Origin of the sequence: Pseudomonas sp. 18058 (genome assembly GCF_902706155.1) — a bacterium.
In the GTDB taxonomy this organism is placed as follows: Bacteria; Pseudomonadota; Gammaproteobacteria; order Pseudomonadales; family Pseudomonadaceae; genus Aquipseudomonas; species Aquipseudomonas rustica.
Genome location: NZ_CACSJY010000037.1, coordinates 1 through 57671, shown reverse-complemented (window position 1 = coordinate 57671; position 57671 = coordinate 1). Strand labels below are relative to the sequence as shown.

General features: G+C 59.1%; 42 protein-coding genes, 1 pseudogene and 2 riboswitches. Of the genes and pseudogenes, 22 read left to right on the top strand and 21 right to left on the bottom strand.

The window, feature by feature from the left end; all coding sequences use genetic code 11:
• Window positions 1-144 precede the first annotated feature (144 nt).
• Window positions 145-1068 carry a carbon-nitrogen hydrolase family protein gene (locus tag GVL50_RS19450; protein ID WP_159814783.1) on the bottom strand — a complete coding sequence of 308 codons (924 nt, stop codon included), beginning with the start codon at window positions 1066-1068 and terminating at the stop codon, window positions 145-147.
• An 84-nt stretch (window positions 1069-1152) separates the two neighbouring features.
• Between GVL50_RS19450 and GVL50_RS19445 the strand changes: the two genes are divergently transcribed.
• A complete protein-coding gene (locus GVL50_RS19445; RefSeq protein WP_053120825.1) occupies window positions 1153-2067 on the top strand; it encodes a LysR family transcriptional regulator in 915 nt (304 codons plus the stop codon).
• A 4-nt stretch (window positions 2068-2071) separates the two neighbouring features.
• On the opposite strand, the gene GVL50_RS19440 is transcribed toward GVL50_RS19445, so the two are convergent.
• Window positions 2072-2326, bottom strand: a complete 255-nt coding sequence (locus tag GVL50_RS19440; RefSeq protein WP_053120827.1) for a hypothetical protein — start codon at window positions 2324-2326, stop codon at window positions 2072-2074.
• 153 nt (window positions 2327-2479) lie between these two features.
• Between GVL50_RS19440 and GVL50_RS19435 the strand changes: the two genes are divergently transcribed.
• The gene (locus GVL50_RS19435; protein ID WP_008088645.1) at window positions 2480-2797 is read left to right on the top strand and encodes a YqjD family protein; all 318 of its coding nucleotides are present in this window, start codon (window positions 2480-2482) and stop codon (window positions 2795-2797) included.
• Between the two features lie 181 nt (window positions 2798-2978).
• On the opposite strand, the gene GVL50_RS19430 is transcribed toward GVL50_RS19435, so the two are convergent.
• The 4 genes from GVL50_RS19430 to cobW form a co-directional block, all read right to left on the bottom strand.
• Window positions 2979-3662, bottom strand: a complete 684-nt coding sequence (locus GVL50_RS19430; RefSeq protein WP_371926019.1) for a VWA domain-containing protein — start codon at window positions 3660-3662, stop codon at window positions 2979-2981.
• Window positions 3644-4645, bottom strand: a complete 1002-nt coding sequence (locus GVL50_RS19425; protein WP_159814781.1) for an ATP-binding protein — start codon at window positions 4643-4645, stop codon at window positions 3644-3646. The genes GVL50_RS19430 and GVL50_RS19425 overlap by 19 nt, the downstream gene beginning before the upstream one ends.
• A gap of 537 nt (window positions 4646-5182) precedes the next feature.
• The gene (gene cobN / locus GVL50_RS19420; protein ID WP_159814780.1) at window positions 5183-9031 is read right to left on the bottom strand and encodes a cobaltochelatase subunit CobN; all 3849 of its coding nucleotides are present in this window, start codon (window positions 9029-9031) and stop codon (window positions 5183-5185) included.
• A gap of 3 nt (window positions 9032-9034) precedes the next feature.
• Entirely contained in the window at window positions 9035-10108 is a 1074-nt protein-coding gene (gene cobW, locus GVL50_RS19415) for a cobalamin biosynthesis protein CobW (RefSeq protein WP_159814779.1), read from the bottom strand.
• Between the two features lie 99 nt (window positions 10109-10207).
• Window positions 10208-10420, bottom strand: a riboswitch (cobalamin riboswitch).
• A 986-nt stretch (window positions 10421-11406) separates the two neighbouring features.
• A riboswitch (cobalamin riboswitch) is annotated at window positions 11407-11627 on the top strand.
• A gap of 123 nt (window positions 11628-11750) precedes the next feature.
• Here cobW and GVL50_RS19410 point away from each other — a divergent pair.
• The 4 genes from GVL50_RS19410 (at window position 11751) to cobM (ending at window position 13899) form a co-directional block, all read left to right on the top strand.
• Window positions 11751-11948, top strand: coding sequence for a CbtB domain-containing protein (locus GVL50_RS19410; protein WP_053120833.1), 198 nt, complete (start codon window positions 11751-11753; stop codon window positions 11946-11948).
• A gap of 11 nt (window positions 11949-11959) precedes the next feature.
• Window positions 11960-12661: a CbtA family protein gene (locus GVL50_RS19405; RefSeq protein WP_159814778.1), complete on the top strand. Its 702-nt coding sequence runs from the start codon at window positions 11960-11962 to the stop codon at window positions 12659-12661.
• Window positions 12658-13071, top strand: a complete 414-nt coding sequence (locus GVL50_RS19400) for a cobalamin biosynthesis protein (RefSeq protein ID WP_159814777.1) — start codon at window positions 12658-12660, stop codon at window positions 13069-13071. The genes GVL50_RS19405 and GVL50_RS19400 overlap by 4 nt, the downstream gene beginning before the upstream one ends.
• Window positions 13072-13152: 81 nt before the next feature.
• Complete coding sequence (gene cobM / locus GVL50_RS19395) at window positions 13153-13899, top strand: precorrin-4 C(11)-methyltransferase (protein WP_159814776.1); 747 nt, start codon at window positions 13153-13155, stop codon at window positions 13897-13899.
• A 209-nt stretch (window positions 13900-14108) separates the two neighbouring features.
• Here the strand turns inward: cobM and nfuA are convergent, their stop codons facing one another.
• The 3 genes from nfuA to GVL50_RS19380 form a co-directional block, all read right to left on the bottom strand.
• Window positions 14109-14693: a Fe-S biogenesis protein NfuA gene (gene nfuA / locus GVL50_RS19390; RefSeq protein ID WP_007912592.1), complete on the bottom strand. Its 585-nt coding sequence runs from the start codon at window positions 14691-14693 to the stop codon at window positions 14109-14111.
• Window positions 14694-14750: 57 nt separating this feature from the next.
• Window positions 14751-15773: an acyltransferase gene (locus tag GVL50_RS19385; protein WP_159814775.1), complete on the bottom strand. Its 1023-nt coding sequence runs from the start codon at window positions 15771-15773 to the stop codon at window positions 14751-14753.
• Between the two features lie 184 nt (window positions 15774-15957).
• A complete protein-coding gene (locus GVL50_RS19380) occupies window positions 15958-18264 on the bottom strand; it encodes a fatty acid cis/trans isomerase (RefSeq protein ID WP_159814774.1) in 2307 nt (768 codons plus the stop codon).
• 157 nt (window positions 18265-18421) lie between these two features.
• Between GVL50_RS19380 and metH the strand changes: the two genes are divergently transcribed.
• On the top strand, window positions 18422-22132 hold the full coding sequence (metH, locus tag GVL50_RS19375; protein WP_159814773.1) for a methionine synthase: 3711 nt from the start codon (window positions 18422-18424) through the stop codon (window positions 22130-22132).
• Between the two features lie 817 nt (window positions 22133-22949).
• Here the strand turns inward: metH and GVL50_RS19370 are convergent.
• A complete protein-coding gene (locus tag GVL50_RS19370) occupies window positions 22950-29540 on the bottom strand; it encodes an NEL-type E3 ubiquitin ligase domain-containing protein (RefSeq protein WP_159814772.1) in 6591 nt (2196 codons plus the stop codon).
• Between the two features lie 224 nt (window positions 29541-29764).
• Between GVL50_RS19370 and GVL50_RS19365 the strand changes: the two genes are divergently transcribed.
• Window positions 29765-29983, top strand: a complete 219-nt coding sequence (locus GVL50_RS19365; protein ID WP_008080467.1) for a DUF2970 domain-containing protein — start codon at window positions 29765-29767, stop codon at window positions 29981-29983.
• 6 nt (window positions 29984-29989) lie between these two features.
• On the opposite strand, the gene GVL50_RS19360 is transcribed toward GVL50_RS19365, so the two are convergent.
• Window positions 29990-31063: an ABC transporter substrate-binding protein gene (locus GVL50_RS19360; RefSeq protein ID WP_159814771.1), complete on the bottom strand. Its 1074-nt coding sequence runs from the start codon at window positions 31061-31063 to the stop codon at window positions 29990-29992.
• A gap of 524 nt (window positions 31064-31587) precedes the next feature.
• Between GVL50_RS19360 and GVL50_RS19355 the strand changes: the two genes are divergently transcribed.
• Together GVL50_RS19355 and GVL50_RS19350 are read left to right on the top strand one after the other, a co-directional pair.
• Window positions 31588-33246: a nitrite/sulfite reductase gene (locus GVL50_RS19355; RefSeq protein WP_158830036.1), complete on the top strand. Its 1659-nt coding sequence runs from the start codon at window positions 31588-31590 to the stop codon at window positions 33244-33246.
• Entirely contained in the window at window positions 33230-33724 is a 495-nt protein-coding gene (locus GVL50_RS19350; RefSeq protein ID WP_008080464.1) for a DUF934 domain-containing protein, read from the top strand. Before GVL50_RS19355 ends, GVL50_RS19350 begins: the two co-directional genes overlap by 17 nt.
• A 79-nt stretch (window positions 33725-33803) precedes the next feature.
• Here GVL50_RS19350 and GVL50_RS29090 read toward each other — a convergent pair whose 3' ends face one another.
• From GVL50_RS29090 to sohB, 4 genes are all read right to left on the bottom strand, one after another.
• The gene (locus GVL50_RS29090) at window positions 33804-34706 is read right to left on the bottom strand and encodes an NEL domain-containing protein (RefSeq protein ID WP_256671888.1); all 903 of its coding nucleotides are present in this window, start codon (window positions 34704-34706) and stop codon (window positions 33804-33806) included.
• Between the two features lie 2705 nt (window positions 34707-37411).
• On the bottom strand, window positions 37412-38635 hold the full coding sequence (locus GVL50_RS29085) for a dermonecrotic toxin domain-containing protein (RefSeq protein WP_256671887.1): 1224 nt from the start codon (window positions 38633-38635) through the stop codon (window positions 37412-37414).
• Window positions 38632-42489 (bottom strand): dermonecrotic toxin domain-containing protein, encoded by a 3858-nt coding sequence (locus GVL50_RS19340; protein ID WP_159814769.1) that lies wholly within the window; start codon window positions 42487-42489, stop codon window positions 38632-38634. Before GVL50_RS19340 ends, GVL50_RS29085 begins: the two co-directional genes overlap by 4 nt.
• A 207-nt stretch (window positions 42490-42696) precedes the next feature.
• The gene (sohB, locus tag GVL50_RS19335) at window positions 42697-43728 is read right to left on the bottom strand and encodes a protease SohB (RefSeq protein ID WP_053120855.1); all 1032 of its coding nucleotides are present in this window, start codon (window positions 43726-43728) and stop codon (window positions 42697-42699) included.
• Window positions 43729-43932: 204 nt separating this feature from the next.
• Between sohB and GVL50_RS19330 the strand changes: the two genes are divergently transcribed.
• Entirely contained in the window at window positions 43933-44643 is a 711-nt protein-coding gene (locus GVL50_RS19330) for a histidine phosphatase family protein (protein WP_159814768.1), read from the top strand.
• A 65-nt stretch (window positions 44644-44708) separates the two neighbouring features.
• Window positions 44709-45026, top strand: a complete 318-nt coding sequence (locus tag GVL50_RS19325; protein WP_053120860.1) for an SCP2 sterol-binding domain-containing protein — start codon at window positions 44709-44711, stop codon at window positions 45024-45026.
• A 72-nt stretch (window positions 45027-45098) separates the two neighbouring features.
• Here GVL50_RS19325 and GVL50_RS19320 read toward each other — a convergent pair whose 3' ends face one another.
• Together GVL50_RS19320 and GVL50_RS19315 are read right to left on the bottom strand one after the other, a co-directional pair.
• Window positions 45099-45602 (bottom strand): RES family NAD+ phosphorylase, encoded by a 504-nt coding sequence (locus GVL50_RS19320; RefSeq protein ID WP_053120862.1) that lies wholly within the window; start codon window positions 45600-45602, stop codon window positions 45099-45101.
• Complete coding sequence (locus GVL50_RS19315; RefSeq protein ID WP_053120865.1) at window positions 45599-46075, bottom strand: antitoxin Xre/MbcA/ParS toxin-binding domain-containing protein; 477 nt, start codon at window positions 46073-46075, stop codon at window positions 45599-45601. The genes GVL50_RS19320 and GVL50_RS19315 overlap by 4 nt, the downstream gene beginning before the upstream one ends.
• A gap of 392 nt (window positions 46076-46467) precedes the next feature.
• Between GVL50_RS19315 and GVL50_RS19310 the strand changes: the two genes are divergently transcribed.
• The 3 genes from GVL50_RS19310 (at window position 46468) to GVL50_RS19300 (ending at window position 49662) form a co-directional block, all read left to right on the top strand.
• Window positions 46468-47331, top strand: a complete 864-nt coding sequence (locus GVL50_RS19310; protein WP_053120866.1) for a LysR family transcriptional regulator — start codon at window positions 46468-46470, stop codon at window positions 47329-47331.
• A 112-nt stretch (window positions 47332-47443) separates the two neighbouring features.
• Window positions 47444-48589 carry an SRPBCC family protein gene (locus GVL50_RS19305; protein WP_159814767.1) on the top strand — a complete coding sequence of 382 codons (1146 nt, stop codon included), beginning with the start codon at window positions 47444-47446 and terminating at the stop codon, window positions 48587-48589.
• A gap of 56 nt (window positions 48590-48645) precedes the next feature.
• The gene (locus GVL50_RS19300; RefSeq protein ID WP_371926018.1) at window positions 48646-49662 is read left to right on the top strand and encodes an SMP-30/gluconolactonase/LRE family protein; all 1017 of its coding nucleotides are present in this window, start codon (window positions 48646-48648) and stop codon (window positions 49660-49662) included.
• A 108-nt stretch (window positions 49663-49770) separates the two neighbouring features.
• Here GVL50_RS19300 and GVL50_RS28780 read toward each other — a convergent pair whose 3' ends face one another.
• Window positions 49771-49935, bottom strand: a complete 165-nt coding sequence (locus GVL50_RS28780; RefSeq protein ID WP_172680115.1) for a hypothetical protein — start codon at window positions 49933-49935, stop codon at window positions 49771-49773.
• 109 nt (window positions 49936-50044) lie between these two features.
• Window positions 50045-50287: a YdcH family protein gene (locus GVL50_RS19295; RefSeq protein WP_053120870.1), complete on the bottom strand. Its 243-nt coding sequence runs from the start codon at window positions 50285-50287 to the stop codon at window positions 50045-50047.
• Window positions 50288-50493: 206 nt separating this feature from the next.
• Between GVL50_RS19295 and GVL50_RS19290 the strand changes: the two genes are divergently transcribed.
• Window positions 50494-51015 carry a DUF4142 domain-containing protein gene (locus tag GVL50_RS19290; RefSeq protein ID WP_053120872.1) on the top strand — a complete coding sequence of 174 codons (522 nt, stop codon included), beginning with the start codon at window positions 50494-50496 and terminating at the stop codon, window positions 51013-51015.
• Between the two features lie 302 nt (window positions 51016-51317).
• Here the strand turns inward: GVL50_RS19290 and GVL50_RS19285 are convergent, their stop codons facing one another.
• On the bottom strand, window positions 51318-51587 hold the full coding sequence (locus tag GVL50_RS19285; protein ID WP_159814765.1) for a hypothetical protein: 270 nt from the start codon (window positions 51585-51587) through the stop codon (window positions 51318-51320).
• A 252-nt stretch (window positions 51588-51839) separates the two neighbouring features.
• Here GVL50_RS19285 and GVL50_RS19280 point away from each other — a divergent pair, with 252 nt between their 5' ends.
• From GVL50_RS19280 to GVL50_RS19255, 6 genes are read left to right on the top strand one after another with little or no spacing between them, the layout of a single operon-like run.
• Window positions 51840-52691 (top strand): STAS domain-containing protein, encoded by an 852-nt coding sequence (locus GVL50_RS19280; RefSeq protein ID WP_053120876.1) that lies wholly within the window; start codon window positions 51840-51842, stop codon window positions 52689-52691.
• A 2-nt stretch (window positions 52692-52693) separates the two neighbouring features.
• The gene (locus GVL50_RS19275) at window positions 52694-53056 is read left to right on the top strand and encodes an STAS domain-containing protein (protein ID WP_034155679.1); all 363 of its coding nucleotides are present in this window, start codon (window positions 52694-52696) and stop codon (window positions 53054-53056) included.
• The gene (locus tag GVL50_RS19270) at window positions 53053-53457 is read left to right on the top strand and encodes an anti-sigma regulatory factor (protein ID WP_008084828.1); all 405 of its coding nucleotides are present in this window, start codon (window positions 53053-53055) and stop codon (window positions 53455-53457) included. Before GVL50_RS19275 ends, GVL50_RS19270 begins: the two co-directional genes overlap by 4 nt.
• A complete protein-coding gene (locus tag GVL50_RS19265; RefSeq protein WP_159814787.1) occupies window positions 53454-54464 on the top strand; it encodes an ATP-binding protein in 1011 nt (336 codons plus the stop codon). The genes GVL50_RS19270 and GVL50_RS19265 overlap by 4 nt, the downstream gene beginning before the upstream one ends.
• Window positions 54457-55332 carry a sensor histidine kinase KdpD gene (locus GVL50_RS19260; RefSeq protein ID WP_053120878.1) on the top strand — a complete coding sequence of 292 codons (876 nt, stop codon included), beginning with the start codon at window positions 54457-54459 and terminating at the stop codon, window positions 55330-55332. Before GVL50_RS19265 ends, GVL50_RS19260 begins: the two co-directional genes overlap by 8 nt.
• A complete protein-coding gene (locus GVL50_RS19255; RefSeq protein WP_159814764.1) occupies window positions 55322-57265 on the top strand; it encodes a response regulator in 1944 nt (647 codons plus the stop codon). The genes GVL50_RS19260 and GVL50_RS19255 overlap by 11 nt, the downstream gene beginning before the upstream one ends.
• A 288-nt stretch (window positions 57266-57553) precedes the next feature.
• On the opposite strand, the pseudogene GVL50_RS29075 reads toward GVL50_RS19255, so the two are convergent.
• Window positions 57554-57671, bottom strand: a pseudogene (locus GVL50_RS29075) (IS110 family transposase); the annotation flags it as partial.

Below are 57671 nucleotides of genomic sequence, written 5' to 3'. Positions count from 1 at the left end.
GTGTCTGATGGATGTATGAGCACCGCCGAACATTGTAGGAGCTGAGCTTGCTCGCGAAGGCGGTGGGTCAGTGACGGTGATGCTGGCTGACACACCGCTTTCGCGGGCAAGCTCGGCTCCTACAAAGTCCGCGGTGGTTTGGGGTTATTGGGTGAACCGCACGCCTGGTTTTGCGCGTTCGTCGACGCTGAGTTCGAAGATGTCCGGGCGGGCGTAGTGGCCGACGACGTCGTAGTCGTAACGCGCGCGGATCAAATCATCCGTGTCGATTTCTGCGCTGATCAGGCCGGCTTCATTGCGCAGCGGCCCGGCCAGGACGTCGCCCATCGGCCCGATGATCACGCTGCCGCCGGCAATCAATGGGCGCTCGGCGGGCCAGTTGGCAACGTCCACACCCAACTCGCGCGGCGACGCTTGCACCTGGCACGCGCTCACCACAAAACAGCGCCCTTCATGAGCAATGTGGCGCATGCTGACCTGCCACATTTCACGCTCATCAACCGTCGGCGCGCACCACACTTCTACGCCCTTGGCATACATCGCGGTGCGCAGCAGCGGCATCATGTTTTCCCAGCAGACCAACGCGCCGAGCTTGCCCACCTGCGTGTCGAGCACTGGCAGCGTCGAGCCATCGCCCTTGCCCCAGATCAGCCGTTCAGTACCGGTCGGCATCAGCTTTCGGTGCTTGCCGACCAAACCCTCGTGCGGATCGATATACAGCACCGTGCAATACAACGTGCTGCCCGCGCACTCAATCACGCCGATTACCAGATTGGCGCCAGTGCGCGCCGACAAACCGGCCAGCGCTTCAGTCTCGACACCCGGCACATCGATGGCGTTGGCAAAATACCGCGCATACGCTTCGCGCCCTTCCGGCAAGCGATAGCCCAATTGCGTACCAAAACCCTCGCCTTTCGGATAACCACCGAGCAGCGCTTCCGGCATCACCACCAATGCCGCGCCGGACTCAACGATGGCCGCTTCATAACTGAGAATCTGTTCGAGGGTTTCGCCTTTGCCACCCGGCAAGGAGCCGATTTGCAGCGCAGCAACAATTGATTTGGCCATGCCAGTTCACTCCATAAGATCAGGTGTTGCTGATTCTCCGGCCGCACGGGATCATGAATAAAGCCCGATTCACTGCTGAATGATATGAGCCTTATGAATATCGCCACCGTCGACCTCAATCTGCTTAAAGTCTTCGAAGCCCTGCATGAAGAGTCCAGCGCCAGCCGCGCCGCGCTGCGTCTGGGCGTGACGCAATCGGCGGTCAGTGCAGCGTTACGGCGTTTGCGCGATGTGTATGGCGACCAATTGTTCGTGCGCACCGGTCGCGGTCTGGCGCCAACGCTGAAAGCCAATCAGTTGAAACCGGTGGTCAGCGAGGCGTTGAACAAGTGTCGGCAGAGTCTGGCGATGGTCGACCCGACCACGCAGCAGTACGAGGGGCGCTCGGTGACGGTGGGTCTGTCGGATGATTTCGAGATCGCCTACGGCCGGCGCCTGATCGAGGAAATTGCCCGCAGCGCGCCGAAACTGCGCCTGATCTTCCGCCAGACCCACAGCCAGATCGTCGCCCGCGATCTGATGGAGCGCAGCATCGATCTGGCAATCACCGCCGGCGGTTTTGCCGAGCGCCTTCTCAGTCGTCAGGTGTTAGGCGAAGGCGGTTACGCGTGTCTGGTCGACCCGGCGAGTCTGGCGCCCGGTCAGCAGCAGATCGATCTGCAGGAATTCGTCGCCCGCGAGCACTTGCTGGTGTCGTCCGGGGGATTTATCGGGATTACCGATGAGGGGTTGGCGGCGCTGGGTTTGAGTCGTCGGGTCTGCGCCTCGACCACGCATTTTGCCGCGCTGCCTTATCTGCTCAAGGGCAGCCAGGCAGTGGCGACCATCCCGACGCACGCCGCCGAGAGTATCGCGGCGATCAGCGGGCTGACGCTGCTGCCCTGCCCGCTGCCGTTGCCGCGCTATCCGATCGAACTCGGCTGGCGCACCAGCACACAGATCGATCCAGTGGTGGTGAAGGTTCGAGAGGCGATTGCCGCCACGTTCACACCGGGCTGAGGCGTTACTTGTTCGCCGCCATCAGGCGATTGACTTCACTGCGCACCATGTTGGCGAATTCCGGCGGCGACATCGTGTCCAGTTCCGAGCGTACCCATTCCGCCCATTTGCCTTTGCGCTTGCCGCGCTCGCCGAACAAACGCGCGGCTTCGCCTTTGGCTTTGCCCAGATTGTTCTGCCAGAGTTCGAACAGACGGGATTTCTCGTCCTCGAGCGCCGCGCGCTCAGCGAGGGATTTGTCGGCCAGATTGAAACTCATGGGGATTTATCCTGCTGCGTAAAATGGCGACATCTTACACGCTCGGCGGAAATCTCCTGCGCAGGTTTTGCCTGTTGATCTACATTCAGTGCAACTTTTCGCGCACCGTCGCACTCCATTGATCACGTCCATTCAACTGCAAGGAGTCACCCAATGGCCCGGAAATCCGCCGTGCAAGCCGCCCAGGATCAAATCAAGGATCAAGCCTTCAGTGAGCTTCAGGCGTTGATCGAAGAATCCGACAAACTGCTGAAGAACAGCGCTTCACTGGTTGGCGAGGAAGCGGAAACCCTGCGCGGGCAAATCGCCCAGAAATTGCAGCAGGCACTGGAATCGGTGTCGAGCGTGCGCGACCGTACCAAGCCAGCGGTAGACGCCACCGAAAGCTACATCGGCGGCCATCCATGGCAGACCGTGGCCATCTCGGCCGGTTTTGGTCTGGTGGTGGGGTTGCTGCTCGGTCGTCGTTGATTTTTCTGCGCGATTGAAGCGAATGCCAGTCAGTTCTGCTGACTGGCATTTTTTTGTGTGGATGCTGGAGATTGAGGTGCTGCAATCGCGGGCAAGCCTTGCTCCTACAAAAGCCAGGCCGCCGCAAAACCTGTAGGAGCCGAGCTTGCTCGCGAAGAGGCCCGATCAGACAACGCAAATGTCAGACCGACAGCAGCTCATCAATATGCCGATACTCGGCCGCCAGCCCCGCCGCCAATTCCCGCGCCCGCCCCAATCGAATCGGCCCACGCTCGATATCGATCAACAGCCCCGGACACGCCAGCGCCGGCAACCCCGTCCACGCCTTCAACCGCCCATCCGTGACCACCAGCAAGCGCTGCTGCTCGGCCGGAAAACGCTTGCGCCGCACCGTCAGCCATTGCTGCGCCTGTGCCAACGCCGCCACCAACGGCGTGCCACCGCCCGCGCCCAAGGCATCAAGCCAAACGCGCAAATCACTGGACGCTTTCAACCCCTGCACCCGCCACTTCGGCGCCGATCCGCTGGCCGTCAACAACGCCAACCGCGCGCGTTGGCGATAAGCATCATCGAACAATTGCGCGAGCAGACCTTTGGCATCGCTCAAGGCCTGGTGCCGGCGGGTAGACGCCGAGGCATCGACGATCACCAGCCACAACTCATGCGGCGTACGGGTGCGCAATTGAAAGAGCAAATCGGCGCGAGTTTGCGGGCGGCCGTTGAGCAGCGTCGCCGGCCAGTTCACCGAGCCGCTGCGAGCGGCGTGGCGTTTGCCTTGGCGTCCGTTGTTCAGCCGACCAGCGCGTGGTCTGGCATTCGCCCCCGCGTCGGATCGGGAGCGAATGCCTAAGGCTTTTTTGGCCAGCTCGGCACTTCGCGGCGAGCACCGGTGGCGAGGGCCGGCGCGGGCATGTCGCCCCACTGCCCCTGCCCTTCGCTTGGTTCGGATTGTGCGTTGCTCGGCGATTGCGGTGGTTGTTGCGGACTCGACGCGGTCTGCTCGCGACGGCGATGGCGCAGTGCGAATTCAGCAACGGCGTCGATATCCGCTTCGCTGATCGCCTCTGCACCGCGCCATGCCGCGTGCGCCCGAGCGGCGCGCAACCACACCAGATCCGCGCGCAATCCATCGACGCCGGCAGCGAAGCAACGCTCAGTGATCTGCTCCAGTGCGGCGTCGTCCAGCGGGATGTTGGCCAATGCACTTCGCGCATGCTCGCAACGCTCGCGCAGGGCTTGTTGCTGGGTTTCCCACTGCGCGCAAAACCCTTGCGGATCGCTGTCGAAATCCAGCCGACGTCGAATGATTTGCCCGCGCTCGGTCGGCGCGGTGTGGCCGCTGAGGGCGACGTTGAAACCGAAACGGTCGAGCAATTGTGGACGCAACTCGCCCTCTTCCGGGTTCATCGTGCCGATCAGCACAAACCGCGCCGAGTGGCGATGGGAAATGCCGTCGCGCTCGATCAGGTTGGTGCCGCTGGCGGCGACGTCGAGGAGCAGATCGACGAGGTGATCGGGCAGCAGATTGACCTCATCGACGTAAAGCACACCGCCGTCGGCCTTTGCCAAAACGCCGGGAGAGAATTGCGCGCGGCCATCGCTGAGAGCGGCGTCGAGGTCGAGGGTGCCGACCAGACGTTCCTCGGTGGCGCCCAGCGGCAAGGTGACGAACTGGCCGCTGGCGAGCAGATCGGCGAGGCCACGGGCCAGGGTCGATTTGGCCATGCCGCGCGGGCCTTCGATGAGCACGCCGCCGATTTTCGGGTCGATGGCGGTGAGGCACAGGGCGAGTTTCAAGTCATCGGCGCCGACCACGGCGGAGAGGGGGAAATGCGGGGTGTCGGTCATTTGGATTTTCTCGTTCGCGGCCTTTGGTGTGCTTGGGGGTGTGGGTGTCAGTTGGGGTGGCCCTCACCCTAGCCCTCTCCCGGAGGGAGAGGGAACTGACCGAGGTGTTCTCTGGAGTTACGCCGACCTGATAGATTGAGTCGAACTCAAGTTTCGAAACTACACAAATCGGCCCTCTCCCTCTCACTGGTGTAAAGGAACTGACCGATGTGTTCTCTGGAGTTACGCCGACCTGATAGATCGAGTTGAACTCAAGTTTCGAAACTACACAAATCGGCCCTCTCCCTCTCCCTGGTGTAAAGGAACTGACCGAGGTGTTCTCTAGAGTTACGCCGACCTGATAGATCGAGTTGAACTCAAGTTTCGAAACTACACAAATCGGCCCTCTCCCTTTCACTAGTGAAAAGTAACTGGCTGAGGTGTTCTGGCGAGTTACGCCGCCTTGATATATCGAGTCGAACTTAAGTTTTGAACACCCCACAAATCGGCTCCCTCTCCCTCCGGGAGAGGGCTGGGGTGAGGGTAGCTTTTAACCGGCTACACATCTTCTTCTATATCCAACAACAAATTCTCCAGCGCCTCTTTATAAGCCCCCGGCTCCTGCCACATCCCGCGCTGCTGCGCCTCTAGCATCCGCTCAGTCATATCACGCAGCGCATGCGGATTATGCTCGCGGACAAAATCCCGCGTCGCTGGATCGAGCAAATACGCATCCGCCAGCAACGCGTATTGGTGATCATCGATCAACTGCGTCGTCGCATCAAACGCGAACAGGTTGTCGACCGTCGCCGCCAATTCAAACGCGCCTTTGTAGCCGTGCCGCTTGACCCCGTCGATCCATTTCGGATTGGCCGCCCGCGAGCGAATCACCCGGTTCAGCTCTTCCTTCAAGGTGCGGATTTTCGGCAGATCCGGCTGACTGTGGTCGCCGTGATAACTGGCCGCCGCTTCGCCGCGCAACGTTTCGACGGCGGCGAGCATGCCGCCCTGGAATTGGTAGTAGTCGTTGGAATCGAGCAAGTCGTGCTCGCGATTGTCCTGATTCTGCAGCACCGCTTGCACCTGGCTCAGGCGCTGGACGAACTGTTCGCGGGCGGCGGTGCCTTCGTCGGAACCGCCGTAAGCGTAAGCGCCCCAGTTCAGATAAACCTCGGCGAGATCGTCGCGGCTCTGCCACAAACGACCGTCAATGGCGCCCTGCACGCCCGCGCCGTAGGCACCGGGTTTGGCGCCGAAAATCCGCCAACCGGCCTGACGTCGTGCAGTGTCTTCATCGACGCCCGATTGCAGCAGCGCCTCGCGTTCGGCGCGGACTTTCGCGGCCAATGGGTTGAGGTCATCCGGCTCATCCAGCGCGGCAACGGCTTGCACGGCGGCGTCGAACAGGCGAATCAGATTGGCGAAGGCATCGCGGAAGAATCCGGAGACGCGCAGGGTGACGTCGACACGCGGGCGGTCGAGCAGGCTCAACGGCAGAATCTCGAAATCGTCGACACGCTGACTGCCCGTCGCCCACACCGGACGCACGCCCATCAGCGCCATGGCCTGAGCGATGTCGTCACCGCCGGTGCGCATGGTCGCGGTGCCCCACACGGAGAGGCCGAGTTGGCGCAAGTGATCGCCGTGGTCTTGCAGGTGGCGTTCGAGGATCAACGTGGCCGACTGGAAACCGATGCGCCACGCAGTGGTGGTGGGCAGGTTGCGCACGTCGACCGAGTAGAAATTGCGCCCGGTGGGCAGGACGTCGAGGCGGCCACGGCTCGGTGCGCCGCTGGGGCCGGCGGGCACGAAGCGGCCGCTGAGGGCGTCGAGCAGGCCACGCATTTCGGCGGGGCCGCAGGCGTCGAGGCGTGGGGCGACGACTTCGCGCAAGTTGTCGATGATTGCGCAGACCTCCGCCCAACGCGGTTCCTGTAGGAGTGAGCCTGCTCGCGATAGCGGTGTGTCAGTAAAATCAATATTGGCTGACACTCCGCTATCGCGAGCAGGCTCACTCCTACAGGGGGTTTGTAGTGTTTCGGAGATTAGGGTTGTGGCGAAGAGTTCCAGGCGTTCGCGGGTGTCGCCGGCGGTGCGCCAGGATTCGTCGCTTTGCGATTGCAGCGCTTCGGGACGCGGGCCTGTCCATGGCTCGGCCAACGCACAATCGAGTGGATCGAAACCCAGTTCGAATGCCTTGGCGAGTGCTCGCAATAGACTCGATTGCGCGCCTTTGCCGTCCCCCCGTGGAATCCGCAGCAACGCCAGCAACGTATCAATGCGCAAGCGCCCCGTCGGCGATTCGCCAAAAATGTGCAGACCATCGCGAATCTGCGATTCCTTCAGATCACACAAATACGTGTCCAGACGCGGCAACCAGATCGCCGCATCGGCGTCACTGTCCAGCCCGGCATCCAGCTGCAACTCACGATCAATCTGCGTGTCGCGCACCAGTTGCAGAATGTCGCGCTGCAACTCACGCGCGCGGCGCGGATCAAGCAGTTGCGCCTCGTAATATTCGTCGGCCAACAGCTCCAGATTGCGCAACGGCCCGTAGGTTTCGGCGCGGGTCAGCGGCGGCATCAGGTGGTCGATGATCACCGCTTGCGTGCGCCGCTTGGCTTGGGCGCCCTCGCCCGGATCGTTGACGATAAACGGATAGATATTCGGCAGCGGCCCGAGCAGCGCGTCCGGCCAGCAGTTCTCCGAGAGCCCGACGCCTTTGCCCGGCAGCCATTCGAGGTTGCCGTGCTTGCCGACGTGGATCACGCCGTGGGCGCCGTAGGTGTTGCGCAACCAGAAATAGAACGCCAGATAGCCGTGCGGCGGCACCAGATCCGGATCGTGATAAACCGCGCTCGGATCAACCTGATAACCGCGCGCAGGTTGAATGCCGACGAAGGTCAGGCCGAAGCGCAGACCGGCGATCATCATGCGGCCGTCGCGGCACATCGGATCGTTATGCGGCGATCCCCAGCGCTCGATCACCGCAGCGCGATTGGCTTCGGGCAGTGCGTTGAACATCGCTAAATAAGCGTCCATCGCCAGACTTTGCTGGCACGGGCGCAGGTCAATCGTGTCGAGATCGTTGCTGACGCCACCGAGCAATTGCTGGATCAACTCGGTGCCGCTGCCCGGCAACTCTGCCGTGATCGGATAACCCTCGGCCTGCAACGCGCGAAGAATATTCAGCGCCGCTGCCGGGGTGTCGAGGCCGACGCCATTACCGATGCGCCCATCGCGGGTCGGGTAGTTGGCAAGAATCAACGCGATGCGTTTTTCAGCGTTCGGCACCCGCGCCAGATCGATCCAGCGCCGCGCCAGTTCAGCGACAAAATCCATGCGCTCAGGTTGCGCGCGGTAGCAGACCACATCGGACTGACTGCGCTCGCTGCGCCACGCCAGATCCTTGAAGCTGATCGGCCGGCTGATGATGCGTCCGTCGAGTTCTGGTAAGGCAATGTGCATCGCCAGATCACGCGGGCCGAGGCCCTGCTCGCTGTCGCGCCAACCGGGCTCGTTGTCTTGAGCGCAGATCGCCTGAATCACCGGAATGTTGCGGCGAAACGGCCGCAGGTGCGGCGCTTCGGGGCTGGACTGGGCGAAACCGGTGGTGTTCAAAATCACCCCCGCCTCGACTTCATCCAGCCAATCCTCGACCACCGCCAAGCAGCCGGGTTCTTTCAAACTGGCCACCGCAATCGGCAGCGGATTAAGCCCCGCTGCCTGCAAGCGTTGGCAGAAAACATCGATGAACGCGGTGTTCGCCGCTTGCAAATGCGAGCGGTAAAACAACACCGCTGCGACCGGTTGCTCAGGCCGCCATTCGGCTTGCCAGTCACTCAGTGCAGCGGTGTTTTTAGTCGGGTGGTAAATCGCCGTGCGCGGCAGGGTTTGCGGCTCATCCCATGCGTAATCGCGGGCGAGCCAACGGTTGGCCATGCAACGAAAGAAATCCAGTGCATTGCTTAGGCCGCCCTGACGCAGGAACTGCCAGAGGCGGTCGCGATCCTCGGCATTAACGGTGCTCAAGTCGCTGAGCTCCGGATCGGGACGGTCATCGCCCGGCACCAGAATCACCTGCACACCGCGTTCGGCCAACTCGACCAGACGCTCGACGCCATACCGCCAATAGGCGATGCCGCCGTGCAGCGAAATCAAAATCACCTTGGCGTGGCGCAGCACTTCATCGACGTACAAATCGACCGAAGCGTGATTCTGCACCTGCATCGGATTGGCCAGCCGCAGGCTCGGATAATCCTCGGGCAACTGCTGCGCCGCTTCGGCGAGCAGCGCCAGACTGGAGTCGCCGCTGCACAGGATCACCAGCTCGGCGGGGGTTTGGCCAAGGTCGGCAATGTTGTCATCCGAGACGAAACCGCCGGGCTGAGTCCTGAGCAGGTGCATGGTTTAAACGCTGAGCGCGGCGCGCAGTTGCGCTTCGAGTTGGGTGGCGTCGAGTTCCTGACCGATCAACACCAGACGCGTGACGCGCGCTTCATCGGCGCCCCACTGACGGTCGAAATGCTTGTCGAAACGCGTGCCCACGCCCTGAATCAGCAAACGCATTGGCTTGTTCGGAATCGCCGCGAAACCTTTGACACGGAGGATGCCGTGCTTGACCACCAGTTGCGTCAGGGCGTCGAGCAGCAGACTTTCGTCGGCTTGCGGCAGTTCGATGGAGATCGAATCGAAAGCGTCGTGATCGTGGTCATCGTGGTCGTCATCGCCTTCACCGTGGTGGTGATCGTGATGGCTGTGGCGGCTGTCGATGTGCTCTTCGGAACTGGCGCCGAGACCGATCAACACGTCGAGCGGCACACGACCGTTGCTGGCTTCGATGATTTTGACGGCGGGCGGCAATTCTTCGGAGACTTCAGCGCGAACGCGAGCGAGGTCTTCCGGGCTGGTCTGGTCGGCCTTGTTGAGGATTACCAGGTCGGCGCTGGCCAGTTGATCAGCGAACAGCTCGTGCAGTGGTGATTCGTGATCGAGGTTCGGGTCGAGTTTGCGCTGCGCGTCGACCTGATCCGGGAACGCGGCGAAGGTGCCGGCGGCCACGGCCGGGCTGTCGACCACGGTGATCACCGCATCAACGGTGCAGGCGCTGCGGATTTCCGGCCACTGGAAGGCTTGCACCAGTGGTTTTGGCAGGGCCAGACCCGAGGTTTCGATGAGGATGTGGTCGAGGTCGCCGCGACGGGCAACCAGTTCGCGCATCACCGGAAAGAACTCTTCCTGAACGGTGCAGCACAGGCAGCCGTTGGCCAGTTCGTAAACGCGGCCAACCGCTTCTTCTTCGCTGCAACCGATGGTGCATTGCTTGAGGATTTCACCGTCGATGCCCAACTCGCCAAACTCGTTGACGATCACCGCGATGCGACGGCCCTGCGCGTTGTCGAGCATGTGCCGCAGCAGCGTGGTTTTGCCCGAGCCGAGGAAGCCGGTGACGATGGTGACGGGGAGTTTGGCCAGTGTTTTCATCGGTATGCCCTTTGGCAAGCGGCGGGCATACGGGACGAGAACCGGCAACGCGCGTGCGTGCCCGGAGAGTTCGCCACCGGATCACCCCGCCCGGTTGAAATTGAGAATCTGTGACGAGGCAGGTCTCCTGGCTGACGGCGTTCAGGCGCAGGGCCTGGCGTTGGCTGCGCCTTCCCGCTGGCTCATGGGTTGAGCTGGCAGTGGCGTGGCAGCGAACAGCGCCGTTCACAGTTGCGGGGGCAGCCGCGGCATTGACCGCGTTCCCTTCTTAGCTTCGGCGTGGGCCGAAGAACCTCGAATGCGCAAGGCTACGCATCGGGTGGTGACCGGTCAATGTTTGGATTGGGGGTATATCCGTTGCTGCGGGTGTTGCTGATTAGGGTTCCGCCCTTACGGCGGGTCACTTTTTCCAAACGCCGAAAAAGTAACCAAAAAGGCTTCCCCCAGCGTACGGCACTTCGCTGAGGCTCAGTGTTCCCTCGCTACGGTGTCCATCCGGGGACATCGCCTACGGTTTGCTCCGCTGCACCTCCTCTCGATGTGTGCGGCTGCGCCGCACGGCGCTACGCGCCTGATCCCCGGATGGACACCTACACTCGGCCTGCCGAAGGGGCTTGAGATCAAAAGCCGGATCAAGATCAAGATCAAAGGCCCCTCACCCTAGCCCTCTCCCGGAGGGAGAGGGGACTGATTGCGTGGACTGGGAGAGATGCGCCGACTTGAGATACCGAGTTGAGCTTGAGCTTGAAAATCTAAATCAAGAGCCCCTCACCTAGCCCTCTCCCGGAGGGAGAGGGGACTGATTGCGTGGATTGGGAGAGGTACGCCGACGTGGAATACCGAGTCGAACACACATTTTGAAAAGCCCAAAAATCGGCTCCCTCTCCCTCGGGAGAGGGCTGGGGTGAGGGGCAGCAACAACACAAATCAAAAGCCGTGCACGCCCCGCTCCTCACCACACAATAGGCCGAGTGTCAGCTCGCCTGCTCTTGATCTTAGAGCCCGTCGGAAGGCTGAGTGGAGGGATTGATCCGGGGGTGGGAGCGCAGCGACCGTTTGGCGCAGCCAAACACAGCGAGAGGAGGTGCAGCGAAGCAAACCGTAGGCGCTGCCCCCCGGATCAATCCCGCAGCGAAGGAACCCGAGCCCTAGCGAGGGCCGAACGTCAGGGCAAAGCGTTTTGGTTACTTTTGGGCGTCTGCAAAAGTGACCCGCCGTAAGGGCGGAACCCTAACCAGCCACACCCGCAGCAACGGATCCACCCCAAAAAATTGACTAAAAACCCAACCCCATGCTCTCCTACACAACTTGTTACGGGTGCCCTTCACAGGGTGAAACGGGAAACCGGTGAATCATGTGCTTTACTCAAGCCATGTCAGTCCGGTGCTGCCCCCGCAACGGTAAGCGAGCGAAGCGTCAAAACCACTGTGCCCAAAAGCATGGGAAGGAGACGCTTGCAGGTCGGCCTGACGCCAACCCCTCGTGAGCCCGGAGACCGGCCCTTAACACACAGCGCGCACCTCGTGCGCAGCTGAACATAACAAACCCGCGGTGGGCGGGCGCTGTTCGAACCTCTGCGAGCCCGACCCGCAGGGGTTTTCATGCGCTCAAATCACCCACTGACACTCCAGAGGGAAGCGCCATGTCGATCATCAGCAGCACCGGCAGCAACACGGACAAAATCGCCAGCACCGCCACACTGAGCCAACGCCTGACCGCCGCGATCTTCGCGTCGATCCTCGGCGCCGGCCTGGTCTACTTCGCCGGCTTCTCGCACATCGAAGCGGTACACAACGCCGCTCACGATACCCGCCACAGCGCCGCGTTCCCGTGCCACTGAGACCTGCCGACATGATCAAGCGTATTGCGCAAACCGCAGGTTTTACCGGGCTTCTGGCCGCCCTGCTCCTCACCCTGCTGCAAAGCTTCTGGGTCTCGCCACTGATTCTTCAAGCGGAAACTTTCGAAAAATCCGAACCCGTCGCCGTGCATGAACACGCCGAAGGCGCCATGGCCGGCCACACCCACGATGCCGAAGCCTGGGAGCCGGAGCCCGGCTGGCAGCGCGTGGTTTCGACCACCGGTGGCAATCTGGTCGTAGCCGTCGGTTTCGCCCTGATGCTCGCCGGTCTCTACACCCTCCGTGCACCCACCAAAACTTCGCAAGGCCTGCTCTGGGGTCTGGCCGGTTACGCCACGTTCGTCCTCGCGCCGACCTTGGGTCTGCCACCAGAACTGCCGGGCACCGCCGCTGCTGATCTGGCTTCGCGACAGATGTGGTGGATCGGCACTGCCGCCTCTACCGCTGTCGGCCTGTCGTTGATCGCGTTCAGCCGTCACTGGCTGATGAAAGTTCTCGGTGTGGCGATCCTCGCCGTGCCGCACGTGATCGGCGCGCCGCAGCCGGAAGTGCATTCGATGCTCGCTCCTGAAGCATTGGAAGCGCAGTTCAAAATCGCTTCGCAGCTGACCAACGTCGCGTTCTGGCTGGCCTTGGGCCTGATCAGCGCCTGGTTGTTCCGCCGCAAAAGCGATGGCCAATACCACGCATGACGAATGACAGCGCAGCGCCGACCTTCGTGGTCGGCCTGGGTTGCCAGCGCGGCTGCCCCGTCAGTACGCTGCGCGCGTTACTTGATCAGGCGTTACAGGCGCATCGCATCGAGTTGCAAGCGATCAAGGCCTTGGCCAGCATCGACCTGAAGCGCGACGAGCCCGGTTTACAGGAACTCGCCGCGCAACTGGCGCTGCCGCTGCTGTACTTCAGCAGCGAAGAACTGGCCAGTTATCAGGAACGCCTCAGCCACCGTTCCGACATCGCTTACGAACGCACCGGTTGCTACGGCGTCGCCGAAAGTGCCGCGCTGGCCCTCGCCGAACAGTTGATTCAGGCACCGGCAAAACTGCTGATTTCCCGACAAAAATACGCTCAGGCCACCTTCGCATTGGCCGGCGCTGCCTAAATTCCCGATAATCCCCGCCGTCGATCATGAGCAATCTTCATCTGAAGTGTTGGCCGTGCCCCTTTTTCACAGGATTTAGCGATGACCGTCTACTTCATCGGCGCCGGCCCCGGCGACCCGGAACTGATCACCGTCAAAGGCCAGCGGCTGATTCGCAGCTGCCCGGTGATCATTTATGCAGGCTCGCTGGTACCGGCGGCAGTGCTGGATGGTCATCAGGCTGAAACAGTGGTCAACAGCGCCGAATTGCATCTGGAACAGATCATCGAACTGATCAAAACCGCGCACGCGAACGGTCAGGATGTGGCGCGGGTGCATTCCGGCGATCCGAGTCTGTATGGCGCGATTGGTGAGCAGATTCGTTATCTGCGCGAGCTGAATATTCCGTTTGAGATCGTTCCCGGCGTGACGGCGACGGCGGCGTGTGCGGCGTTGCTGGGGGCGGAGCTGACCCTGCCGGATGTCTCGCAAAGCGTGATTCTGACCCGCTATGCCGATAAAACCGCGATGCCGGTGGGTGAGGAGCTGGGCAGTCTGGCACAGCATGGGGCGACCATGGCGATTCATCTGGGCGTTAATCATTTGCCGAAGATTCTGCTGGAGTTGCTGCCGCATTACGGCGCGGATTGCCCGATTGCGGTGATTCACCGGGCGACGTGGCCGGATCAGGATTGGGTGGTGGGGACGCTGGCGGACATTGCCGAGAAGGTTCAAGCGAAAGGGTTTCGGCGTACGGCGCTGATTCTGGTCGGGCGGGTGTTGGGGAGTGAGGTGTTTAGCGAGTCATCGTTATATCGCGCGGGGCATGCACACCTTTACAGGCCCTGAAAGCAAAAGATCGCAGCCTTCGCCAGCTCCGACAGGGAAATACATTCCAATGTAGGAGCTGGCGAAGGCTGCGATCTTTTGATTCTGTGGCTTCAGACAATGCATTCATCACGGGAAAATGCATTGCCTGAATTGGAACTGCTGCGCAGTTCATCGGGGATAAATCCCCTCGCCACAGCGCCGTTTTTCTTGTCCGCAGCGAACACCACTTAGTAGTAGGCGTTTTCTTTCTGCGTGTGGTCGGTCACGTCACGAACGCCTTTCAGCTCCGGAATACGCTCAAGCAAGGTGCGCTCGATGCCTTCCTTCAACGTTACGTCCGCCTGGCCGCAGCCCTGGCAGCCGCCGCCGAATTGCAAAACGGCGATGCCGTCTTCAACCACATCGATCAGGCTGACCTGACCGCCGTGGCTGGCCAGCCCCGGGTTGATTTCGGTTTGCAGGTAGTAGTTGATGCGCTCGTTGACCGGGCTGTCGGCGTTGACCATCGGCACTTTGGCGTTCGGCGCCTTGATGGTCAGTTGGCCACCCATGCGGTCGGTGGCGTAGTCGACAACAGCGTCGTCAAGGAACGCTTCGCTGAAGTGGTCGATATACGCGGTGAAGCTTTTCAGCCCCAGCGCGGTGTCTTCAGGTTTTTCTTCGCCCGGCTTGCAGTAGGCAATGCAGGTTTCGGCGTACTGGGTGCCAGGCTGGGTGATGAAGACGCGGATGCCGATGCCCGGGGTGTTCTGCTTGGAGAGCAGATCAGCCAGGTAATCGTGGGCGGCGTCAGTAATGGTAATAGCGGTCATGGAAACTCCTCGCAGGCTTGGGCGCAGTTTACGCCAATCGTTGCGCCGGACAAAGTCCTAGTATTTTTGTCGGGAAAGATTCTCGTCAGGCTCGCCATCGACCCGCGCCTTGAGCCAGCGGTAACTGCGTTTTTCCACCCATTCGTAGCTCAACCACGAACCAACGCCGATCGCCAGCGCACAGACGACGAACATCAGATACGGGTTGATCCCGTAGCGACGCGCAATGAAACCGCCCGCCGAGAGCACCAGCACGTGCATCAGGTACACCGAATACGAGCAGTCACCGAGCAATTTCAGCAAGCGGCTGCGCTCGACATAACGCTCCAGCGCCATGCACGACATCACCAGCACCGCACTCGGCACGCCCCAATTGAGCAGCCGTGGCGCCGGCGCCAAGTGATAAATCGCCAGCAACGCCGCGACAATCCCGGCCAGTGGCAGCCATAAACCGGCGCCGATCCAGCCGCGACGATGGAGCATGCCGATGCCAATCCCCAGCAGAAACTCGTAAACGATGTCCGAGCGATAAAATTCGCTGATCCAGCCAAACCCCGTCCACGCCTGACTCACCGCAAACAGCAGCGCGGCGACCACCAGCAGACGCACTTGCAAGCGAAACAGCAGCGCCCAGGCAAACAGCACGTAGAAGAGCATTTCGTAATTCAGCGTCCAGCCGACGTTGAGCGTCGGGTAGATTCCGTAGCCACCGGGGTTTTCAGTCGGGATGAACAGCAGCGACAGTAGAAAATGCCCCCAATCCACGGTTTGATCGGGCAGCAACGGCTGGGCGAAGACCACCAATAGCGCCATTAGCGCCGTGTACAGCCAATACGCCGGGACGATGCGAAACAGGCGATAGAGCAGAAACCGCGCGGGCGGCAGCGGCTTATTTTCGGTGGAAAGGAAGATCACCAGACCACTGATGACAAAGAACACATCGACGCCCACCGCGCCTTTGTCGATGAACCACTGCCCAATCGGCCCGCGCGCTTCGAAGTCGAAGAAAATCTGCATGAAGTGGTGGCAGACCACCGTCCACGCGGCCAGCGCACGCAGGGCTTGCACTGAAATCAACATCACCCGCTCCCGTCCACACCCTCAAATCCACCTTCAATCCCTTGTAGGAGCTGAGCTTGCTCGCGAAAGCGGTGGTTCAGTCAACATCATTGTTGAATGTGCCGGTGCCTTCGCGAGCAAGCTCAGCTCCTACAAGGGTTTGTGGTGTTGCTTATGGGTGGGACAGCACGCTCGGCTTAAAAGATCAAAGATTCTCGTACCGGTTCATATCGAGCACGCCCTCTTCGACCGGGTCGGTTTCGTGGATGTAGCGGCTCAGATCATGGAAATAGAACCAGAACTGCGGATGACTACGGCGAATCCCCCAGCGCTCGACGATTTTCTCGAATTGCGCCTGGTCCCTGGCACTGTCCATGACATCGACAAACGCCGGCACCTGATCAGCCGGGATGTTGAAGATGAAATTCGGATAGCTGCTGAGTACACCGGGATAAATGGTCAACGTGTCCAGCCCTGGCTGATAACGCAGCGATTCTCCGGTGAGGAACGCCACGTTGCTGTGCGCGCGGTTGCGCAGCAGGCTATAGACCTCGCGTTTGCCGCTGGCCGTTTCGATGCGCAGCATGGTCGCTTCCGGCAACTGGTCAATTACCTTCAAACCGGCGGCCGGCCGCGAGGTCAGGCGGCTGAGTGCTTGTTCGGCATTTTGCAGCGCCGGGTCGATATTCGGCCGCGAGCAATAAGCGTTGTCGCAACGGTTGATCGGGTCAGGCCGCGCGTTGAGGTCGCCATACCGCGCCAGCAACTGCATGGCGAAGTCGTATTTCGGATCTTTTTCGTTGAGTTTCAGCGCGGTCGGTGTGTCGTCGTCGATCGACTCGTAATCCAGCCACATCTTGAACTGACCGCTGCTCTGGTACCAATCATCGAGGTAGTCCTCGCGCGAATCAGCAGGCATCAGACGCAGGAAATTCTGCTCGGCGCCGTTGCGGATCAAGTCGAAATACAGGCGGGTTTGCGCCTGATGGGAGACGTTGCCGAACACGTCGAAGTTGACCGCCAACTGGTAATAGGTGCGCTCCAGCAGCGGATAGTCGAACAACCACATGGTTTGCGGCACTTCGCCGATCAGGCCTTTGGTCACCGAAGCGCTGTCGAAGTGGCGGAAGATGCTCAGCAGCGCGTTGTCGTTGCCGGCCCACAGCGTCGACCAGCTCGGCGCAGGGACTTCGGCATAGCTGTCGCGGCGCAGGGCCTCGTATTCATTCCGTTTGTCGCGGTAGTTGTGCCACAGGGTCAGCACGCTGCCGACGTCGTCGTTCTGCCCCGGCATCGCCAGCAACGGCGTGGCCTGGCCGCGATAGTTCGGGTCGGTGATGTACAGGTCGTGCTCCGGGGCCTGGAACAGCGCCCAGAAGTTGTCGCGGATCACGTCCGTCGCGATCTGCCCACGGCACACCGGGCCGCGAATAAAGGTGCGGACAAAATACTCAGCGTTATCGAGCATGAACTGATAACGCGCCTGCGCCGGGATCGCCTCGAACGTGGCAAAAGGATTGGCACGGCTATTCGGCCCATAACCGGGCAAGGCGTTCACCTGCCAGTTGCCGCTGTAAAACAGGCTTTTCACCCGCGCCATTTTCGCCGCGCTCAGCGGGTAGGTGATGTGGGTTTTGTGCACGATCACCCCTTGCACCGGCCACAAGCGGTAATAAACCTGTGTGCCCGGATCGTCGTTCGGGCGGCGGGTGGCGATCAGGTCGATCGGCTGGCCGGTCGGCGTACGCGAACGCACCCACTGGAAGAAATGCCCCGGCTCGCCGTCCTTGAAATAAAGGTGCGCGAGGAACAGATGCTCGTACAACCAACGGCCGACCAGGCTTTCGCGGGCGCCGGGAGCGTTGAGGAGGTTTTCCCACTGGACGATTTGCAGGGATTCCTTGGCGCTCGGCGCCAGGCCTTGTTCGTCGATCGGCGCACCGGAGGCGAGCCAACGTTGCAACGTCTGGTATTGCTGATCGGTCAGGCCAGTGACCGCCAGCGGCATGCCCTCTTTCGGGTGAGCACCGGCGTAGCCTTCAAATTCGGCAGGCATTGCGCATTGATTTGCGCGGTTTAACCCCAGAACAATGTCTTCGGGCAACTTGGCGTTAGGCGTCAGCGGCGTCTTGTGCCCCAGCTCCAGCATCCGCGCCATCAGCGCCGCTTGGCTGCCCTGCGCATCGAGTACCGAATAGAAGTCTTTCTGCTGCCAGGCGCGCTTGCCGAAGGCGTCATAAAACAATCGCGTGGTCGGCGCCGCTTTAGTGCGCTCGCCGTCATACACCGGCATTTTGCTCGCGCCACGGGCCGCGCCTTCGCCACTGCCAAGATTGAGCTGGCAGGCGGAGTCGTAGCACGCATGGCAGGCCAAGCACTTCTCGGTGAAGATCGGCTGGATGTCGCGGGTGTAGGAAATAGATGGGGAAATGGCAGGTGCAGCCGCTGGCTCTTGCGCCACGGCGCCCCAGCTGAGAAACAGCAACACAAAACCCATGACGCGGTAAGACATGCTGTCTGATCCCGATTTTATAAAAAAACGCCGCGATTCTACATTATGACGTCCGTACCAACATGAGCGATATTCATGCAAAAGCGCCACATGCTCTAAAACCGCACAGGTTTGTTATGATCCCGCTCCTTCGTAATGGTCTTTCCGAGTAGTCCAAATGTCCGATCGCAGCGTCCGCCTTCAAGCTCTCAAGCAAGCTCTCAAAGAGCGCATCCTGATACTCGATGGCGGCATGGGCACGATGATCCAGAGCTATAAGCTCGAAGAGCAGGACTATCGCGGCAAACGCTTCGCCGACTGGCCGAGCGACGTCAAAGGCAACAACGACCTGTTGGTGCTGACCCGCCCTGACGTGATCGGTGGCATCGAAAAAGCCTATCTGGATGCCGGCGCCGACATTCTCGAAACCAACACCTTCAACGCCACCCGCATTTCCATGGCCGACTACGGCATGGAAGAACTGGCCTACGAGTTAAACGTAGAAGGCGCACGACTGGCGCGCAAGATCGCTGACGCCAAGACTGCCGAAAACCCGGAAAAGCCGCGTTTTGTTGCCGGCGTGCTCGGCCCGACCAGCCGCACCTGCTCGCTGTCGCCAGACGTCAACAACCCGGGCTATCGCAACGTCACCTTCGATGAGCTGGTGGAAAACTACACCGAAGCCACCAAAGGCCTGATCGAGGGCGGCGCCGACCTGATCCTGATCGAAACCATTTTCGACACCCTCAACGCCAAAGCGGCGATCTTCGCTGTGCAAGGCGTGTTCGAAGAGTTGCACATCGAACTGCCGATCATGATTTCCGGCACCATCACCGATGCGTCTGGCCGCACCCTGTCGGGCCAGACCACCGAAGCGTTCTGGAACTCGGTGGCGCACGCCAAGCCAATTTCCGTTGGCCTCAACTGTGCGCTCGGCGCCAGTGAATTGCGTCCGTATCTGGAAGAGCTGTCGAACAAGGCCAGCACCCACGTTTCCGCGCACCCGAACGCCGGCCTGCCGAACGAATTCGGCGAGTACGACGAACTGCCGTCGGAAACCGCCAAGGTCATCGAAGAATTCGCCCAGAGCGGTTTCCTCAACATCGTCGGCGGTTGCTGCGGCACCACCCCGGGGCACATCGAAGCAATCGCCAAAGCCGTCGCCGGTTACGCGCCGCGTCAGATTCCGGACATTCCCAAGGCCTGCCGCCTCTCGGGTCTGGAGCCGTTCACCATCGATCGCAGCTCGCTGTTCGTTAACGTCGGCGAGCGCACCAACATCACTGGCTCGGCGAAATTCGCCCGACTGATCCGTGAAGACAACTACACCGAAGCGCTGGAAGTCGCCCTGCAGCAGGTCGAAGCCGGCGCCCAAGTGATCGACATCAACATGGACGAAGGGATGCTCGATTCGAAGAAGGCCATGGTGACCTTCCTCAATCTGATCGCCGGTGAACCGGACATCTCGCGCGTACCGATCATGATCGACTCGTCGAAATGGGAAGTGATCGAAGCCGGTCTGAAGTGCATTCAGGGCAAGGGCATCGTCAACTCGATCAGCATGAAAGAAGGCGTCGAGCAGTTCATCCATCACGCCAAGCTGTGCAAGCGCTACGGCGCCGCCGTGGTGGTGATGGCGTTCGACGAAGCCGGCCAGGCGGACACCGAAGCGCGCAAGAAAGAGATCTGCAAACGCTCCTACGACATTCTGGTCAACGAAGTCGGCTTCCCGCCGGAAGACATCATCTTCGACCCGAACATCTTCGCCGTCGCCACCGGCATTGAAGAGCACAACAACTACGCGGTCGACTTCATCAACGCCTGTGCCTACATCCGCGACGAGCTGCCGTATGCGCTGACCTCGGGCGGTGTGTCCAACGTGTCGTTCTCGTTCCGTGGCAACAACCCGGTGCGCGAAGCGATTCACTCGGTGTTCCTGCTCTACGCGATCCGCGCGGGCCTGACCATGGGCATCGTCAACGCCGGCCAACTGGAGATCTACGACCAGATCCCGCAAGAGCTGCGCGACGCCGTTGAAGACGTGGTGCTCAACCGCACGCCAAACGGCACCGACGCCCTCCTCGCCATCGCCGACAAGTACAAGGGCGACGGCAGCGTCAAGGAAGCCGAGACCGAAGAGTGGCGTAGCTGGGAGGTCAACAAGCGTTTGGAGCATGCGCTGGTCAAAGGCATCACCACGCACATCGTTGAAGACACCGAAGAGTCTCGCCAGTCGTTCGCCCGCCCGATCGAAGTGATCGAAGGCCCGCTGATGTCCGGCATGAACATCGTCGGCGACCTGTTCGGCGCCGGCAAAATGTTCTTGCCGCAAGTGGTGAAATCCGCCCGCGTGATGAAGCAGGCCGTGGCGCACTTGATCCCGTTCATCGAACTGGAAAAAGGTGACAAGCCAGAAGCCAAAGGCAAGATCCTCATGGCCACCGTCAAGGGCGACGTGCATGACATCGGCAAGAACATCGTCGGTGTGGTGCTCGGTTGCAACGGCTACGACATCGTCGACCTCGGCGTGATGGTGCCGGCCGAGAAGATTCTGCAGGTGGCCAAAGAGCAGAAGTGCGACATCATCGGCCTGTCTGGTCTGATCACGCCGTCGCTGGATGAAATGGTGCACGTTGCGCGCGAAATGCAGCGTCAGGACTTCCATCTGCCGCTGATGATCGGTGGCGCTACCACGTCCAAAGCGCACACCGCGGTGAAAATCGAGCCGAAGTACAGCAACGATGCCGTGGTCTACGTGACCGACGCTTCCCGCGCGGTGGGCGTGGCGACGCAGTTGCTGTCGAAAGAACTGAAGGCCGGTTTCGTCGAGAAGACCCGTCTGGAATACGTCGATGTGCGTGAGCGTACGGCCAACCGAAGTGCTCGTACTGAACGTTTGAGCTACGCAGCGGCCGTCGCCAAGAAGCCGCAGTTTGACTGGGCGACTTATCAGCCCGTTAAACCAACCTTCACCGGCAGCAAGGTTCTGGACAACATCGACCTGAAAGTCCTCGCCGAATACATCGACTGGACGCCGTTCTTTATCTCCTGGGATCTGGCTGGCAAATTCCCGCGCATCCTCGAAGACGAAGTGGTCGGTGAAGCCGCGACTTCGCTGTACAAGGACGCGCAGGAAATGCTCGCCAAACTGATCGACGAGAAACTGATCAGCGCCCGCGCAGTGTTCGGTTTCTGGCCGGCCAATCAGGTGCATGACGACGACATCGAACTGTACGGTGATGACGGTAAGCCATTGGCCAAACTGCATCACTTGCGCCAGCAGATCATCAAGACCGACGGCAAACCTAACTTCTCATTGGCCGACTTCGTTGCACCGAAAGACAGCGAAGTGACCGACTACGTCGGTGGTTTCATCACCACCGCCGGCATCGGCGCCGAAGAAGTGGCCAAGGCCTATCAAGACGCTGGCGATGACTACAACTCGATCATGGTCAAAGCGCTGGCCGACCGTTTGGCCGAAGCCTGCGCCGAATGGCTGCACCAGCAAGTGCGTAAAGAGCACTGGGGTTACGCCAAAGACGAAACCCTCGACAACGAAGCGCTGATCAAAGAGCAATACAGCGGCATCCGCCCTGCCCCGGGCTACCCGGCCTGCCCGGATCACACCGAGAAAGCCGCGCTGTTTGCCCTGCTCGACCCGGAAGCCGAAGAAATGCGTGCCGGCCGCAGCGGTGTGTTCCTCACCGAACACTACGCAATGTTTCCGGCGGCAGCGGTCAGCGGCTGGTACTTCGCCCATCCGCAGGCGCAGTACTTCGCGGTGGGCAAGGTCGATAAGGATCAGATCGCCAGCTACACCTCGCGCAAAGGTCAGGAACTGAGCGTGACCGAACGCTGGCTGGCGCCAAATCTGGGCTACGACAACTGATCAGCCCGGACGCAACATCCCCTGTGGGAGCGAGCCTGCTCGCGAATGCGGTCTGTCAGACAACACTTATGTTGAAGCTGATGGCCTCTTCGCGAGCAAGCCCGCTCCCACAGTTCGTTTTGCAGTGTTCTTCAAAGGGTTGGTTATGCTTTTCTGACACACACGACAGACGAGGGATTTATGGACGATCCAGTCGGGAACTGAGCGTGACCGAGCGCTGGCTGGCGCCGAACCTCGGCTACGACAACTGATCCAGTCCTGACGCAACATCCCCTGTGGGAGCGGGCTTGCTCGCGAAAGCGGTCGATCATTCAACATTGATGTTGACCGACATGCCGCCTTCGCGAGCAAGCTCGCTCCCACATTTGCTTTTGCGATGTTCTTGAAAGGGTTGGTTATGCTTTTCTGACACACACGACAGACGAGGGATTTATGGACGATCCAGTCGGGAACTGAGCGTGAGCGAGCGTTGGCTGGCGCCGAACCTCGGCTACGACAACTGATCCAGCCCTGACGCAACATCCCCTGTGGGAGCGGGCTTGCTCGCGAAAGCGGTCGATCAGCCAACATTGATGTTTACTGACATGACGCCTTCGCGAGCAAGCCCGCTCCCACAGTTCGTTTTGCAGTGTTCTCCAAAGGGTTGGCTATGCTTGTCTGACACACACGACAGACGAGGGATTTATGGACGATCCAGTCGGGAACTGAGCGTGACCGAGCGTTGGCTGGCGCCGAATCCGGGCTATGACATCTGATCACAGCGCCTTGAACAAACCCTCGGTAGAGCGTCTGCCTACCGAGGGTTCAAGCCCCTCTCTTACACGCTGAACTGTTGCCGTTCAGTGTTGGTCAGCTCAAGCAGCAACCCGGTTTCCTGGGTTTTGAATTCCACCTCCAGCGCCCCGACTTCTGCCAGGTACGCCTCGGTTATCTCTGTATAACGATCTTCAAGCTCGCCCTGAATTTGCGCCTGCTTATCCTTCAAAACGGCGAATCGCCCTGGGTATTTGCGCTTCAATTGGGCGATCCAGTAATCGCGCGTGACCAGATCCTCCACAAAGTCAGCCGACTGCTCGGCCGCAATCACTTCGGCGTAAGCGGTGTCCAGTGTGCCGGCGCTGACGTTGCCACTGTAGAGCATGTCTTTCGGCTGCCCCGGCAAATCCAGCCTGTCACCCAGACCAATCCGATACGCCAGCCGCACTTCCGCCGGATCCGGCCTGCCCCCTCGTGCCTGGCGTTGCAGCACATCGCGATCGGCAATTTTTTCAATTCGGCCGAGGCGAAACAGTTTTCTACCCAGTTTGAACAGCACACTGTCCTGTTGATTGAGAGGCGTGGATTTGACGGTATCAAACTCGAAAACCTTCACCTCAATATCGCTAAACAACAGGATGCGCCCGTCACCGCAGGTCTGCGCCGATTGCGCCATCGCAAAGACCGTGCGCCTCAAGCTTTCATCGCTGTCGGCGGCTTTCAACACGCGATGTACGCGGCGTGTGAGGTCAGTGCGCCGCAGTGCAAAGTCCTTGGTGCCTTCCATGCGGTCGAGCAGATTGAAGAATGCCGCACTGTCAGGCTGCTGCTCAAAATCGCGCCAGATTCGTGTCAGTTCCTGAGCGTCATTTGACGCTGGATCAATCCAGCGCTGACGCGCCTCGTCACCGGTGACATGGCCGACATCCACCTCTTCATCACTGAGCGGCGACGTATCACTGCCGAAAATGCTGTCAGCCTCCTCACTGTCCAGCACCTCGTCGAGCTCTTCGGCAGACCAGCCCATGATGGTTTCACCGGGGTTAATCTCGTTGCGCAGCATGATCAGGCTTTGGCCGCTCAGACTGTCATTGCTCGATAAATCCACGCCGGCCCTCAATCGGCTGTAGCGCTCACTCATCAATGCATGGGGGACGGCTTCGAGCATGTTGTCTCGCAGATTGAGCGTTGTGAGCGAAGGCAGTTCGAGCACTCCTTCAGGCCACGCTACCAGACGATTGGTTTGCAGATTGAGTGCCCCAAGCTGGGCGAGTGGACTGACGTCCAGCGATTCCAGCCAGTTGTGCGACAGATCCAGCGACTGCAATTGAGTCAACGTCGCAAGTTGCGTTGTCAGTTGTGGCGTCGATCTCAACTGGTTTCCCGAGGCCGACAGGTGCTTGAGGTCGTTGATCGCAAAAACAGGTGCGGGCAGGTTCGCCAGAAGATTGCTGTTTAGCTCCAATGTATGGATGCCTTGGAATGCCCCGAGAAAACCGTCCAGGCCCTGCTCGCTAATAAAAACCTTGTTCAGTTTCAATATACCGACATGAGAGAAATTCCCTGCCAGCGTTGGCAAATCGCCTAAGGGGTTCTCGGACAGATCAAGGGTGAAACCGGCGCTACCCCGCTCGGCCGCAGGTAATCCCCGCAGATTCTGCCGCCAACACGCCAGTATCTGATCGGCGGCTTTGCGCCGTTCCACAGCGCTGACCCAGAGCGGCAGACTCATTTCCCGCAACTGAAACGGCGGCTGAGTGATCCATTGGTTCAGGGATTCGGTCAACGTCTGAAACTGCATGTCCCAATGATCCATCCGGGCGAACAACGCTCCAGCTCCGTGACTCAGTGACAGATCATCAACCGCCTGCAACGCCTCGGAGTCGCGCAGATCCGGGTCAAGCCTTTGCAGGCGTGCCTTGGCCGTCATTCTCACCAACTGCTCTGCAGACTCCACTCTCAGCGGCAACAACAGCTCCGGAAACTGGCTGACCAAGGGCGGAAAATACGCGGGGCCGCCCAAGGTGAAACCCTCACGCAAGTCAGTTCTGGAAATGCCCATTGGCGCAAATTCATGACTCTTGGCCAGCAGATCGTGTCGGGCCTTGGTCGTCAGTCGACATCCTCCCAAATCGACCTGGAGCTGGTCATGCCCGCTGAACACGGCCTCGGGTACATTCACGACTGCGCTGTTGTTCAGCTCCAGCCGGGTCAGCGCAGGCAACTCCAATACGCCCTCGGGCCAAGCAGCAAGCGCGGTGTGGCCCAGACGCAAACGCTTCAGCCCTCGTAAAGTCGTAACGTTCAGCGACTCGACGCGGTTGTAGCGCAAATCGAGGGTTTCCAGACCTGACAATCCGTTCAAACGTCCCTGTAGCGAGGGTGTGATGGTCAAATAATTGTGCTGCAGCCCCAGGTCTTTCAGCTTTGGCAATTGTTTGAGTGTCGAGGGCAAATCGAACAGCTGATTGCGACTCAGATCCAGCGTCCGAAGCTCGCTGAAGTGCGGCAGAAATTGATTCAAGGCATCAACCGGGGCCACAACTTCCGACAACTTGAGCGCCAATACGTGGGAAAAATCCGTGGTGGCCAACGCGGATAAATCAGGCAGGTCACCCAGTGCTGCCCCTGACAAGTCCAGTATCAACACGTTGTAAGGCGCAACAACCGGCAAGGGGAGCGAGGTGGATGATCCCGGTCGCGGCTCGGCATTTACAGAGGCGTCCCCAGCCAGGCCGAAGCGTTGGCGCAAGCCCTCACGCCAGCATTCGCGAATCAGTCGAGCAGCGTTCCGTCGGGCATTCAGATCGACAGTCCGGCCGTTGACGATGGCCAACCGTTCCTGCCAGTCGGTCAGTTGCCCGGACAGCATTTGCAGATCCTGGCGCAAAGCATTGATGTGATCGAGTAGCGCCCGGCCCGACAGCCCTCGCGCCTTGATTTGTCTAAGCGCGGCGGCGGAAAGATCGCTGCCGCAATCCATCGCAATCTGCAGTGAGTCGCGACTGTAACGCTCGAGTATCTGTTCGCTGTCCAGCACGTGCGCAGGGTTGTCTCGTACGTATTCATAGGCTTTGACGAACTGTTCAGCGTCGAGCCTGGCCCAGTTGAGATCCAGCCCGCGCCACAGCTTTTCGTGACCTGCGTACAGCTCGGCAGGCAACGCCTTGATGTTGGCGTGTCGCAGGTTCACTTGTTCAAGCCCGGGCAACTCCAGAATGCCTTTGGGCCAACGCTCGAGAGTACCCGCCACATTCAATGCGCGCAGTCGGGGCAATTGGCTGACATCCAGCGCACTGGATATTCCGCGCAACGTCAGACTTTCCAACTGCGGCATGACATTCACCAGCGACTGCGCCGCCTCACTGAACTCGCTACCGAGATTCCCCCCCAGCAACAACTCACGAATACCGGGGAGCATTTTGAGCTTCTCGGCCAGCCGTGCCGACTGCAGGGGATCCCACACATACAGCTCAAGTGAACGGATGTTAGGAAACTGCCGCATCAACGATTCGCTGCTTTGACTGAGCAAACTGTCGACACTCAATTGCACACTGCTCACGTGAGGGAAATGCGCCGTCAGCTCTGGCAACACGCCGGCGTTCCCCCAATCCAGATGGATCCCGGCCGGGACATCGACCAGCCCCCGCAGCCGCCAGGCGTCCTTGACCATTTGCGCCGTTTGTTGACGGGCCAACGATGCGCCCCCCTCGGCGCTCCACTGCTCTAGTTGAATGGCAAGCGTCGCGTACTCCATGGCGCGCAGGTTGAGCAAATGCACAATTTGCGTCTCGGTACTTCCACCGAGCAGCAGATGATGGATCATCATCTCCGCCGACTCATCTGAAAAGTCGGGATACAGGTCGCGCACCCTTGAGGTCAACGATAGGTTGACCATTGTACTCGCCCCACGACCGCTCAACGGGTAGCCAATGCGACCATCAACCAGGCGTGTCGGCGACTTGAAGCGTCGACCGGGTGCGTTCGGAAATAATGTTTCGAACATTTGATTGCGATGCCTCTGCGCATATTGGCTCAGCAGGCTTTGCAACTCGGCGCTCTGCCCCACGTTCGGCAGCCCGAGCCTTATACGTGCATCGTCCGGCAAAGCGTGCATCAACGACTGATGAAAGTTGTCGCCCTGCTGCGGCACACTGTTTAACGCATTGCCCTGGCTGTCGAAGGCTTGAAATTGCCCGGTCTGGTGGTGTTGACCACCCTCGGTGACCAGGTATTTGACGTCTTCGGCCGAATCGTTGCCGATACTCGCAAGGATCTTGCCGGTGCAGTCGTGTTGACGTACCTCCAGACGCAATGATTGCGGCCAGCCTGGTTGTTTCTCTAAAGCACGCAGGGCCAGACGCTGACTGTCGAAAGACGCCAGGCCTGGCTGCTGCATGCCCGCCAGCGCCCGGTTCATTCGCCCGACTCTGGCGCGAGTGCGCGCCTTGAGCAAGAGACTCACCGGTAGCCGTCCGCTACGTTCGATCAGCCGGCGTTCCTGAACCGTCGCGGCGCTCAACACCTCTTGTGCGGCGTCATTCGACAGACTCGGAAAGGTGCCTTGCAGTTGTTTGATTTCAGGCGTCAGCGCCGTTTCGACGGGAACACCATTCCGAAACTGGCGCAAAGTATCGGACAAGACCGAGGGCATGGCTTGGTGGTCGATGTGCATTTTGCGTAGCACGCTGTCGTCGACCCCACTGATTCGCGCGATGTTCTCCAACGCTGCCGTATCCAGCCCATCGGTTGCGTGGCCCAGCCGTCTCAGCAGCGTCGCCCGATCCCATTGCAGCGGGCGCTCGAAATCGTGTCGCCAGGCGCCCTGGCCATTGGAACGCAGCGCTGGCTGATAGGCATTCGGGTCGCTCGGATGTTTGAGGCGCCAGCGGCCGAGGGCCGAGTCAAAAGTTTGTTCATACACCTCGCCCTCAAGGCGGATAAACGTTCTGCTACCCACTGCATATTGCCCAAATGAATTGGGTTCGAGCGTGGACGGCAACACAACCGGGCTTCTGTACGGCGCAACACCCGGCCGCCAAAGTTGCTCGTCACCGAACGGCAGTTTGACTTTGACCATCCCGTCGACAAACGGCGTCGAGAGGATTTTCGGCGCTCTGCTTGCGGCCGCGCCGAGCACGGCCATAAACGCTAGATTGGCTGCGACAGCGCTGAGATAACTCCATGCCTGATCACTGTCGCCAATGCTCCAGGCCTGCGCTCCGTGGTAGACGTCCAGCGTTAATTGTAGGGCCATCACGGCCATCATCACTTCGCCCAGCCCTGGTATAAAGAACGCTGCGACGTTCAGTATGTTCAAGCCCCATTCGGCATAGTGCGCCAACCGCGCATACCAGGCGTCATGGTCGACGGTGGCAGTCGGTACCGCCAATTGCGCGGAGGATTCTTTCAGGCGCGTCTGGTGGCGGGTGTACAACTCGTCGAACACATTCTCGGCAAAAAAATTTTCCGCCAGATCCAGCACCGGGTCGTCTCGATAAACCCGTTGATAGATCCCGTCGAAATGCCCGAACAACGTTTGTTCGCGGTGTGGTGCATCTGGATCCCACTTCAGCGTTTGCAACGCTGACTGAACGCTGCCGAGAAACCTGCCAGCGTCGCCATGCGGGATGAGACGTAGAAACGAACGCTGATAAGCGGCGTCTCGCAGGCGCAGCGCGAGATCCCTCTCGAATGCCCTGAGCGAGGCGTACTCCTTGATTGGCGCCACCGGGTCGCCCGGTATGCAGACGATGATTCGAGAGTCGGTATAACCGAGCACGCTGAACAGGTTGGTGCCGGGATTGCTCAAGCTCAGATCAATTTTTTTCTGTTTACGCCGATTCGCGCCAAGTACGAACATTTCGCTGGCAGGCAGGCCCAGAACATGCAACTGGCTAAACACAACGGGTTCGCCGTCCAGCGTCGTCGCCGGCTCTTCGTTGAGTACGCCGAGCACTGCCAGGTAGGCGGTCGGGCTCAGCAGCGACGTCAGGCGAGCAATGTGCGCATGGGCTCTCAGGCTTTCTTTCCACGCTTCGATGGTCTGTGCTTTGACCGTCGCAGCGGTGTCGGCCGCATCAAATATCGCCGCCAAATGCTGCTGATATTGCTTGCCGATATCCAGCTCGCGGCATAACAGTGCAAATTGGCCGGGTTTGATCGCCAGCTTCTTGATTCTGTAGCACTGGGAGTGGCCGAATTTGGGGTAATACCAGCCATAAGGTCCGTCATTTTCATCAACGATGGGCGCCCTCTCCCCCTGTTCCGCGATGATGTCTGTTTCAGCGAAGGGCTGCTCGTCGGCAAAATTTCGTAATGCCAATTGCAGCGGGTTTTGATCGGTGATGAGCCTGTCGCGGTAAAGCTCGGTGTAAAGCCAGGTGTTGGCCGTATCGACCTTGATGCCAAACTTTTCAAGCAGCGCGTCTTCGAGCAAGGGTTGCGCAAATTCGACGACACCCTTGAGCCCTTTTAGGGTTTTCGCCAGATTTTGACTGGACGTGCGGCTGCGTTGCTGAGTGTCGCGCACGATTTGCCGTTGCACCTCGGTCAGCGCTTCAAACCACTCAGGCATCGCCCCTTCGGGCAAACCTCCGGGTGTTCTTGCCTGATCCAGCTGCTGGATATTTGCACGACTGAAGTGACGCAACCTTTGTTGCAGTTTGTGTTTAACGAATGGCGTGTGCAGGCCCTCTTGCCGGCCCGATAGGAGTGCTCGCATCTGAAATCCTGACGGCTTGTAAATGAGACGTCAGTTCATCACCGGCGGCGCTGGCGATGGCGGTACATATATATATGCCGTCACTTTTGTCAGCGAGCCACAGGGAATTAATTAGCTATGCTTGCTGTTCACACTGTGATGACGAGGGATTTATGGACGATCCAGTCGACAACAAACCGCCGACCTTCTGGCAGATGCTGCACAGCGTCATGGCCGCCGCGTTCGGGGTGCAGAGCGGCAAGAATCGGGCAAGGGATTTCACCCATGGCAAGCCCAGCCATTTCGTGGTGCTGGGGATTTTGTTCACGGCCGTGTTCGCGCTGACGCTGTTTGCCATCGTCAAACTGGTGCTGCATTTCGCCGGGGTTTGAAGGGGGTCAGCGCATCAGGGTTTGCAGGTTGAACGGGTAACGGTAGGAATCCGGTTGGCCCTTGGCGGACAACTTGCGGAAATGCACGCCGTAGTCCGGTGAGTCGCCCATGGCCAGCATTTGCCGAGCCTGGGGCTTGTCGATCAGTTGCAGCAAGGGGATTTGCCGATCGCTGCCGCCGTAGCGGTTCAGATCCACGCCCTTCTCGTAGTCGTGTAACTCGACCAGCGCCCAGCCGCCCAGCGTGAAATGGCCGCCGACCAACGCACTCAATTGACCGTCGACGAACGCCTGCAATGCCGCCGGTGAAGTATTGACCGCACTGAACAACGCATCCTTGCCCGGGACTTTGCCGGTTTCGGCGTAGGCACGCATCGCCCCGAAGGCCATTTCATCGTTGGCCGACCACACCAGCGAAACCTTTGGATAGCGGCCGAATAGTTGTTTCGCCTGTTCGTAGGCGCGCTCTTGAGTCCAGCCGCTGTAAACCAGTTGGCGCAAACGCACGTGAGGATGCTCGGCCAACGCACGCTGCATGCCGTGCTCACGCAATTGCGCTGACGGGGTGATTTTCAGTCCGGAGAACGCCAGCATTTCAATCTGCTCACCCGCTGCCACCGGCGGATGCACACGGATCAGCTCCTTCATCATCAAGTAACCGCCCTCCTCGTCGTTCGGCACCAGACTGCCGATCTGATCGCCGCGCTCGCCGACTAACGCCTGTTGATCCGCCGTCAACGCGTTATTGACCATGAACAGCTTCACGCCACTGTTGTGAGCCAGGCGCAGAATTTGCGGCGCGATGTACTGTTCGTTGACGAAAATCAGGTAGTCGGGACGATTGGGCCCTTGCAGCGCGATGCGCGCCTGAGCGAGGGTCAGCTCTGGCTGACGTTGCGAATAGAGGATCTGCAGATCAATGCCGAGGTCGCGAGCGGCTGCCTGCATGAACTGCGAATAGCTGACCCAGAAGGCTTCCTGCGTCGAGCCCGGATTGAGGAACAGCACAGACTCCGCTCGCGCAGCGGTTGACAATAGCGCGCTGAACAGCAGCAAGCCGAGGTGCAAAAACTTCAACATGAGTCATCCGGGCCCAAGAAAAAATGGCCGCGCATTATAGCCCTCGAATCATCGGCTATTGGTGCCTGATCCCGTTTTTGTCCGACAATCGTCGCATGCGGGGCCCGGATGAGTCGTTTACTGATGGCTGACCCAGAATACCGCTGTCCCTACTACGAGAATGATCAGGAACAAAATGGCCCACGCATCGACGCTACTGTCGCTTTTTCTTGCCTTGGTCGGATTGCTCATTGCATCGCCTCTTGTCGGTTTTATCGGTGATTGCAGAAAGACTCGACCACAGTTAAGACGATGATTGTCCGCACTACAAATGTGGATTAGTTGACAGTGATTCTCGTTAGGCGTTTTGGTTCTTTACATATACTCAAACATCACTTTTGCGCATAACCCCAAACAGGTATATTGCCCCGGCTCCGTTAGGGAGAGCGCGGCCGTGCGCGCAGAATTGCAGAGGCACAATCGGACTCCAGCAAGCGAAAACGCAGTGCTACTCCGAATGGCCCAAGCCTGAGAACAGGACTTATATGTACGTATACGACGAGTACGATCAGCGGATCATCGAGGACCGCGTCAAGCAGTTCCGTGATCAGACCCGACGCTATCTGGCAGGTGAGCTGAGCGAAGAAGAATTCCGCCCACTGCGCCTGCAAAATGGCCTCTACATCCAGCGTTTTGCGCCGATGTTGCGTGTGGCGGTGCCTTACGGCCAGCTGACTTCGCGTCAGATGCGCATGATGGCCAAGATTGCCCGCGACTACGACAAGGGCTACGCCCACATCAGTACGCGGCAGAACGTGCAGTTCAACTGGCCGGCGGTGGAAGACATTCCGGACATTCTGGCTGAACTGGCCACCGTGCAGATGCACGCGATCCAGACCAGCGGTAACTGCCTGCGCAACGTCACCACCGACCAGTTCGCCGGTGTCGCCGCCGACGAAGTGATCGATCCGCGCCCATGGTGCGAGATCGTCCGTCAGTGGACGACGTTCCACCCGGAATTCGCCTACCTGCCGCGCAAATTCAAAATCGCCGTCAACGGTTCGACCGCTGACCGCGCCGCCATTGAAGTCCACGACATCGGCCTTGAGCCGGTGCACAACGCCGCTGGCGAACTGGGCTTCCGTGTGCTGGTCGGCGGAGGCCTCGGTCGTACGCCGGTGGTTGGCGCGTTCATCAACGAGTTCCTGCCATGGCAGGATCTGTTGAGCTACCTCGACGCCATTCTGCGTGTGTACAACCGCTACGGCCGTCGCGACAACAAATACAAGGCGCGGATCAAGATCCTCGTCAAGGCACTCACGCCTGAAGTGTTCGCGCAGAAAGTCGATGCGGAAATGGAGCACCTGCGCGGTGGCCAGACCACACTGACCGAAGCCGAGCTGCAGCGTGTGGCCAAGCACTTCGTCGATCCGGACTACAAGGCCCTGGACAACCAGACCGCTCAGTTGGCCGACCTCGACAAAGAGCATCCGGGTTTCGCCCGCTGGCGCACCCGCAACACCCTGGCGCACAAGAAGCCGGGTTATGTCGCCGTGACCCTGTCGCTAAAGCCAACCGGCGTTGCCCCGGGCGACATCACCGACAAGCAGCTCGACGCCGTCGCCGATCTGGCCGACCGCTACAGCTTCGGTCAACTGCGCACCTCGCACGAACAGAACATCATTCTCGCCGACGTTGAGCAGAGCCAGTTGTTCACCCTGTGGGGCGAATTGCGCGAAGGCGGTTTCGCCACGCCGAACATTGGTTTGCTGACCGACATCATCTGCTGCCCTGGCGGTGATTTCTGCTCGCTGGCCAACGCCAAGTCGATCCCGATTGCCGAATCGATCCAGCGCCGTTTCGACGACCTGGATTATCTGTTCGACATCGGTGAGCTGGATCTGAACATCTCCGGTTGCATGAACGCCTGTGGTCACCACCACGTCGGCCACATCGGCATCCTCGGCGTGGACAAGAAAGGCGAAGAGTTCTATCAGGTCTCCCTCGGCGGCAGCGCCAGCCGTGACGCGAGCCTGGGCAAGATCCTCGGCCCGTCCTTCGCTCAGGAAGTCATGCCTGACGTGATCTCGAAGCTGATCGACGTGTACGTTGAACAACGTACCGAAGACGAGCGCTTCATTGACACTTATCAGCGTATTGGCATCGACCTCTTCAAGGAACGCGTCTATGCAGCGAATCATTAAGAACAACGAAGTCGTCGACGAAACCTGGCACTTGCTGCCAAAAGATTTCAACATCGACGAGATCAGCAATTGCGACGACTTGATCGTGCCGTTGCAACTGTGGCGCGAACATAGCCGCATGCTCAAGGCCCGCGACGGCGGTCTGGGTGTCTGGCTGGACGCTGACGAAGAAGCCGAAGAAATCGGTGAAGACGTTGCCGAGTTTCAGGTGATTGCCCTGAACTTCCCGGCGTTCACTGACGGCCGCAACTACTCCAACGCCCGTTTGCTGCGCGACCGTTACGGTTTCAAAGGCGAACTGCGCGCGATTGGCGACGTACTGCGCGACCAACTGTTCTACATGCACCGCTGCGGTTTCGACGCCTTCGCTGTGCGCCCGGACAAAGACCCGTACGAAGCCCTTGAAGGTCTCAAGGACTTCTCGGTGACCTATCAGGCTGCCACTGACGAGCCGCTGCCGCTGTTCCGGCGCCGCTGATCCTTTAAGTCGTAACACCCAAATCTGAAACCGGAGCTGATCCGGTTTCAGATTTTTTTTGCGTTGAATAGGCTAAGACTTACTCGATTACGGCAAAGGTCGGTACATCAATCGGTGCCGGGAGAACAGCGAAGCGATCCAGCGCCGCCTGTGTCAGACGGGTAAACAGTGCTCTGCGCAAATTGGCGCTGTTTTCGGTAATCGCCGTCATTCGCACCGAAAGCTGCTCGCGGTTTAACTGCGTCAACCGATCGAGATTGAGCAGGGCAAGTTTTGCGTTGATGTCGATTGCATCGAATGGCTCGTGGTAAGCCCTCTCCAGGTACTCCGCCCAGATCGGATGGGTTTTGAGCGATTCGAGCAACGCCCCGCTCTGCTCCTCGCGAATGATCTGCTCATAAACCAGGTCGAGCGTTTGCTGGGTGACCTCAACGTCCAGTCGCTCGTTGATCGCCGTCGGCTGACCAAGAAGATCGAGACGCTGCGCCAAGCCCAAACGGAACGCAAAACTGACCTGTCTCGCATCCTCTGCGGTCAAAGTTTCTGTTAGCTGACGGGCGACGATATTTTTGTGCGCCTCCATTTCAACGGCTCGCAATCGAAACAGCCCCCGTAGCAAACGCAAAAATTGGCGCTCCAACTGGACGTCACCCCGTCGCGCAACGTTCAAGGCCCTGTAGCATAAAACCGTCACGGCAAGATCACTGAATTGCAGCGAGCAATCGTCGATGCTTCTCGCATCCGCATCGGCCATGCGAAATAAAGCACGGCGCAATGCCGCATCCTCCGCCGCCGAGGTTATGACACCCCAGACCCTTTCTCGTAACGTGGTGAATGCCAATCGATAGTCAACGGTATAACGCAAGCGGATCAGCAAACTGAAGAAACGCCGGGAATAAGGCTGCAGGAACACCGAACGCCATAAGCGCTGGCGGGTTAGCATCAACGGGCCTGTAACACCGGTCAACCAGATCGAACTCATCGACTCGTCCACCAATACCCGGGCTACCAGGTCGGTTTGTCCCAGTGAAAGAAGTCCGAAGTTGATCTGATTGCGGCGCTCATAGGCAGACAGCCGCGTTAAGGAATCAGCGGAAAGCGGATTTCCCCGAATATCGGTGCCCTGATTCAATACATCGGTGCTGACCAATACGTTCTGCGGAACCTCCACAATCCGGTTGTCACGCAGATCCAGTGTTCTTAACTTCGGCAGTCCCTCGGTGCCCGTTGGCCAGGTGCTGATCCCGGTATCGCGCAATCCCAGATGTTCAAGCAACGGCAGGCGCGAGACATCGGGACAGCGTCCCAGGTCAGGGTTGAAGCTCAACTCCAGACGTTTGAGTGAGCTCATCCGGGCCAGTTGCGAAGCCGACTCCTCTGTCAGGTGAATCCGGTTTTCGTTCAGCTCCAATGTTTCAAGCCTGGTCATCCCGCTGATGGCGGCTGGCAAACGTGTCAATTCATTACCTGCCAGAGACAGTTCCCGTACGTTGGTAAAACCAGCAAGAAACTGGCTGATTCCCGCTCCGGCGCCAATATGGGCGATGTTCAATGCACCCACGTGACTGAAGTCTGCCGGCAGAACCGGAAGCTGGCCGAGCACCAGTTCGGGCAACGACAGTTTATAAAGGATTTCTTGCGACATCGGAATCCGCGGCGTTTCTCGGCGCCAGCATCGAATGATCTGAATCGCCGCACGAAACCTGGCCAGTTTCGTGACCTTGATCCGGGGCCCGTTCAGCCCCTGGTGCCAGCTTTCACGCATGATCCATCGCTGAAGGATGTCTCGCAGGTTGAAAAACTCGACACGCAAGTGTTCCAGCTTTCTGAGGGCCAGCATCTCGTCCGCCCCAAGGCTTTGCAAAAATGCGTTGATCTGTTCATTGGAATGGGTCGGATAAAGTTCCTGCGCGCGTTGTTTCAACGCAACCGCATCGGAATATGGCGTATCGTTGACGGGCGCGCGGCTCAAAGACTCTGGTTGCACGCGATCCGCCAGGCGCATCGGCGATGTGTAACCGCTGCGCACTGGCGAGTTGCTCAGGGTTAAATGCGCAACTTCGCGCCGCCGCAACGCCGTGGCAGTAATCTTGTGTCGCAACGATGTGACACCATCGACTGTTGCTACCCCCAGCGCTTCACGGCGCTGCGCTGACAATCCTTGCCACAGAGCCTCGAAGTAATGCTCACGCGTTCGCCCGGGCAGAAGCGCGACTTGTTCGAACTGTTTGTTCAACACTTCATAAGCGTAGCCATGGGCAAGCAGTTGCATATGCTCTGGCGCCTCTTCGCTGCCGAGCACGGCCACCACATCATCGGAACGGGTACCGTCGAGTATTTCTACGTAGAGGCCATCCTTCCAGCCAGGCGAATGCTCAAGGGCATCCAGCACTAAACGGTTGGTGTCCGTTGTTGCTGCCGCATCCAGATACAGCCCTTCAAAGGCGCGGATCTCACGAATCACCTGCAAATACCGACGCGCTTCTTCGGCCTGACGAAGCGGGACATGACCCGCCTCCAGTTCGAGCAGTTCATGAGCGTCTGCATACCACACCAATTCATTGGCAAAAGACGCAGGCAGCTCGGAGAACATATCCACCAGCAGCGCAGACTCCCGACTCAATGTCGGCGCGTTACGTTGGTAAAGTTGCTCGAACAGTTTGTAGTTGGTGCTGATAGCGTGTTCTTGCATGACCTGCTGCAGCGCCTGCTGCTGTCCGTATTCAGCACTGACGGTCGATAACAGCTCGCTGCGCTCGGATTCGCTCAAAGCCGCAAGGACATCACGGTAAAGGTGCCCCTTGGCGAACGCGTCGTGGCGCAGGGTGATATAGCGGGTAATCGACTGTGCGCCAGCGAAGCTTTTCAACGTCTGTCCGGTCGCGTCAGTGATGCTCAGTGCCGTGTGCAGCGGCCATCGTTGCAAACTTGTCAGCAGATACAGTTGCAATTCGAAGTCAGCCTGCACCGCCGTTGGCAGCGCCCCCAATTGCTCGATAAATCTACGCACCTGCACGTCCGTATCGAATCGTTGCACACTATCGATCAGCGCAGCCGGCGGGCGGCGGCGATCAAGGATCGCCTGGCGCAACTCGTCGTCCTGTACCCCGCTCGCGGTCATGGCATCCATGATCAATGCGTCATCCAGCAGGCTCTCGCTGTAGCCAAGACGACGCAGCAGTGTCAGGCGATCCCATGCTTGGGGTAACTCGCAATCATGTCGCCAGGCACCAAAGTCATTGGTTTCAAGTAAAGGGGCGTAATCCTCCCGAAGGGAAGATGGCGGCTGCACCTCCCACATCTCGGTGTCGATCTGCGGACGCACGGCGTACACATGAGCACCTAGTTGCAAATAGGCCTGCCCGGCAAGCCAGCGCAGTCCTCTTTGATCGGTACGCAACCCGTCAGGCAATGTCATACGCTGGCGGTAAGGGGCGAGATCCGGGTTCCATAATCGCCTGAGGCCAGCGGATAGTTTGACTTCGCGTAGCCGTGCGACAACCCCGGTTCCTTTGATTGTTCTATAGGCCGATGAAATGACCAATTGACCGGCCGCCAGCGCCGCTGCAAGGATCAGGTTTTCCGTGGTGTCGAAGAAATACTCTGTCGCCTGTTCCTGATCACCTCGTGCCCAGCTGTCGATGCCCAGATAGACGCCACGCAACAGCTGAAAAGCGGTCACTGCCATCAGAATTTCGCCCACCCCCGGGATAAACGAAGCGGCAAACAACGCCAGATCGATGCCGACCGTTTCGTAGGTTTCGAGCCTGGCCAGGCGTTCTTTCTCGTCCTCATCGTCGGTCGGTACCACCAGCAAGCGAGCGGTACTCTTGACGAGTGCGAGGCGCTGAAGAAAGAGCCCCTTAAACCGTCTCCCTCCATGTCCACGGCAGTTACCGGAAGATAAATGCTCTCTTTGGGCAATGGTGAGCCGCCGGAAGGTTCAAGCAACCGTTGTTTTAACTGACTGCGAAACTCGACCTGCTCTCCCAACGCGACGAAACGTGCAAAGTAATGATGGAACGTCGATTGGCGTAAGCGGGCGCTGAGCCGCACTTCCATTTTTTGAAACGATGAGAACTCCTGGATGGACTGTTCAGGGTCGCCGGGAAGGTAGAGCACACAGCGCTTGTCAGCAGTTTTCAGTTGCAAAACCATCACACCATAGATCGTGCAGTCCAGCAGCTTGATGGTGTGCAGGCTGAATGCCGCTTGAGATAAGCCCGCCGCCTCACCGTGCTGTAATGCTTCACGCAGGCGCTGATGGGTGTCTGGTGAAATGTGCTGTTTCATGAGCGCGAGCTGCAAATCGACCTCAAAACTGCGTCGCGAATGGGCCACGCAGGCTTTGCGTGTTTGCGGATCTTTCTCGAGGATCTGCTCCAGGTGCTGTTGATATTGCTTGCCCAGGTCAAGCTCGCGGCATAGCACCGCCAATTCATGAGGCTGCAGTGGCAGGACTCGATTGCCGTGCCCGGTAACGCTTTCGGGGAGGTAGATCAGCGACCGCGCATGGTAATTTTCAGCACGAGTTTCCTCCGATGTGAAGTTCTCGCACGCGGCTACCACCAGGTCTCTGGCGATCGGGAGCACAAGCTTCTTCCTCAGCCCCAACAGGCTTGAGGTGGATCTGACGTGCTGAAACACGGCGCCGGTGATGTCCAGCGGCTCCTTGATTTTTTCCGACAACGCCTTGGTCAGTTTTTCAGTGGCAAACCGGTTGGGATCCCGCAGTTTCTCCAGGGCGGTGCGTGCCTCGTCCCTGGTGGCAAAACTGGCGATCAATCCGTCATAGAGCGCCTTGCGCTGTGCCGGACTACTCTGGATGAACCAGGCAGGCCACTGCATTTTTTTGAAAAACTCAAAGAAAACCCCCTGTTGCTCAAGCGTCATTGCCATTGGCGTACTCATGATGAAGCCCCTCCATCAAGCCTGGGTCTTTTCACCGATGACGCAATAAACGTGGCTATTCGTTCTTCGAGCCGGGTAAAACTGGCAAACGGATCATGACCGTCCAGCGGCGACCATCGCACTTCCTGGAACAGATACCGGCACAACGCGGGAGAGGTATCCATCTCCTCAATCATCTTCCAGACACGAATTTGCAAAGGTGCGTAGTCGACGAGAAAGTCCGCTGTACGGGTCATCCACTCAAGCGTGCCAAAGAATCGATCCCCTCCCGGCATGACCGCTATCCGCTCCCAGCGTGCGCTGAACAGTTCTGCGCGCTCGACCGATAACCCCTTCGTCCATGCACCCGGCAGAAAAACCGTGTGCGTCGGCTTGGCCATCCACACATTGATACCGCTTTGCTGACGATGCTCCACCACCCAGCGCAAACTGTCGGGATCACTTAGCGGGTTGCCGGACAGCAGCACGTTACCCTCCGCCACCGACTGTCGGCGCACGGCTTCGGGTATACGGGTAAGCCGGTTATCGCGCAGATCCAGACGCCGTAAGTAGGGGTAGTCGAAAATGCCGATGGGGCTCGTAGTGAGGCCGGTGCCGCGCAGCTTGAGCTGATTCAATTGCGGCATGCCCATCATCAGCGGCGTGACACCCAGTGGGTTATCGCTGAGGTCGATGATGCGCAGTCGCTTCAATTCAGCGATTTTTCCAGCGGTCTCGTCCGTTAGAACCAACCCGGTTGAACTCAGATTGAGAATCTCCAGTTGGCTCATCTGGCTGATCGCTGGGGGCAATCGGCCAACCTCCTGGCCCAGTTCATTGAAAAGGCGTAAATCGACGCCCCTCATGCCCAGCCAGCGCAGGTTTGGGAAAGATTCGAGGAAGCCGTTGATACTGCCCCGCTGAGTCACTCGAAAATAAGGCATCGACAGCGAGATGACGTCGCGAAATTTGATGTTGAGTTGCGGCAAACTATGCATGGGATCGAAATCCATGCCCAGATGAAAACCGACAAACCGGCCATCCTCGTAGACTCGACTATCAGGGTCACCGCGTCCTTGCCAAAGGGCAATCAACTCTTCGGCCAGCTCGTGGCGGATCTCACGCTCCCTGTCCATTCGGGCCTCGATGCGGGCATCATTTTCGTCTTCGATTTCGACAGCACTCATGCCCTGCGCAAGGCCTTCGCTTTCCGGTAGTAATTCGACCTCCATGTCATGGATGTCCGTGTGGATGTCTTCGATCCATTCGGTGATGTCGTTGCCCAACTGCCCCATTTGCAGCCTTAATCGATCCAGCTCTACTTGTGCACCCGAGCCAAGCGCGCGCAGGAAATCGTCGGCTTGAGCATCGGAAACCGTCGGGTAAATTTCTTTGACCTGGAGCCTCATCACCTGTCTGGACAAGTCTGCGTCCTGGGCCGTAGCGGGAAAGCCGCCGCCGCGTAACCCGGCGAAATGAAAGGGAGCCCCCGTGTCCATTCGACGCAGCCCAAGCCTCAACGCGGGTTGTGATAATGCGTGCAGACGGATTTTCGCCTGGAAGTCAGCCAGTTCATGATCGATGCGCAAACCCAGCGCCGATCGCTGCTCAATTGAGAGGGCATCGAGCAAGCGTTGCTCAAACGCCATTCCGGGTGATTTGATCAATTGCGTTTTCACGCTCGCGGAGACCGTACCGATGCTATCGATCACCCTGGAGCCTGCAGCGCTCTCAAGCACTTCGATTCGCGTTGACGACGACCAGCCAGGCAAGCGCTCGAGTGTATGCAGAACCAGAACATCGCAATCAGCACTGACTGAGGACTTCAAATAGAGCCCCTCATAGGCTCGACAGAGCCGAAATTGTTGCTCGTACTGTTGAGCCTTATCTGCCAGCTGGCTGAAAACACGCTTGCTGTCGGCGAGGGTATGCGGCGCAGCGATGTCCAAGCCTGCACGGTCAAGCATTTGCTCCACCGCACTCGTCGAAAGCTGCGGATACTGCTGACGGAACAACCTCACCCAAGAATTATCCGATTGTTGCAGGGCTTCATGACGCTGATGGAAGCTTTCTGTCCGGGCGCGTTGCAGCTGTTGAGCTTGTGCCGAATTTTCAGGAAATGCATCGATGGCCTCTTGCAGCGCTTGATCAATGGCAAAGCGGTTGATGGTGTCCTGCAGAATGGGCGTCGGTGCTCGGCCGTCAGTCTGCATCAGACGTAAAGCGTCATCGCTCACGCCACTGACATGGCGAATCTGCAGCAAGACATGATTGCTGAACCGCTCGACGCTTGGCCCGATACCTCGCATCAAGGCAATTGGCTTTTCTGCCGACGGTGTTACGCCGGGCTCGGCTACCCCGGCAGATTGCTCCGCAGCCTGACGCGCGACGACTGACTCGTCTTGCAGGCTTTTAACGATGGAGGGTTCTGCGTGGGCGATCAATTGCCCTGCCAGCACCGGCAGCGCGTTCAATACGCCAAATACGGTTCGAGTAATGCCCTGCGAGCGTTCGGTTGAGTTTGTTGCGTTTGCCGTCTCGGCAAGACCGTAACCGGCATCGATCAGGCCGGCCAATGTCAGCAAGCCTTCCCCACCGGGAATCAATAGCGCCAACGGCGCGTATCGGTTGAGCCACTGCACCAGCGGCTCGACCACTGCGCTCAATTGCTGACGATTGACCTCGGCGTCGTCACGGATCGTGGCAATGCTGTCGAGCGCCGCTTGTTTCATCGCCTTCACCATCTGCGCAAATGGGTCAGTGCCCGCCGGGGCACTCTCTAGATCGGCGTAGTCGCAAGGATCCCAGTAGCCATCGTTGTTGAAGAAGCCGGCGGTGGTGGTCAGATGATGTTGTCGCGGGTACATCGCCATGCCTTGCAGCGCCGTGAGCACGCCGGCGTGCAGGACGCCGTCAGCGCGATCGTCCTCCCTGAAATGCGCGGCCAAAGCCTTGGTCATGTCGATATTGCGTCCTGCCTCGGTCAACCAGTGGCGCATCGCTTGAACATCGGCGAATTCCTGAAAAGGTGACGAGTTGCCTGGGACATACAGCAGCCTTCGAGCGTGGCCCGGTTGCGAGAAGCACCAGATATCGGTCGCGACATAACGATAGATGCGCAACCGGCTGAACTGGATGTCTTTTGGCTCGATAAAGCGCCCTTGTAAATGCTCAAGGGTGAGCGAGTCCCAGGATTGCTGCGGATTCAGACCGGCTCCGTGCAATGCCAGTTTCAGGCCTTCACCGGAAAGCGTTTGTTCCTGATGCTGCAGATAAGCGGCCATGACATAGGCAGATTTGACCGCCGCCTTCAGTGGATAGCTTTTGTTTGTCTCAATAACGGCGTCGGACGGCCAGGCCTGTTCGACGTAAGCGCTGTATTGATGCTTGAGTTCCAGTGTCCACACCCATCGTTTGAACGCGTGGGGTTGCACTGCAAGCTGCGTGTGCGGTTCGTAACGCTGGGGAATGGTTTGTTGGTAGATGCCTTCGTAGTCCGCATGCCCACCCTCGGGGAACGCCGATTCATCAATATCGACGACCTTGATATGCGGCCCCACCGGGGGCGGGGTGTACAGGCCAAATACCGTTTCACCGAAACGTCCGGCGCCGACCGTTTGCTGATTGCTCATGGCCGCGTGAAGCAGACTTTCGGTTCTCGTGAGACGCCCCTGATGAATCCCTTCAAGTGCGGGATAACCACGAAAATCGTACTGCAGATAGGCCAGTTGCGACGTCATCGGGGCAATGTCTTTGCCCCATCGATCCTCGATCAAGTCACGGGTGAACCGCGTGGCGCTGTGTGGCAACACGGCTTCCAGTTTGAGGGCCCACTGTTGGTGTCTGTTGCGGCGGGTTTCTGCGTTCTCCGTCATTCTCTGCAATCCTTTGCATCGCTATAGGAGTGACTAACCTAAAGGATGTGAGGCGAGGAAAATGCAGGACGTTTCCGCGATGGGCGAGGAAATTTCGCTAGGGGGGATGGGTGTTCAAGATCAAAAGATCGCAGCCCTCGGCAGCTCCTACATGGGAATATCTGTAGGAGCTGCCGCAGGCTGCGATCTTTTCAGACGAACCGCTAATTACCAGAAGCGTTGTTGGGTCAAACGACTCCACCAGCTCAGCAACACGCGATCCACCGAACCGCTGGCCGCCATGCCGATGCGCTCTTGCAGGCTCTTACGCTCGGCGTAATGCAGGTGATAAACCTCGGACTTCTTCGCACGTTCTGCCAAGTACTCATCGCTGGTCTTGAGTTCGTCGACCAGCTGTTTGTCCAGCGCTGCCACACCGAGCCAGACTTCACCAGTGGCGACTTCGTCGATCGCGAGTTGCGGGCGATAGCGTGACACGAAGTTTTTGAACAGTTGGTGGGTGATGTCGAGGTCTTCCTGGAATTTCTCGCGGCCCTTTTCGGTATTTTCGCCAAACACGGTCAGGGTGCGTTTGTATTCGCCGGCGGTCAGCACTTCAAAATCGATGTCGTGCTTCTTCAGCAGCCGGTTGACGTTGGGCAACTGCGCGACCACACCAATCGAGCCGAGGATCGCAAACGGCGCGCTGATAATCTTCTCGCCAATGCACGCCATCATGTAACCGCCACTCGCGGCCACCTTATCGATGCACACGGTCAGCGGCACGCCGGCTTCGCGGATACGCGCCAGCTGCGAGGACGCCAGGCCATAGCTGTGCACCATGCCACCGCCACTTTCGAGACGCAGGACGACTTCGTCTTTCGGTGTCGCGAGAGTCAATAGTGCAGTGATTTCATGACGCAGGCTTTCGGTAGCCGAGGCTTTGATATCGCCGTCGAAATCCAGCACAAACACCCGCGCTTTGGCGTCAGGTTTGTTCTTCTGCTTCTTCTCGGTTTTCTCGGCTTTGGCCTGGCCCTTGCGCAGCGCCTTGAGCTGATCCTTGTCGAGCAATGTCTGCTCCAGGCGTTCACGCAGGCCCTTATAGAAATCATTAAGTTTGCTGACCTGCAACTGACCGGCCGATTTGCGCCGGCCCTTGCTGCGCAACGCGGCAAAACTGGCGAGCACCACCAGAATGGCGATCACCAAAGTAACGGTCTTGGCCAGGAAACTGGCGTATTCGGTGAAAAACTCCACAGAGACTCCTTAAAACAATGCGCGGATGCGAAACACACGCGGGATGACGCCAGCATACCCATGCACCGGCCCGTCGGCCAGCCGTGAAACCTCTGGCAACACGCCTGTAACGGGCATTTCAAACAAGCGTATGTTTTTTCATTGACAGCTCTCCGTCATCCTCATAACCTCGCCAAACCTTCAACGTACCGGGATGACGCGGACGTGGGCAGCATCTATCTGATTCGACATGGCCAGGCCTCCTTTGGTGCAGACGACTATGACGTCCTGTCGCCGACCGGTGTACGCCAGGCAGAAATCCTTGGTCAGCACCTCGCTGAACTGGGGATCAGCTTTGATCGTTGCATTGCCGGAGACCTGCGTCGTCAGCAACACACGGCCACCAGCGCACTGGAGCAGTTCAGCGCTAAAGGCCTCAATGTGCCAACGCTGGAAACCGATGCCGCGTTCAACGAGTTCGATGCCGACGCGGTGATCCGCGCCCTGCTCCCGGCGATGCTCGAAGACGAACCGGAGGCGATCGACATCCTGCGTAATGCCGCGCAAAACCGTCGCGAGTTCCAGCGTATTTTTGCCCTGATCATCGAGCGCTGGCTGGCTGGCACGTACGACACGCCGGGGCTGGAAAGCTGGCTGGGGTTTGTCGAGCGGGTTCAGGGCGGGCTGCATCGCATTCTCGATCTGGCGGACAAAAACCAGAAAATCGCCGTGTTCACTTCCGGCGGCACTATCACTGCCCTGCTCCACCTCATTACACAAATGCCTGCCAAACAGGCCTTCGAACTGAATTGGCAAATCGTCAACACCTCGCTCAGCCAGCTGAAATTCCGCGGCCGCGAGGTGGCTCTGGCTTCCTTCAACAGTCATGCACACCTGCAACTGTTGAAGGCCCCGGAACTCATCACTTTTCGCTGAGTCCGGATGACTGTGACCCTTGCTGTAACCACCCAGCTCCTATGACCCAAAAAAAGGATCGAACCATGACCTCCGTAGCTGATGCCGTAAAAGCAATGCAAGCCAAGTTCAACCCAGCCGCTGCTGCCGGTCTGGATCTGGTCTTCGGTTTCAACATCACTGACGAAGACAAGCAATACTCGTTGATCGTCAAAGACGGCACCTGCGACATCCAGGAAGGCGAAAACCCGGACGCCAACTGCACGCTGGTGCTGGACAGCGAAACCCTGAAAGGTATCGTCAGCGGCGAAACCGACGGCATGCAGGCTTTCATGGGCGGCAAGCTGCGCGTTGAAGGCGACATGATGCTGTCGATGAAACTGTCCGAACTGTTCCCTGCTTAATAGCAGCGTTCAGCGACACTAAAATCCCGCCCTTTGTGGCGGGATTTTTGCGTTCATGAGCCGGAGAAATGGTCAGTTCAGCGCCAGCTCTTCCAACAATCGAGTATCCAGGCCGAAACGCTCCTGCGAGATCATGCGGAACTGCCCTTCGGCCAACTCGCAGCTCACCAGCAAATTCCATGAGTGCCGGGTCGCCGCCGAGGGCACCAGCAAGAAAGGGTGTTCGGCGAGTAACGCATCGGCAAAATCTTGCTGATTCGGTGACGTCCGTGCTGGACTCATCCAATAGGGATTCGGCAATTCTTCCGGCTGGACGACCCGAACCAGGGCCTGATCGGATATCTCAAAGCACGTAAGGACATGGGGTTTTGTATCCAGACGATTAAAACTGCCGTGTGCCGCCACTTCGAGAATGGCCGTGGACGGATCGACTGACGCGTATACAACACGCCGTCCCGGACGGTTCCAGCGTCCCCCCTTACGCTCGGAGCCAATGCCACTGCTCCACGTGCATTTGTAGGCTTCCGGGTCGACACGCCAGGCAAACCAGCGATCATCCCAAGGCAACGGGTTCATTGATAAACCCCGTATTTTGTCCGGTGCAGGTAGGCGTCGACCACTTGATAACCGAAAGGATTCTCGACCAGTTCAATAGGCTTGTAGCCGTTGAGCCATTTGGTCGGCTTGCGCAACCATTCTTCGGCCTCCGCCTGACCGTCGAAGACCTCGGTGGCAACTTCCAGTACATGGGCATATTGAAAGGCAACCATGCTTTGTTGCTGGCTGAGCAGGAAGGGTTTGCTGTCTTTGAGCAAGCGCCGCACGGTTCGGATGGATTTGCCGGTGATCATCTGAACAAGCTCACCCTCCTGGTAAAGCTCAGAGGTGGCGATCAGATTGACGACGTCCTGCAGTTCGAAACCTTGCTGCGTGTACCGGATGATAAACATAGGGTCTTCACCCCACTCCCTGCCGCGCAAGAGTACGTCGACAGGTTTGCCTTCGACCCGCTTCAGCCCCGTAAACCGAAGCGGTTTAGCAGTGGACATCGCATTGGCCTCCGAGGGGCACCTGGCTCGAACATCGCGCCAAAAATAGCGAGGGTGATAACGCGCTGCGTCGTTTTCAACGTGTATGTTTTGCATAATCCATCCGTTGTCAGGGGCCCGAACGTCCGAGCCGTAAGCGACTTCAATGTCACGTTCGATGTTATAGAACAGGCGTCCGACGACCAACCTGAAACAGTTGTCGGAAATATCCCGGTATTTGCGAAAAACACTCCGGCATCCGTAGGACGTTACTGGCGGTCAATACGCACGCACGCCAGTAATCATCGGGAAACGTTGACCCTGATCAGATCAGTCCCCTCTTCCCCCGGGAGAGGGTTAGGGTGAGGGGCTTTTGCCCTTACAATACGCCGACCTCCCAAACCGGCCCGCCCATGGACATCGACCTCGCTCGCACCTTTCTCGAAATCGTCCGCCACGGCAGTCTCGCCGCCGCTGCGCAGAAGCTGTTCGTCACGCAAACAGCGATCACCGCCCGCGTGCAAAAACTCGAAAGCCAACTGGGCAGTACGCTGTTCGTGCGCAACCGCGCCGGGGCAAAACTGACGCCCAACGGCGAAGCGTTCGTGGTCTATGCCAATCAACTGGTGCAAACCTGGGAAGCCGCGCGTCGTGATCTGCCGCTGCCCGAAGGCCTGCACAACGTGTTGCACATCGGTGGCGAAGTCAGTCTGTGCAATCCGCTGATGCTCAGCTGGGCCGCCGAGTTGCGCGAGAAAATCCCCGGGCATGCCCTGCGCATGGAAATTCGCGACGGTGAAAACCTGCTGCGGCAGCTCGAACTCGGCGTTCTTGACGCCGCGCTGGTCTATCAGCCGGAATACTGGCCGGGACTGCAGGTCGAGCAAGTGCTGGAAGAGAAACTGATTCTGGTACGCGCACCCGAGCGTCCCGATCCCTACGTTTACATCGACTGGGGGCCGGATTTCCGTCGTCAGCACGACGCCGCCCTGCCTGAAAAAGCCAAAGCTGCGCTGAGCTTCAACCTCGGCCCCCTGGCCCTGCAATACATCCTCGAACACGGCGGCAGCGGCTATTTCCGCACCCGCGTGGTGCGCACGTATCTGGAAAGCGGCGCGTTGGAAGCGGTGACCAAAGCCCCGGAATTCAGCTACCCGACGTATCTGGTGTATTCGCGAGATCGCGACTCGGCGACGTTGCAACAGGCCTTCGACCTGCTGCGCGAGGTGATCCACACCGATGACGACTGGTCGCAACGCTGGAACCCACTGAGCTGATCCAGCCGTTTTACACCGAAGCATGGCGCATGTGACCTCAAGGTTCGGCCTGCACAAATGGCCGGATCGGCTACGCTGCCGGGTATAACAACGATACCCGCAGGTGAACGCAGTGAGGCAGACCACCGAGGCATTTCGCAGCCGCTACCGTGCGGCCATTCATCCGCGCTACAACCCGTGGCTGCACGGGGTTTTCGTGCTGCTGTTCGGCGTGCTGGCCATCGCCGGGTTCTGGGGCACCGTGCAGCAAGTGCGGCCGCTGGAATGGCTCACCGTGCCGTTGAGCCTGTTGCTGTTCAACTTCGGCGTGTACATGGTTCATCGCCATCTCGGCCACCATAAAAAAGCCTTCGCGAAAATGTTTTACGCCCGGCATGCCGGTGATCATCACAGCTTTTTCACCCCCGGCCACATGACCTATGACAGCGCCCGCGACTGGCGGGTGATTCTGTTTCCTGCGTGGCTGATCGTCATTCACACGCTGCTGATCACCCTGCCGCTGTGGTGGCTGATCGCGCAGGTGAACGCCAATGTCGCCGGGCTCTTCGCCGGGTGCATGGTGCTCGGTTACCTGACTTACGAAGTGTTCCACGCCTGCGAACACCTGCCGCCAAACAACCCGCTGACACGCTTGCCGTGGATCCGGCAGATGCGCCGTTTGCACGAACTGCATCATCGTCGCGAACGCATGCAGGAACGTAATTTCAATATCGTTTTCCCGCTGATGGACTACCTGTTCGGCACCCTTTACTGGGAGTCGGAACCCGCCCCTTTGAGCTATTCAAAAATGCCCATGACCCGCCTGCAGCACCAGATCGATATCGCCGGCGAGCCGATTGCCGTGCTCGCCTACGCCGCCAGCGTCAACCGCTGGCCGGAGTGGCATCCGTCGTCGCTGAAGATTGACGGCGCACACGGCCCGCTGCATGCCGGCTCGCGTTTCGAAGAGGATATTCATGCCGGAGGTCGCGCAGGGCATTTGCGCTGGGAAGTCACCGAATACCTGCCGGGCCGCCGCTGGTGCGCGCGGGCTCAAGGTGATCATGGCTTGTCGTTGCTGCTGACGTATGAGTGCGCGGCCGAAGGTAACGGCACGCGGTTTGTGCGCACGCTGGATTATCGCTTTGAAGGTTTGGGCATGCGCATCGCCAATCACCTGCTGCTCAAACGCCGGATTGATCGCGAATCGGCGGCGTCGATGTTGGCCTTGCGCGACATGGCTGCTCAGCACTTGGCTTCGGCGAGGGCCAGCGCGTGAAGGTGCGGCACGTTGTGTTGTTACTGCTCGTCATCGTCATCGGATATTTACTGCTGATGCCGACCAAAATTGAACCGGTCGCCTGGTCGCCGCAGCCCGCGCCATCGCTGAAAGAAGGCCCCTACGCCGAGAACCAGAAACTCAACGGCGCAGCGCAAGTCGGGCCGAGCGATATCGAAGGCCCGGAGGCGCTGCTGCTGGAGGAGGATTTCCTGATCACCGGCCTGCATGACGGCCGACTGATCCGCACCAGCCTCGATGGCACGCAGCGCCAAGTGCTGGCCGATACCGGCGGGCGTCCGTTGGGATTGGCCCGGCATCCGAACGGCATGCTGGTCATTGCCGACGGGGTCAAAGGCTTGCTGTCGCTGGATGCGCAAGGGCAATTGATCCCGCTGACCACCGCCGCCAATGGCTTGGCCTTCGGTTTCACCGATGATGTGGCGATCGATGCGCCCGGGCATTTTGCCTATTTCAGCGATGCGAGCAGCCGTTGGGGTTACGGCCATGACGGCGAGGCGATCATCGAGCACGGCGGCGACGGGCGTTTGCTGCGCTATGACTTTCAGACCGGAAAGACCAGCGTGTTGCTGGACAAACTGGAGTTCGCCAACGGCGTGACCCTCGGCCCGGACGACGCCTATGTACTGGTCAATGAAACCGGGGCTTATCGCATCAGCCGCTATTGGCTGACCGGGCCGAAAGCCGGCACTCACGACCTGTTTATCGACAATCTTCCGGGGCTGCCGGACAACCTCGCGTTCAATGGCCGTGACCGGTTTTGGGTGGCGCTGTATGCGCCGCGCAATACGCTGCTGGACGCCACGGCGGGGCATCCGTTCCTGCGCAAGATGATCGTGCGGGCGTTGAAGCTGGTGCCGGCGCCAGTGGACAAACGCGGGTTTGTGCTGGGGCTGGATCTGGACGGCAAGGTGATTGCCAATTTGCAGGATGCCAGCGATGGCAATTATTCGCCGATTACCACGGTTAGGGAGTATGGGCAGTGGTTGTATTTTGGGTCGTTGAAGGCGACGCATATGGCGCGGATGTCGTTGGATGCGGCCCTTAAGTGAATCTGGTGGATTGATGTTGAATTGAACGACGCCTTCGCGGGCAAGCCTTGCTCCTACAGTTGAAATGCAATCATCTGTAGGAGCAAGGCTTGCCCGCGAAGGCGTCAGTCAGTTACTGGATTTATCGAATTTTTCGGGATCTTCGTCTTCCGGCAAATCCTCATCCGGCTCTTCCGGATTAGCCGTCGTGTGCGCCGGGCTATTCGGCTCAGGATGCGTCGGAACCGGGTCAAAAGCGCCCTGCTCTTCACTGGGGAATTTGGGATCGTTCATAAGGCACCTCGCAAAGAGTCGATGATTGAAGACTCTGAACATTCGAGGTGCCGGTCGGGGCTGTCGTTCCAGTCAATCCGCAACCGATGGTCGACGGATCAACCCGCCTTCAGGATCGCGCCTGCAATTGCTCGACAATCTTGTCTTTGACCTGCAAGCGTTTCTCTTTGAGTTTTTTCAGCGTGTCATCGCTGGGCGCATCCGAGGTCGCCGTCTCGGCCTTGACTACATCGGCGTCTGCCTGGGAATACTTGTTGATCAGTGCGTCCAGATGTGGATCCGCGGTGCGTTTTTGCTGGATCTCTTCCTTCGTAAGCTTCAAATCCTGTAACAAGTCATGAGTCACCGGCATGGAACACCTCCGTCAATTGATCGGCTGGCCCGCGCGACCGATTGCGCTGGCCAGTTATCAGAATGGCCTCGGTTGGGGCGTTCTGTCGACCACCTGTCAGACCAGCGGTGCCCGTTCGTCGCCCTGTCGCAAATGCGATAAAACCTTTAAACGCCGCGCTGCCTCCATTGAGTATCACCAACAAAAACCTGCGTGGAGATACACCAATGGACGGATTCAACTTGCGTCATCTGTTTTTGGCTGTCGCTTTGAGCACCGGTATGGGCAGCGCTTTCGCTGCGACTGACAATGATTTCGTCGATAATGCCGCTGCCGGTGGTATCGCTGAAATCGAAGCGAGTCGCCTGGCCTTGGAAAAGAGCTCATCGGCCGATATCAAAGCGTTTGCCAACATGATGATCACTGACCATGGCAAGGCTAACGATGAGCTGGCGAGTATTGCCAAGGCCAACGATATCGAGGTGCCGGATACCACGACGCTGGTCAAACAGGCCAAGGAAAAAATCCTCGACATGCGTGATGAGTCGTTTGATGCGGCCTACGCCAACAATCAGGTGAAGGCGCACGAAGAGACCATTGAGCTGTTCAAGAAACAGGCGAATACCGTGACGGATGACAAGGTCAAGGGCGCGACTGAATTGAAAGCGTTTGCGCAGAAAATGTTGCCGGGGTTGGAGAAACATCTGGCGGCGGCGAAAGAGCTGCAGGCCAAGCATCCTAGTAAGTAAAGGCTTTACCCTCACCCCAGCCCTCTCCCGGAGGGAGAGGGGGCCGACCGAGTTGAATGTTCGAGGTACGTCGACCTGAAAGGTCTGCATCGAACTCATGATCCAGACGCTAACTCAGGTTGAAGTATCGAAATCCAGAGTCGAACTCTGATTTGGAACAACACAAAGATCGGCTCCCTTCCCCCTCTACCCCTTGGGGGAGAGGGCTGGGGTGAGGGGGATCGATCCAGACAACACCACCGTATCCAAGCGAATAAAAAAGCCGCATCCAGAAGATGCGGCTTCATCATTTACGGCCAACCTCAACCCCCATCCGTATCAATATCCGCATCCGTCTCCTCCCCGGGCTCCGCACGATCCGGCTTAGGCTCAAACCCCGGGCTGAACTCGTTGTCGTTGTCCGTATGCGTGTTCTTCTGATCCACCGCCGGATCGGCGCTTTGCGCCTGGCCGTCCTCACCCTGCTGCTGCGTCGGCGCAGGCTGCCCCGGCACTTGCGGATCGATCGCCGGATCGTTACGGTTGATTGGTTCGGAGGATTGATTCTGTTGCGGATTGGTTTGCTCGTTCATAATCACCTCGTTCGTCAAAGCAAGCGCGACTGAAACCAGCCGGGCCTTGAAGATTCGAAGCCTGCACCACGTCAACGTTCAAAACATCTCCACTCCCCGTCACGCCGACTAGAGTTACCGGGGCGTTCGTTGCGCCAGATCAAAAATATCCTGGCGGGATCGAACAACTATTTAGAACGGCAAATGTCGATGTCTTCGCGCCGATCAATTTTTATCGAATCGGCCCCAAATTCGTTACGGAGCAACAGGCACATGGCAGCACTGCAGAACAGCACACTCGATGCGATGAAAAACAAGCAAACGCAACTGCTGAGCGAATGGATCAACGGCCTGCAAGCCAGCGGTTCCACACGCAATCTGAAAGAACACGACCTGCAGCAACAAACCTCCGAATTTCTGCAACTGGTGGTCAGCGGTCTCGAGAACGACAACGGCACCAACATCGCCACGCCGGGCTGGGAAGCCACGCGCCAGTTCCTCGAAAAGCTGTCGCACAGTCGCGCCCTGCTCGGCCAGGATTCGCAGCAAACCGCCAGCTTCATCTTCGCCCTCAAAGGCCCGCTGTTTAACCTGCTGCAAGCTCACTACAAAGAACAACCGGCGCTGCTCGCCGAACAACTCTGGGAAATCTCCGAGCTGCTCGACGCGTTCGGCATGCACACCATCCGCACCTTCCAGAAATCCCGTGAAGCGGTGATCAAGCGTCAGCAGGAAGAACTGCTGGAACTGTCGACCCCGGTGGTCAAGCTGTGGGACGGCGTTTTGGCGCTGCCGATGATCGGCACCCTCGATTCGCAACGCACGCAAGTGGTGATGGAATCGCTGCTGCAACGCATCGTCGACACCGGCTCGGAAATCGCCATCATCGACATCACCGGCGTGCCAACCGTCGACACCCTGGTTGCGCAACACCTGCTGAAAACCGTCACCGCGATTCGTCTGATGGGCGCTGACTGCATCATCAGCGGCGTACGTCCGCAAATCGCGCAAACCATCGTCCACCTTGGTCTCGACCTGCAAGGCGTGGTCACCAAAGCCAACCTGGCAGACGCGTTGAAACTGGCCCTGACCCGTCTGGGTATCAGCCTCGTCAAGACGGCTTAAGCATGGAACGTATCCCGATTCTTCAGATGGGCGACTTTTTGCTGGTGACCATTCAGGTCGACATGCATGACCAACTCGCCCTCACCCTGCAGGACGATTTGTCCGAACGCATAAGCAAAACCTCGGCGCGCGGGGTATTGATCGACATTTCGGCGCTGGACATGGTCGACTCGTTCATCGGCCGGATGATCGGCACGATTTCCGGCCTGTCGAAAATCATGGACGCCGAAACCGTGTTGGTCGGCATGCAGCCGGCCGTCGCGATCACCCTGGTTGAACTCGGCATGACCTTGCCCGGCGTGAGCACCGCGCTGAACGTCGAGCGAGGGATGAAACTGCTGCGAGAACGAGTATTGCAACAATGACCGTGCGCAGTAGCGGTACTCAACCGATCCATATCGAGCAAGACGTGGTACTCGCGCGTCAGACCGCGCGCAAGCTCGCCACCGAGTGCGGCATGCGCCTGATCGACCTGACCAAAATGGTCACGGCGGTCAGCGAACTGGCGCGCAACACCATGGTTTACGGTGGCGGCGGCGACATGGACTGGCAGATTCTCGACGAGGATCACAAGGTCGGTCTGCGCCTGACGTTTCGCGATGAAGGCCCCGGCATTCCCGACTTGAAACTGGCGATGACCGATGGCTGGACCTCCGGCAGCGGCATGGGGCTGGGCCTGACCGGCGCTAAACGACTGGTAGAAGAGTTCGAACTCGACACCGAGCCTGGCAAAGGCACTCGAATAACGATTACCCGATGGACATGAATATCCGCTCCAGCCTGACCCAGGTGCTGCCGATCGAGGACAGCAGCCAGATCGGCTACGCACGGCGTACCGCGCAGCAATTGGCCGAACGGCATGGCTTTGATGAACGCGATGCGGGGCGTGTCGCACTGGTGGCGACAGAGTTGGCCAGCAACATACTCAAGCACGCCAGCCACGGTGAAATGCACTTGCGGGTGTTGCCGCGCCCTAATGGTTTTGGCATCGAAATGCTCGCCGTGGATCGCGCCCAGGGTTTTGATCTGGAGGCTTGTCTGGCCGACGGCTTCTCCACCGGCGGCACCCAAGGCATCGGTCTCGGCTCGATTTCGCGCCAGGCCGAAGTGTTTGATGTGTACGCCGATAACCGTGGCGCCGTGCTGTTGGCGCGACTGTATCCGCGCGCTGACCGGGCGCCCGACATTCGCTTCGGTGTCAGCCAGCACTCGCTGCACAACGATCCCGCGTGTGGCGACGTCTGGCACCTGGCCTATGAGGACGGCAACATCAGTGCGTTGATCATCGACGGTCTGGGCCATGGCGAAGAAGCCGAACGCGCCGGCCTTGCAGGCGCCGAAACCTTTGCCCTGACGCCGTTCGCCGAACCGGTCATGCTGATGGAGGACATGCATCGCGACATGATCGGCAGCCGGGGCGGCGCTGTCGCGTTTACCCAGTTCAACGCGCACCGCGACAGTCTGACTTTTGCCGGCGTCGGCAACATTGGCGCCAGCCTGATCACCGCCGATAAATCCCGCGGGCTGGCCTCGCACCCAGGCATTGTTGGCGTGCAATACCGGAAAGCCCGACCCTTTGACTATGCTCACGTGAACGGACATCTATTGATCATGTACAGCGACGGCTTGCAGTCCCGTTGGAACCTTCAAGACTACCCCGGCCTGGTGCACCGCCATCCCGCCGTGATAGCCAGCGTCCTGCACCGCGACTTCTGTCGCGGGCGCGACGATGTAACGGTGCTGGTCGTTGCCCTGGAGGCCGCCCATGGCTGAGTCGCCGATTCTCAACAGCGCCGAACAGGCCGCGCTGATTGCGCAATTGCAGAGCGAAACCGCGGCCCTGCGCGAAGAGCTCGATGAAACCAACCAAGGCGTGCTGGCCCTGTACGCCGAACTCGATATTCAGGCTGAGGAGCTGCGCCAGGCCTCGGACTTGAAGAGCCGTTTTCTGTCGTACATGAGCCACGAGTTCCGCACGCCGCTGGGCTCGATCCTGAGCATCAACAGCCTGCTCGCCGATGAACTCGACGGCCCGCTCAGCCCTGAGCAGCACAAACAAGTCGCGTTCGTCAGCACTGCCGCTCGCGAGCTCAGCGACATGGTCGATGACTTGCTCGATCTGGCGAAAATCGAGGCCGGGCGCATCACTATTTCGCCGGCGTGGTTCGACATGTTCGACCTGTTCTCGGCACTGCGCGGGATGTTCCGGCCGATTGTCGATGCCTCCGCCGTCGATCTGATCTTCGAAGAACCGGTCGGCCTGCCACGGCTGTACACCGATGACAAGAAACTCGCGCAGATCCTGCGCAACTTCATTTCCAACTCGCTGAAGTTCACCACGCGTGGCGAAGTGCGGGTGTCGGCGCGGCTGGAAGGAATCGACAAAGTACGTTTTGCCGTCAGCGACACCGGTATTGGTATCGCTGCCGAGCTGCATGGCGCATTGTTCGAGGACTTTTCCCAGGTCGACTCGCCGTTGCAGAAACGTCTGCGCGGCACCGGGCTGGGCCTGTCGCTGTGTAAACGCTTCGCGGCCCTGCTGGGCGGTGAAGTCGGACTGGAAAGCACGCCGGGGGTCGGTTCGACCTTCTTCGTGATCATTCCGCTGGCGATCGCTCTGGAGAACGTCGATGAAACGTGACATCCGCCTGTTGATCGTCGACGACAACGTCGCCACCCGCTACGCCCTGCGCCGGCGTCTGGAACGCCACGACTACCAAGTGCTGGAGGCCGGCACCGGGACTGACGGGCTGGCGTTGATCGAGAGCGAACCGCTGGATGCGCTGATCCTCGACGTCAACCTGCCGGACATGAGCGGTTTCGACATCGTGCGCATCTTGCGTGCCGATGCGCGCACCGCGTTGCTGCCAGTGATCCACGTGTCCGCCGCCTCGATCCAGACCGGCGACATCATCACCGGTCTCGATGCTGGCGCCGATGCTTACTTGATTCACCCGGTCGACCCGGACGTGTTGCTCGCGACCCTGCGCACACTGCTGCGAGTGCGCGACACCGAAAACGCCCTGCGTGAGAGCGAGGCGCGGTTCCGCGAAATTTTCGCCAACGTCTCGGCGCCGATTGCGGTGCTTGATGCGCATTTGAAAGTGCATGAATGTAATCACGCCTTCGCCCAACTGATTCTCGACAATCAGGATCCGCAAACCCTGCGCGAATGCTTCGCCGACGATCAAAGCGCAATCCTCAACGAACTGCGCCTGCGCCTGGTCGATGGCGAGCGCTGGAAAGGCACGCTGAACATGCGCGTGCTCGGTGAGCTTCGCGAGACTGAATGGCAGATTTCGCCGTACCGCACGCCGGAGCTGAGCCTGGTGTTCGTCGAAGACGTCACCGAACACCGTCATCGCGAACGCTCGCACCTGGCGCGACTGGATGACACCACCACGCAACTGGCCAAGGAAGTTGCCGAACGCGCGCGCGCCGAATCGCAACTGCTGCAAGTGCAGAAAATGGATGCGCTGGGCAAACTCACCGGCGGCATCGCCCACGACTTCAACAACCTGCTGACCGGCATCATCACCAGCCTGGAATTGATTCAGAAACGCGTGGCTGACGATCGACCGGAAAAGGTGCAGTTCTACGCCAAAGCGGCACTCAGCTCGGCAATGAGCGCCGCCGCCCTCACCCATCGCTTGCTGGCCTTCGCCCGTCAGCAACCGCTGGACACGCGGCCGGTGGACATCAACGAGCATGTGCGTTCGCTGGAAGAACTGCTGACCCGCACCATCGGCGAACGCATCAACCTCAAGCTTGAGCTGACCAGCAAACCGGCGATTGCGCTGGTCGACCCGGTGCAACTGGAAAGTGCGGTGCTCAATCTGGTGATCAACGCCCGCGATGCGCTGCCGTCGGGCGGTAATGTCTGGGTCAACACTTACGCCGCTTATTCACATGGCGATCCGAATCTGGCCGATGGCGCTTACGTCGCCCTGTCGGTGCGTGATGACGGCACGGGCATTGAGCACAACGTGATCGACAAGGTCTTCGATCCGTTCTTCACCACCAAACCGCTGGGACAGGGCACGGGGTTGGGGTTGTCGACGATTTACGGTTTCGCCCGCCAGTCCGGCGGCGATGCACACATTCGCAGCGTGGCGCGACGCGGTACCGAAGTGACAATCATGTTGCCGGCGACCAGCGATCCGACCGGTGCTGACATTCCGGCGCCGGTGGTCGATCCGCAGGGCACCGGTGAGCATGTGCTGATCGTCGAGGACATGCCGTCAGTGCGGATGTTTGTCACTGAAGTGCTGGAGGATGCCGGTTATCGCTGCACGCAGGCGGCGGATATCGAAACGGCGCTGGAGCGATTGCAGAACGATGCGTCGATCAATCTGCTGCTGACTGATGTCGGGTTGCCGCGCATGAGCGGGCGGGAACTGGCGGACGTAGCGCGGGGTTGGCGTGAGGGTTTGCCGATCCTGTTCATGACCGGGTATGCGGAAACGGCGATCAATCGGCAGGTGTTTCTCGGGACAGGCATGGACATGCTGGTCAAACCATTCCAGATCAGCGAACTGCTCGACAAAGTCCGCCGCACCCTCGACGGCGCCTGAGTAGCTGAGTTTACGGCCTTAACACCAACCAATGTGGGAGCGGGCTTGCTCGCGAAAGCGGCTTTTCAGTCGATATCTGAATTGACTGATCCACCGCATTCGCGAGCAAGCCCGCTCCCACAGTTGTTTTGTGTGGACAGATATTCCGCATACAACGCCATAACCTGTGGGAGATCAGCGAACTGCTCGACAAAGTCCGCCGCACCCTCGACGGCGCCTGAGTAGCTGAGTGCTCACAGACTTTCACACATCAAATGTGGGAGATTCTATGGTTGCGAACAACGTTTTTTAGGCAGTTTTGCTGACGTATGCTTTCTCGCTCTTCAGCAGCGCGTATGCAATACGCGCGAGTTTACGTGACAAAATCACCAGCGCTTCAGTGGTGGCCTTGCCCTTGTTTCGATGA

What these genes read in the sequence shown, in the direction of transcription:
- GVL50_RS19300 (WP_371926018.1), top strand. Translation starts at nt 48,646, where the DNA reads ATGCCGACCAAAATTGAACCGGTCGCCTGGTCGCCGCAGCCCGCGCCA.
- GVL50_RS19380 (WP_159814774.1), bottom strand. Translation starts at nt 18,264, where the DNA reads ATGTCTTACCGCGTCATGGGTTTTGTGTTGCTGTTTCTCAGCTGGGGC.
- GVL50_RS19295 (WP_053120870.1), bottom strand. Translation starts at nt 50,287, where the DNA reads ATGCCGGTGACTCATGACTTGTTACAGGATTTGAAGCTTACGAAGGAA.
- GVL50_RS19325 (WP_053120860.1), top strand. Translation starts at nt 44,709, where the DNA reads ATGACCTCCGTAGCTGATGCCGTAAAAGCAATGCAAGCCAAGTTCAAC.
- GVL50_RS19320 (WP_053120862.1), bottom strand. Translation starts at nt 45,602, where the DNA reads ATGAACCCGTTGCCTTGGGATGATCGCTGGTTTGCCTGGCGTGTCGAC.
- GVL50_RS19440 (WP_053120827.1), bottom strand. Translation starts at nt 2,326, where the DNA reads ATGAGTTTCAATCTGGCCGACAAATCCCTCGCTGAGCGCGCGGCGCTC.
- GVL50_RS29085 (WP_256671887.1), bottom strand. Translation starts at nt 38,635, where the DNA reads ATGAGTACGCCAATGGCAATGACGCTTGAGCAACAGGGGGTTTTCTTT.
- GVL50_RS19265 (WP_159814787.1), top strand. Translation starts at nt 53,454, where the DNA reads ATGAATATCCGCTCCAGCCTGACCCAGGTGCTGCCGATCGAGGACAGC.
- GVL50_RS19285 (WP_159814765.1), bottom strand. Translation starts at nt 51,587, where the DNA reads ATGAACGAGCAAACCAATCCGCAACAGAATCAATCCTCCGAACCAATC.
- GVL50_RS19405 (WP_159814778.1), top strand. Translation starts at nt 11,960, where the DNA reads ATGATCAAGCGTATTGCGCAAACCGCAGGTTTTACCGGGCTTCTGGCC.
- GVL50_RS19450 (WP_159814783.1), bottom strand. Translation starts at nt 1,068, where the DNA reads ATGGCCAAATCAATTGTTGCTGCGCTGCAAATCGGCTCCTTGCCGGGT.
- GVL50_RS19365 (WP_008080467.1), top strand. Translation starts at nt 29,765, where the DNA reads ATGGACGATCCAGTCGACAACAAACCGCCGACCTTCTGGCAGATGCTG.
- cobW (WP_159814779.1), bottom strand. Translation starts at nt 10,108, where the DNA reads ATGAAAACACTGGCCAAACTCCCCGTCACCATCGTCACCGGCTTCCTC.
- metH (WP_159814773.1), top strand. Translation starts at nt 18,422, where the DNA reads ATGTCCGATCGCAGCGTCCGCCTTCAAGCTCTCAAGCAAGCTCTCAAA.
- GVL50_RS19410 (WP_053120833.1), top strand. Translation starts at nt 11,751, where the DNA reads ATGTCGATCATCAGCAGCACCGGCAGCAACACGGACAAAATCGCCAGC.
- GVL50_RS19360 (WP_159814771.1), bottom strand. Translation starts at nt 31,063, where the DNA reads ATGTTGAAGTTTTTGCACCTCGGCTTGCTGCTGTTCAGCGCGCTATTG.
- GVL50_RS19385 (WP_159814775.1), bottom strand. Translation starts at nt 15,773, where the DNA reads ATGTTGATTTCAGTGCAAGCCCTGCGTGCGCTGGCCGCGTGGACGGTG.
- cobM (WP_159814776.1), top strand. Translation starts at nt 13,153, where the DNA reads ATGACCGTCTACTTCATCGGCGCCGGCCCCGGCGACCCGGAACTGATC.
- GVL50_RS19435 (WP_008088645.1), top strand. Translation starts at nt 2,480, where the DNA reads ATGGCCCGGAAATCCGCCGTGCAAGCCGCCCAGGATCAAATCAAGGAT.
- GVL50_RS19255 (WP_159814764.1), top strand. Translation starts at nt 55,322, where the DNA reads ATGAAACGTGACATCCGCCTGTTGATCGTCGACGACAACGTCGCCACC.
- GVL50_RS19270 (WP_008084828.1), top strand. Translation starts at nt 53,053, where the DNA reads ATGACCGTGCGCAGTAGCGGTACTCAACCGATCCATATCGAGCAAGAC.
- GVL50_RS29090 (WP_256671888.1), bottom strand. Translation starts at nt 34,706, where the DNA reads ATGAGTTCGATCTGGTTGACCGGTGTTACAGGCCCGTTGATGCTAACC.
- GVL50_RS28780 (WP_172680115.1), bottom strand. Translation starts at nt 49,935, where the DNA reads ATGAACGATCCCAAATTCCCCAGTGAAGAGCAGGGCGCTTTTGACCCG.
- GVL50_RS19340 (WP_159814769.1), bottom strand. Translation starts at nt 42,489, where the DNA reads ATGACGGAGAACGCAGAAACCCGCCGCAACAGACACCAACAGTGGGCC.
- GVL50_RS19280 (WP_053120876.1), top strand. Translation starts at nt 51,840, where the DNA reads ATGGCAGCACTGCAGAACAGCACACTCGATGCGATGAAAAACAAGCAA.
- GVL50_RS19425 (WP_159814781.1), bottom strand. Translation starts at nt 4,645, where the DNA reads ATGACCGACACCCCGCATTTCCCCCTCTCCGCCGTGGTCGGCGCCGAT.
- GVL50_RS19355 (WP_158830036.1), top strand. Translation starts at nt 31,588, where the DNA reads ATGTACGTATACGACGAGTACGATCAGCGGATCATCGAGGACCGCGTC.
- GVL50_RS19260 (WP_053120878.1), top strand. Translation starts at nt 54,457, where the DNA reads ATGGCTGAGTCGCCGATTCTCAACAGCGCCGAACAGGCCGCGCTGATT.
- GVL50_RS19310 (WP_053120866.1), top strand. Translation starts at nt 46,468, where the DNA reads ATGGACATCGACCTCGCTCGCACCTTTCTCGAAATCGTCCGCCACGGC.
- GVL50_RS19400 (WP_159814777.1), top strand. Translation starts at nt 12,658, where the DNA reads ATGACGAATGACAGCGCAGCGCCGACCTTCGTGGTCGGCCTGGGTTGC.
- GVL50_RS19350 (WP_008080464.1), top strand. Translation starts at nt 33,230, where the DNA reads ATGCAGCGAATCATTAAGAACAACGAAGTCGTCGACGAAACCTGGCAC.
- nfuA (WP_007912592.1), bottom strand. Translation starts at nt 14,693, where the DNA reads ATGACCGCTATTACCATTACTGACGCCGCCCACGATTACCTGGCTGAT.
- GVL50_RS19315 (WP_053120865.1), bottom strand. Translation starts at nt 46,075, where the DNA reads ATGTCCACTGCTAAACCGCTTCGGTTTACGGGGCTGAAGCGGGTCGAA.
- GVL50_RS19445 (WP_053120825.1), top strand. Translation starts at nt 1,153, where the DNA reads ATGAGCCTTATGAATATCGCCACCGTCGACCTCAATCTGCTTAAAGTC.
- GVL50_RS19290 (WP_053120872.1), top strand. Translation starts at nt 50,494, where the DNA reads ATGGACGGATTCAACTTGCGTCATCTGTTTTTGGCTGTCGCTTTGAGC.
- GVL50_RS19275 (WP_034155679.1), top strand. Translation starts at nt 52,694, where the DNA reads ATGGAACGTATCCCGATTCTTCAGATGGGCGACTTTTTGCTGGTGACC.
- cobN (WP_159814780.1), bottom strand. Translation starts at nt 9,031, where the DNA reads ATGCACCTGCTCAGGACTCAGCCCGGCGGTTTCGTCTCGGATGACAAC.